This is a genomic window from Streptomyces sp. NPDC093591 (assembly GCF_044764885.1).
Taxonomy (GTDB): domain Bacteria; phylum Actinomycetota; class Actinomycetes; order Streptomycetales; family Streptomycetaceae; genus Streptomyces.
Genome location: NZ_JBIWIY010000020.1, coordinates 198,314 through 243,640 on the forward strand (window position 1 = coordinate 198,314; position 45,327 = coordinate 243,640).

At 70.2% G+C, this 45,327-nt stretch carries 43 protein-coding genes and 4 pseudogenes; 23 read left to right on the plus strand and 24 right to left on the minus strand.

Going from position 1 to position 45,327, the window contains the following annotated elements:
- Positions 1-50 precede the first annotated feature (50 nt).
- A pseudogene (gene istB, locus ACIREI_RS36770) lies at positions 51-1,356 on the plus strand (IS21-like element helper ATPase IstB).
- Here istB and ACIREI_RS36775 read toward each other — a convergent pair.
- A complete protein-coding gene (locus tag ACIREI_RS36775) occupies positions 1,325-1,513 on the minus strand; it encodes a hypothetical protein (RefSeq protein WP_403342546.1) in 189 nt (62 codons plus the stop codon). The pseudogene istB and the gene ACIREI_RS36775 sit on opposite strands and share 32 nt — an antisense overlap.
- A gap of 373 nt (positions 1,514-1,886) precedes the next feature.
- Positions 1,887-4,421 (minus strand): helicase-associated domain-containing protein, encoded by a 2,535-nt coding sequence (locus ACIREI_RS36780; protein ID WP_403342548.1) that lies wholly within the window; start codon positions 4,419-4,421, stop codon positions 1,887-1,889.
- Positions 4,422-4,631: 210 nt separating this feature from the next.
- Here ACIREI_RS36780 and ACIREI_RS36785 point away from each other — a divergent pair, with 210 nt between their 5' ends.
- From ACIREI_RS36785 to ACIREI_RS36795, 3 genes are all read left to right on the plus strand, one after another.
- A complete protein-coding gene (locus ACIREI_RS36785) occupies positions 4,632-6,272 on the plus strand; it encodes a substrate-binding domain-containing protein (protein ID WP_403342550.1) in 1,641 nt (546 codons plus the stop codon).
- Positions 6,273-6,367: 95 nt separating this feature from the next.
- On the plus strand, positions 6,368-7,375 hold the full coding sequence (locus ACIREI_RS36790; protein WP_403342553.1) for a hypothetical protein: 1,008 nt from the start codon (positions 6,368-6,370) through the stop codon (positions 7,373-7,375).
- A gap of 115 nt (positions 7,376-7,490) precedes the next feature.
- Positions 7,491-8,120: an HAD family hydrolase gene (locus ACIREI_RS36795; protein WP_403342554.1), complete on the plus strand. Its 630-nt coding sequence runs from the start codon at positions 7,491-7,493 to the stop codon at positions 8,118-8,120.
- Here the strand turns inward: ACIREI_RS36795 and ACIREI_RS36800 are convergent.
- Positions 8,093-8,347 carry a hypothetical protein gene (locus ACIREI_RS36800; protein WP_128431991.1) on the minus strand — a complete coding sequence of 85 codons (255 nt, stop codon included), beginning with the start codon at positions 8,345-8,347 and terminating at the stop codon, positions 8,093-8,095. The two genes, ACIREI_RS36795 and ACIREI_RS36800, sit on opposite strands and share 28 nt — an antisense overlap.
- Before the next feature lie 165 nt (positions 8,348-8,512).
- Here ACIREI_RS36800 and ACIREI_RS36805 point away from each other — a divergent pair, with 165 nt between their 5' ends.
- Positions 8,513-8,896: a cold-shock protein gene (locus ACIREI_RS36805; protein WP_058924654.1), complete on the plus strand. Its 384-nt coding sequence runs from the start codon at positions 8,513-8,515 to the stop codon at positions 8,894-8,896.
- A gap of 138 nt (positions 8,897-9,034) precedes the next feature.
- Here the strand turns inward: ACIREI_RS36805 and ACIREI_RS36810 are convergent, their stop codons facing one another.
- The 4 genes from ACIREI_RS36810 to ACIREI_RS36825 all read right to left on the minus strand — a co-directional run bounded on the left by ACIREI_RS36810 (position 9,035) and on the right by ACIREI_RS36825 (position 12,526).
- The gene (locus ACIREI_RS36810; protein WP_403342557.1) at positions 9,035-9,883 is read right to left on the minus strand and encodes a 1,4-dihydroxy-6-naphthoate synthase; all 849 of its coding nucleotides are present in this window, start codon (positions 9,881-9,883) and stop codon (positions 9,035-9,037) included.
- A complete protein-coding gene (locus tag ACIREI_RS36815; protein WP_403342560.1) occupies positions 9,873-10,574 on the minus strand; it encodes a futalosine hydrolase in 702 nt (233 codons plus the stop codon). The genes ACIREI_RS36810 and ACIREI_RS36815 overlap by 11 nt, the downstream gene beginning before the upstream one ends.
- Positions 10,544-11,017 carry a DUF2771 domain-containing protein gene (locus ACIREI_RS36820; RefSeq protein ID WP_403342563.1) on the minus strand — a complete coding sequence of 158 codons (474 nt, stop codon included), beginning with the start codon at positions 11,015-11,017 and terminating at the stop codon, positions 10,544-10,546. The genes ACIREI_RS36815 and ACIREI_RS36820 overlap by 31 nt, the downstream gene beginning before the upstream one ends.
- A gap of 81 nt (positions 11,018-11,098) precedes the next feature.
- The gene (locus ACIREI_RS36825; protein WP_403342566.1) at positions 11,099-12,526 is read right to left on the minus strand and encodes an MFS transporter; all 1,428 of its coding nucleotides are present in this window, start codon (positions 12,524-12,526) and stop codon (positions 11,099-11,101) included.
- A 324-nt stretch (positions 12,527-12,850) separates the two neighbouring features.
- On the opposite strand from ACIREI_RS36825, the gene ACIREI_RS36830 reads away from it, so the two are divergent.
- Complete coding sequence (locus ACIREI_RS36830; RefSeq protein ID WP_403342569.1) at positions 12,851-13,777, plus strand: DUF3027 domain-containing protein; 927 nt, start codon at positions 12,851-12,853, stop codon at positions 13,775-13,777.
- A 77-nt stretch (positions 13,778-13,854) separates the two neighbouring features.
- Here ACIREI_RS36830 and ACIREI_RS36835 read toward each other — a convergent pair whose 3' ends face one another.
- A complete protein-coding gene (locus ACIREI_RS36835) occupies positions 13,855-14,724 on the minus strand; it encodes a hypothetical protein (protein ID WP_403342572.1) in 870 nt (289 codons plus the stop codon).
- 38 nt (positions 14,725-14,762) lie between these two features.
- Positions 14,763-15,341: pseudogene (locus ACIREI_RS36840) on the minus strand (helix-turn-helix domain-containing protein); the annotation flags it as partial.
- On the opposite strand from ACIREI_RS36840, the pseudogene ACIREI_RS36845 reads away from it, so the two are divergent.
- From ACIREI_RS36845 to ACIREI_RS36860, 4 genes and pseudogenes are all read left to right on the plus strand, one after another.
- Positions 15,339-15,716 (plus strand): annotated as a pseudogene (locus ACIREI_RS36845) (DUF5753 domain-containing protein); the annotation flags it as partial. The pseudogenes ACIREI_RS36840 and ACIREI_RS36845 overlap by 3 nt on opposite strands.
- Positions 15,713-15,931, plus strand: coding sequence for a DUF397 domain-containing protein (locus tag ACIREI_RS36850; RefSeq protein WP_403342575.1), 219 nt, complete (start codon positions 15,713-15,715; stop codon positions 15,929-15,931). The pseudogene ACIREI_RS36845 and the gene ACIREI_RS36850, both read left to right, overlap by 4 nt.
- Positions 15,928-16,125: a DUF397 domain-containing protein gene (locus ACIREI_RS36855; RefSeq protein WP_403342577.1), complete on the plus strand. Its 198-nt coding sequence runs from the start codon at positions 15,928-15,930 to the stop codon at positions 16,123-16,125. The genes ACIREI_RS36850 and ACIREI_RS36855 overlap by 4 nt, the downstream gene beginning before the upstream one ends.
- Positions 16,122-16,535 carry a cytidine deaminase family protein gene (locus ACIREI_RS36860; protein WP_403342580.1) on the plus strand — a complete coding sequence of 138 codons (414 nt, stop codon included), beginning with the start codon at positions 16,122-16,124 and terminating at the stop codon, positions 16,533-16,535. Before ACIREI_RS36855 ends, ACIREI_RS36860 begins: the two co-directional genes overlap by 4 nt.
- Positions 16,536-16,565: 30 nt before the next feature.
- Here the strand turns inward: ACIREI_RS36860 and ACIREI_RS36865 are convergent, their stop codons facing one another.
- Together ACIREI_RS36865 and ACIREI_RS36870 are read right to left on the minus strand one after the other, a co-directional pair.
- On the minus strand, positions 16,566-17,240 hold the full coding sequence (locus tag ACIREI_RS36865; protein WP_403342583.1) for a contact-dependent growth inhibition system immunity protein: 675 nt from the start codon (positions 17,238-17,240) through the stop codon (positions 16,566-16,568).
- A gap of 21 nt (positions 17,241-17,261) precedes the next feature.
- Positions 17,262-19,397 (minus strand): RNase A-like domain-containing protein, encoded by a 2,136-nt coding sequence (locus tag ACIREI_RS36870; RefSeq protein ID WP_403342586.1) that lies wholly within the window; start codon positions 19,395-19,397, stop codon positions 17,262-17,264.
- A 259-nt stretch (positions 19,398-19,656) separates the two neighbouring features.
- Here ACIREI_RS36870 and ACIREI_RS36875 point away from each other — a divergent pair, with 259 nt between their 5' ends.
- From ACIREI_RS36875 to ACIREI_RS36885, 3 genes are all read left to right on the plus strand, one after another.
- Positions 19,657-22,794 carry a sacsin N-terminal ATP-binding-like domain-containing protein gene (locus tag ACIREI_RS36875; protein ID WP_403342589.1) on the plus strand — a complete coding sequence of 1,046 codons (3,138 nt, stop codon included), beginning with the start codon at positions 19,657-19,659 and terminating at the stop codon, positions 22,792-22,794.
- Positions 22,795-22,981: 187 nt separating this feature from the next.
- On the plus strand, positions 22,982-23,920 hold the full coding sequence (locus tag ACIREI_RS36880) for a hypothetical protein (protein WP_403342592.1): 939 nt from the start codon (positions 22,982-22,984) through the stop codon (positions 23,918-23,920).
- A 237-nt stretch (positions 23,921-24,157) separates the two neighbouring features.
- The gene (locus ACIREI_RS36885; protein ID WP_403342595.1) at positions 24,158-25,069 is read left to right on the plus strand and encodes a hypothetical protein; all 912 of its coding nucleotides are present in this window, start codon (positions 24,158-24,160) and stop codon (positions 25,067-25,069) included.
- Between the two features lie 39 nt (positions 25,070-25,108).
- On the opposite strand, the gene ACIREI_RS36890 is transcribed toward ACIREI_RS36885, so the two are convergent.
- The 3 genes from ACIREI_RS36890 to ACIREI_RS36900 form a co-directional block, all read right to left on the minus strand.
- Positions 25,109-25,336, minus strand: coding sequence for a hypothetical protein (locus ACIREI_RS36890; RefSeq protein ID WP_403342597.1), 228 nt, complete (start codon positions 25,334-25,336; stop codon positions 25,109-25,111).
- An 88-nt stretch (positions 25,337-25,424) separates the two neighbouring features.
- Complete coding sequence (locus ACIREI_RS36895) at positions 25,425-27,821, minus strand: HAD-IC family P-type ATPase (protein ID WP_403342598.1); 2,397 nt, start codon at positions 27,819-27,821, stop codon at positions 25,425-25,427.
- Between the two features lie 106 nt (positions 27,822-27,927).
- A complete protein-coding gene (locus ACIREI_RS36900; RefSeq protein WP_403342600.1) occupies positions 27,928-28,212 on the minus strand; it encodes a DUF2530 domain-containing protein in 285 nt (94 codons plus the stop codon).
- Positions 28,213-28,330: 118 nt separating this feature from the next.
- Here ACIREI_RS36900 and ACIREI_RS36905 point away from each other — a divergent pair, with 118 nt between their 5' ends.
- Positions 28,331-29,782 carry an NCS2 family permease gene (locus ACIREI_RS36905; RefSeq protein ID WP_403342603.1) on the plus strand — a complete coding sequence of 484 codons (1,452 nt, stop codon included), beginning with the start codon at positions 28,331-28,333 and terminating at the stop codon, positions 29,780-29,782.
- Positions 29,783-29,815: 33 nt separating this feature from the next.
- On the opposite strand, the gene ACIREI_RS36910 is transcribed toward ACIREI_RS36905, so the two are convergent.
- On the minus strand, positions 29,816-29,998 hold the full coding sequence (locus tag ACIREI_RS36910) for a ribbon-helix-helix protein, CopG family (RefSeq protein ID WP_403342605.1): 183 nt from the start codon (positions 29,996-29,998) through the stop codon (positions 29,816-29,818).
- A gap of 165 nt (positions 29,999-30,163) precedes the next feature.
- Here ACIREI_RS36910 and ACIREI_RS36915 point away from each other — a divergent pair, with 165 nt between their 5' ends.
- Together ACIREI_RS36915 and ACIREI_RS36920 are read left to right on the plus strand one after the other, a co-directional pair.
- Positions 30,164-30,601, plus strand: coding sequence for a MarR family winged helix-turn-helix transcriptional regulator (locus ACIREI_RS36915; RefSeq protein ID WP_403342608.1), 438 nt, complete (start codon positions 30,164-30,166; stop codon positions 30,599-30,601).
- Between the two features lie 24 nt (positions 30,602-30,625).
- Positions 30,626-31,981, plus strand: a complete 1,356-nt coding sequence (locus tag ACIREI_RS36920; protein WP_403342610.1) for an MFS transporter — start codon at positions 30,626-30,628, stop codon at positions 31,979-31,981.
- 18 nt (positions 31,982-31,999) lie between these two features.
- Here the strand turns inward: ACIREI_RS36920 and ACIREI_RS36925 are convergent, their stop codons facing one another.
- Together ACIREI_RS36925 and ACIREI_RS36930 are read right to left on the minus strand one after the other, a co-directional pair.
- Entirely contained in the window at positions 32,000-32,587 is a 588-nt protein-coding gene (locus ACIREI_RS36925) for a Uma2 family endonuclease (protein WP_403342613.1), read from the minus strand.
- Positions 32,588-32,697: 110 nt separating this feature from the next.
- Entirely contained in the window at positions 32,698-33,216 is a 519-nt protein-coding gene (locus ACIREI_RS36930; protein ID WP_403342615.1) for a GNAT family N-acetyltransferase, read from the minus strand.
- 26 nt (positions 33,217-33,242) lie between these two features.
- Between ACIREI_RS36930 and thpR the strand changes: the two genes are divergently transcribed.
- The gene (gene thpR, locus ACIREI_RS36935; protein WP_403342617.1) at positions 33,243-33,815 is read left to right on the plus strand and encodes an RNA 2',3'-cyclic phosphodiesterase; all 573 of its coding nucleotides are present in this window, start codon (positions 33,243-33,245) and stop codon (positions 33,813-33,815) included.
- A gap of 225 nt (positions 33,816-34,040) precedes the next feature.
- On the opposite strand, the gene ACIREI_RS36940 is transcribed toward thpR, so the two are convergent.
- Positions 34,041-35,033, minus strand: coding sequence for an aldo/keto reductase (locus tag ACIREI_RS36940; protein WP_403342619.1), 993 nt, complete (start codon positions 35,031-35,033; stop codon positions 34,041-34,043).
- Positions 35,034-35,155: 122 nt separating this feature from the next.
- Between ACIREI_RS36940 and ACIREI_RS36945 the strand changes: the two genes are divergently transcribed.
- Positions 35,156-36,085, plus strand: coding sequence for a nuclear transport factor 2 family protein (locus ACIREI_RS36945; protein WP_403342621.1), 930 nt, complete (start codon positions 35,156-35,158; stop codon positions 36,083-36,085).
- An 89-nt stretch (positions 36,086-36,174) separates the two neighbouring features.
- Here ACIREI_RS36945 and ACIREI_RS36950 read toward each other — a convergent pair whose 3' ends face one another.
- Both ACIREI_RS36950 and ACIREI_RS36955 read right to left on the minus strand, forming a co-directional pair.
- Positions 36,175-36,555 (minus strand): hypothetical protein, encoded by a 381-nt coding sequence (locus ACIREI_RS36950; RefSeq protein WP_403342624.1) that lies wholly within the window; start codon positions 36,553-36,555, stop codon positions 36,175-36,177.
- Between the two features lie 77 nt (positions 36,556-36,632).
- On the minus strand, positions 36,633-37,034 hold the full coding sequence (locus tag ACIREI_RS36955; protein WP_403342627.1) for a hypothetical protein: 402 nt from the start codon (positions 37,032-37,034) through the stop codon (positions 36,633-36,635).
- Positions 37,035-37,269: 235 nt separating this feature from the next.
- Between ACIREI_RS36955 and ACIREI_RS36960 the strand changes: the two are divergent.
- Positions 37,270-38,021, plus strand: a pseudogene (locus ACIREI_RS36960) (aminoglycoside adenylyltransferase family protein).
- Between the two features lie 66 nt (positions 38,022-38,087).
- Here the strand turns inward: ACIREI_RS36960 and ACIREI_RS36965 are convergent.
- Both ACIREI_RS36965 and ACIREI_RS36970 read right to left on the minus strand, forming a co-directional pair.
- Positions 38,088-38,522, minus strand: a complete 435-nt coding sequence (locus tag ACIREI_RS36965) for a hypothetical protein (RefSeq protein WP_403342629.1) — start codon at positions 38,520-38,522, stop codon at positions 38,088-38,090.
- A 55-nt stretch (positions 38,523-38,577) separates the two neighbouring features.
- Entirely contained in the window at positions 38,578-39,264 is a 687-nt protein-coding gene (locus ACIREI_RS36970) for an SGNH/GDSL hydrolase family protein (RefSeq protein ID WP_403342631.1), read from the minus strand.
- Between the two features lie 129 nt (positions 39,265-39,393).
- Between ACIREI_RS36970 and ACIREI_RS36975 the strand changes: the two genes are divergently transcribed.
- Positions 39,394-40,371 carry a WD40 repeat domain-containing protein gene (locus ACIREI_RS36975; RefSeq protein WP_403342633.1) on the plus strand — a complete coding sequence of 326 codons (978 nt, stop codon included), beginning with the start codon at positions 39,394-39,396 and terminating at the stop codon, positions 40,369-40,371.
- A gap of 4 nt (positions 40,372-40,375) precedes the next feature.
- On the opposite strand, the gene ACIREI_RS36980 is transcribed toward ACIREI_RS36975, so the two are convergent.
- Entirely contained in the window at positions 40,376-41,176 is an 801-nt protein-coding gene (locus ACIREI_RS36980) for a TetR/AcrR family transcriptional regulator (RefSeq protein ID WP_403342636.1), read from the minus strand.
- Between the two features lie 88 nt (positions 41,177-41,264).
- On the opposite strand from ACIREI_RS36980, the gene ACIREI_RS36985 reads away from it, so the two are divergent.
- The 3 genes from ACIREI_RS36985 (at position 41,265) to ACIREI_RS36995 (ending at position 44,793) form a co-directional block, all read left to right on the plus strand.
- Positions 41,265-42,281 carry an ATP-binding cassette domain-containing protein gene (locus ACIREI_RS36985; protein ID WP_403342638.1) on the plus strand — a complete coding sequence of 339 codons (1,017 nt, stop codon included), beginning with the start codon at positions 41,265-41,267 and terminating at the stop codon, positions 42,279-42,281.
- Entirely contained in the window at positions 42,278-43,105 is an 828-nt protein-coding gene (locus tag ACIREI_RS36990; protein ID WP_403342640.1) for an ABC transporter permease, read from the plus strand. The genes ACIREI_RS36985 and ACIREI_RS36990 overlap by 4 nt, the downstream gene beginning before the upstream one ends.
- Before the next feature lie 152 nt (positions 43,106-43,257).
- On the plus strand, positions 43,258-44,793 hold the full coding sequence (locus ACIREI_RS36995; protein WP_403342643.1) for a cellulase family glycosylhydrolase: 1,536 nt from the start codon (positions 43,258-43,260) through the stop codon (positions 44,791-44,793).
- A gap of 47 nt (positions 44,794-44,840) precedes the next feature.
- Here ACIREI_RS36995 and ACIREI_RS37000 read toward each other — a convergent pair whose 3' ends face one another.
- A complete protein-coding gene (locus ACIREI_RS37000; RefSeq protein WP_403342645.1) occupies positions 44,841-45,026 on the minus strand; it encodes a hypothetical protein in 186 nt (61 codons plus the stop codon).
- Between the last annotated feature and the right edge of the window lie 301 nt (positions 45,027-45,327).

Here is a 45,327-nt window from a genome sequence, read left to right on the forward strand (position 1 = left end):
CGGGGCGGTCGGCGTCTGCGGTCCTACAGGATGTCTATTCAGCCCTGTGGGTGGTTCGGTTGAGCTGTTCGGCGGTCGCTTCCGAAGAATGGCGGATCGTGACGACCACGACAATCGGTTACGCCCTGTTCGCCACCCGCTGGCTCCAGGCCCCTCTGTACTTCGGGCTGGTGGCCGCGCAGGGCGTGTACGTCTACAAATTCTTCTACGAGCTGTGGACCTTACTGGTCCGGTGCGTGAGCGGGCAGGCGACCGAGACGTATGTGATGCTCGCCGTCCTGAAGCTGGTCGACGTCGTCATGATCGCCAATCTGCTGATCATGGTGATCGTCGGCGGCTATGAGACGTTCGTCTCGCGCATCGGCCTGCAGGGCCACCGCGACCAGCCCGAATGGCTCTCGCACGTCAACTCCAACGTGCTGAAGGTGAAGCTCGCCACCGCCATCGTCGGCATCTCCTCGGTCCATCTGCTCCAGATGTTCGTGGATGTGCACCACACCTCCCGGCACTCACTGCTGTGGGGCACGGTGATCCACATGGCGTTCATCGTCTCGGCGGCGATCCTGGCGTACATGTCGGGGCCGATGGCCGCGTACCGCGCCGATCACGCACTGCACAGGGAGGGCCGGGAGCAGGAAGCCGACGGGGCGTTGTCGCAAGCGGTGCCCGCGGCGTCGTCCGCGCCGCCGTCGGAAGCGCTGGCCGCCGTGCGCTCCGTGCCGGTCCCGGCCCAGGCGTCCGCCCCGCACGCGGCCGCCGACGCCGGTGCCGAGGCCCGAGTCCTGGCCGCCGGGTTTCCCGCCCGCAAGCTCCTGGAGGACTTCGACGAGGCGCACCCGCGGACCTTCGACCGGGAGGCGGTGGCCCGGCTCGGCAAGCTGGACTTCGTCGCCGCCCGCCGGAACGTGGTCTTCGTCGGCCCGCCCCGGCACCGGCAAGACGCATCTGGCCGTCGGCCTCGGCGTGCGCGCCTGTCAGGCCGGCCACTCGGTGCGGTTCGCGACGGCCGGGGAGTGGGCGGCACGGCTGGCCGGCGCACAGGACACGGGCCGGCTCGCCGAGGAGCTCACCGCGCTCGACGACCACGCCCTGCTGATCGTCGACGAGGTCGGCTACACCCCCTTCGACGCGGAGACCGCCGCCCTCTTCTTCCGACTGGTCGCGCACCGCTACGAACGGGCCTCACTGATCGTGACCAGCGACCGTCCGCTCGGCCGCTGGGACGAGATCTTCGGCGGCCCCTCCGCGCTGGCGATGGTGGACCGGCTGGCCCACCACGCCGAGCTCGTACGGATCGACGGCGACAGTTACCGGATGCGCCGCGCTACTTCAGGATGGGCAGACCGAGGTTGTTGACCAACGGTCCCTCGATGGTGACGCCCTCGGTGACCAGGGACTCCGCGTCGGCGGCCGGGACGGGCAGCGGCAGGGCGGAGGCCGGGGCGGCCCCGGTGGCGAGCACGCCCACGAGGGCGGCGGCGACGACGGTGAGGCAGGCACGTGTAGTGCGCATAGGTATGACGGGCCTTTCACAAGCTGGCGCTGGCTGGAACGTGACGACCGGGCCGGCCCGGCAGGGCCGGCACCGGCCCGGGAGGCCGCGGGGACGCGTCAGAGCGTCAGGCCTCCGCCGAGATCGATGCCGACCGCCGCGGCCTGGGCGGCGAATGCGCCGACCATGGCGGCGGTGGCGGTCAGCACGGTGGCGATGCGACGAGCAGTGCGCATGGGACAAGTACCTCTCTTTTGCGCTCACTTGAGCGTTATCAGGACAACGGGTGGCTGCCCTGCGCCGCGCGGCGCGATGCGGAAAGGCCCTGAAGCTCCCTCATGAGTTGGAAACACCCGGCGTGGCGTGCATGGAACGCCGGGTACACCCGAACGAGTCAGATCTGGTCGTCCGCCAGCTCCGCCACCCCCGTGATCCGGTGCAGCGGATACGTCCGTACCTCGTCCGCGGTGTGGTCGTACGCCGTCACGAAGCCGCCCTCGACGCGTACCGGGGCGATGACCCGTTGGCTCGCGGTGCCCTCGGCGTTGACGTAGCCGATCCACAGGGCCTCGCCGGTCAGGACGGCGGCCTGCATGGTGGCGAGGGTCTCGGCGGAGGTCGTGCGGGGGAGGTCGCCGCCGGTCACCGGGGCCGCGGACGCGCTCGGTCTGCGCGGGGTCGTGGAGGCGAGGTCGCCCGCGCGGATGGCGCGGATCGCGGCCGCCAGCAGGGTGGCGTCCGGTGTCGGCGGGCCGTCGGGGACCGGCTCGGGGGCCGTGCGCGGTGGGGTGCGGTGGGCGTCGGCGCGGGTGATCAGGACGTCGCCCTCCGCCGACTCGGCGGCCGGGGCGAAGCCCATCGCGCGCAGGCCGTCGAGCAGTGTCGCCGGGTCCGCCCGGGTGGCCAGGACCGTCGGGGCCAGGCGGCGCAGGTGCAGGGCCGCGGCCCGCTTGTCGGCGAGGATCTCGTTCAGCAGGGCGTCGTCGTCGCAGCGGACGTACGCCGAAGCGGCGCCCACCCGCAGGTGGCCGTGCTTACGGGCCACGTCGTCGATCAGGTACGCCAGCGGCTGCGGCACCGGCGTACGGGAGTGCTCGGCGAGGAAGGCGTGCAGGTCGGAGGCGGTGCGGCCGGCGTCGAGGGCGCGGCGTACCGAGCCGGGCGTGAAGCGGTAGACCGTCGCGCCGCCCTTGGACTCCACGTCCGCGAGCACCCCCAGCATCTCGGCGAGGGGGCGCCGCAGAGGGCCGGGTGCCACGGCCGTGAGGTCGGCCTGGAGGAGGACGTGGTCGAGCGGCTCGGGGAGGAGGGGGGCGAGGAGACGGGCGGCCGCCGCGGAGGCGACGGCCTGCTCGGTGGGGGAGAGGGGCTCGGGGGGCGCGGCCGGGCGGTGATGGTGCACGGGGAGTTTGTCGCCGGGGCCGACCGGCTCCCCGGCGGCCGGCTCCGGCAGCCGCGCACCCAGCAGCGCCCGCCCCTGCGCCGACAGCGCCCCGCGCCCCGTCACGCCCAGCAGCTCCGCCTCGCTCAGCGTCCAGCGGGCGAGGCGGCCGCGCAGGTCGTCGTCCTGCTGGGGCCCCCGCAACGGCCGTTCCCAGCGCAGCCGCGCCAGCACCGACTCGGCGGACGGGGACGCCCCCTCCGGCAGCCCGGCGAGCAGGGCCAGCACCCGGTGCCGTACCTCCGGCGCGGCCGAGCGGTCCAGGCCCGGGCCCAGCGCCGACAACGTACGGTCCTTCGCGTCCCGCCCCCCGACCACGCCCGCCGTACGCGTCGCCGTCAGCCACGCCTCCGCCAGCCGCACCCAGCGCTGCGCCGGGGGCTGCTCCAGCCACTCGTCGTAGGCGGGCGTCGCCGCGTACCGCTCGTCGGCCTCGCCGTCGGAGGCCAGCAGCCCCGCGGCGTAGGCGAGCTCGACCCAGAACGCGGCCATCGGCTCGGAGACGTCGAGCGCGACCGCGGTCCGCTTGAGGTCGCGCACGCTCAGGCCACCCGCCCGCAGTACGGCCGGCCCGCCCTCGTCCCAGTCCTTCAGCAGTTCCTCGACGGTCGCCAGCGCCGTGTACGCCTGCCCGGCCGCGGTCGCGTCCACCATCTGCGGCCGGTGCGTCGCGGTCGCCTCGACGGGCGGCGGCAGTGGCTCGGTGGTGCGGTGCGCGCGGCCGGCACGCAGATGCAGGGCCACCTCGCGGGGGAGTACGACGGTGCCGGGCGCCGTCGGCAGGAGCAGGCCGCGGTCCAGCAGCCAGCGCAGATGGGCCGCGGGGTCGGCGGTGACCTGGCCGTACGGCGGCCCCCAGACCAGGCGGGTGAGGACCTCCCGGGACTCCTCCGGGGCGTCGGCGAGCAGGGCCGCCATGCGCCGCCGGTCGGTGAACAGGGCGGTGAGCGACGACACGGCGGACACGGCGTCGTGCGTCGAGGGCAGCCCGGCCGCCGTGACGATCTCCTGGATACGGCCCGGCGACATGCCCGCGGTGGCCTCCTGCACGGTCGGGCCCAGTCCGGTGGGTGACGGGTGCTGCGGCGAGGGCGCCAGCAGCTCACGTGCCGTACGCACGAGCCGCAGCCGGTCGTCGGCGCCCCACACCAGGGCCTGGTCGCGCAGGGTCCCCAGGGCGTGCGGAAGCGCGCCCGCGACGGCCGGATCGCCTTCGTCGCCCGCCATCAACGCGAGCAGTTCGTCGTACGTCGCCGGATCCGCCGCCACGGCCAGCGCCTGGGCCGTCTGCAGCGCGAAACGGTCCAGCCGCTCCAGGGCACGCACCACGGAGGCCCGCGTCCCGGCGCGGGTGGCCAGCTGCGTGAGGTCGGTCGGGACGGGGGTGATGAGGTCGGGGCGGCTGCGCAGGAGCACGGCCAGGGAGGCGTCGTCCCGCACACGGAGGGCTTCCGCGAGGGAACGGGGCGGTGTAGCCGGGTCGCTCATCCGACCCACGGTAGCGGGTGGGGCGACGGGGCAGGGGGTGTGCCGGACGCCTGAAACGCGGTCCGAAGGCGAACGGAACGTTTCACAGATGGCCCCCGGATGAACATCGTCCGGAGGATTCCCGCGCCTCTGGCAACACCGCGCACCCACTGGTCACCCTGGGCTCCCTGCCAACTGCTTCACGGCTCAAGGGAATCGGGGGATCCTGCGGTGGGCGAACAGATCGAGCGGTGGATCGCGATCCTCAGTCTCGGGTTTCCCGTGGTGGCGTTCCTGTGGGAGTTCGCCATCGTCGGCCGCAAGCGGCTCGGCTACCGGGTGCAGATGGACACCCTGGCCGCGGACGCCGCCGACAAGCCGTACGCCGGTGTGCTGGGGGACATGGAGCACGACGGCCACCAGCTCAAGGACCCCTCGTTCGTGCTGCTGCGCATCGAGAACGCCGGGTCGGCCAAGATCGTCTCCGAGGACTACCTGGCCGACCCCGCCGACCCCTACGGCATCAGGGTCACCTTCCGGAACCGCCGGGTCGCGGCCGTGGTCCTCACCGACCCGAGCAACAACGCGCTGCGCGACTTCTTCTTCGAGGAGGTGACGGAGGGCGACAACCTTCGTGTCGTCGCCAAACCCGGCTTCCGCCGCAGCAACAACGTGCAGGACCGCACGGGCACCATCCGGCTGCCGAAGGTGACCCTGCCCCGCGGCGCCGAGTACAAGGTGCTCGTCGTGCTGGAACGCTGGCCCGACGACCACAGCACCGACAACTTCCCGGACCCCGTCGTCCAGGGGACCGACGGGCACGACCGTTGGTACGACCCGCTGATGCGGTTCTTCCGCCTGAAGGCGACCAGGACCGAGAGCCATGTCTTCGCTTCCCGCCCCGCCTGGTGGGCCATCGGGATCCTGATCGCGGCCGTCGTCGTCCAGGCCTCCTTCACCCTCTTCCTCCGCGACGACCGGCGGCCCCCACTGGACTGCGTCGGCGGCACCCTGTACCTGCACGGCTCCACCGCCTTCGCGCCCGCGGTACGGGCCGCCGCACGCGACTACCTGAAGCGCTGCGAGGGGGCGGACGTGCACATCCCGCTCGCGGACGACACCTTCAAGGGCAGCACCGACGGCGTCACCGACCTGGACAGAGCCGGAAAGGACGCCGGCATCCCGGTCGGCGAGGGCCTCGGCGACCACATCGCCTTCACCGACGGCATGGCCTCCGACGGCCACCCTCGGCTCATCCCCCGCCCCGTCGCGCTGTCCGTGTTCACCCTCGTCGTCAACAAGGACGCGGGCGTGCAGAACCTGAAACTCGCCCAGATCCGCGAGATCTTCGCCGGCCGCATCCAGAACTGGACCGAGGTCGGCGGCAACGACGTACCCGTCCACCTCATCAACCGCGACCCCGGCTCGGGCACCCGCAGCACCCTCGTCGCCAAAGTCCTGGGCGGCAAGGAACCGCCCCAGTTCACCGAGACCGACTGCGCTTCCCTCAACCCGAAGCGGTACGGCCGCTGCGAGGTCACCAGCACCGACACCATGCTGAACACCACCGCCGCGACTCCCGGCGCCATCGGCTACAGCGAGACCGCCGGCGTCGACGGCCACAAGGCGTCCGGCGGACTCGTCAAGGTGACGATCGACGGCCGGGAACCCACGGCGGAGGGCGTCGAGGACACCGACTACCCCTACTGGCAGACCGAGTTCGCCCACACCTACGGCGAGGCCCCGGCCGGCTCCGTCGCCGCGGCCTTCCTGAACTTCCTCACCCAGCAGAGCGGCCGCGACATCCTCCGCGACCACGGCCACGGCCTCTGCTCCGAAGTCCAGAACTCGGGTGAGTGCCGCCCCCTCTGACGCCCCACCCACTGGTCCGACCCACCCCACCCACCCTGTCCTGCGCTAACGTCGTCCCACCGGGCATCCAACGCACCCACCCCGGAGGGGACTTCGTGGGGATCGAGAGCGACCAGGTCGTCTACGAGTATCTGAGCCGCGTCGGCGACGTGGCTCAGCAGCGGCAGTTGCCGTCGGCCACCCGCATGCGCCTGGTGAACGAGCTGCGCGGCGAGATCGACCGGCGGCGCGCGAAGGCCCCCGTCGACAGCCCCGCCGCCGTCCGCCGCATCATCGCCCGCCTCGGCACTCCGGACGAGGTCGTCACGGCCGCAGGCGGCAACGCCGCCCCCGCACCCCAGGCGCCGGTCACCTCCGTGCCCGCCCAGCCGGACAGCCGGGCCGACGAGGAACGGCCCAAGGGGCTGCGCCGTATGGTGCCGCGCCCGCGCCCCGCCGAGACGCCGGCGGCACCCGACGCCGCGCCCCCACCGCCCCACCTCGCCGGCACGGCGGACCTCGGCGGCAGCGCGACCCACCCCGACTGGTGGCGGGTGGACAGCAGCCCCTTCGGGCCCGGCGAGGACGTCCCGGGATTCGTCGGGGGCGTCGAGATCCCGGAGATGCTCAGGCGCCCGCCCTCGCCGGAAGAGACGCTGCTCAAGAAGAAGGAGCCCGCCGAGGACGCCGAAACGGCCGCCGTCGAGCAGGCCGACGCCCCGGAGGCGGACACCGCCGCCCCCCGTCGCCGCCGCCTCCTGCCCCGCCGCCCGGCCCTCCCCACCGGCCGCTGGACCAACCCCCTGCTCCTGCTCGCCGCCGCCCTCCTCGTCGCCGGCGCCATCCTCGGCAACCTCATCGCCCTGCTCCTCGGCTGGCTCATCGCCTGGGGCTCGCGACGGCTGTCGGACGCCGAGACCAAGTGGGCGGTCGTGATCCTGCCCGGCCTCTCACTCACGGCAGGAGTGGTCTGGCTGTGGGGCCGCACCAACGGCCGCTGGGGCACCCCGATCGCCGAGGGCCACATGAACGCCGCGCTCAGCGAAACCTGGCCCTGGGTACTGCGGGGTGCGGCGGTGGCATCGGCGCTGTTCATCGTCTGGCGTTCACAAAAGCAGCAGTAGTCCGTAGCCAAGGGCGCGGTGACCCACCCAGGGGCGCGGGGAACTGCGCGACCAGCCCCCACATCCCCGCAGCCGCCACTCCACATTCACGACCGAGCTACTGGGCGAAGGCACAATGGCCCATATGGCACTCACCGTCGGCTTCGACCTCGACATGACCCTCATAGACTCCCGCCCCGGCATCCACGCCTGCTACACCGCACTCGCCGAGCGCACAGGGACGTACATCGACGCCGACCTGGCGATCACCCGGCTCGGGCCACCGCTGGAGGAGGAGCTGGTCAACTGGTTCCCGGCGGAGCACGTCCCGGCGACAGCCGACCTGTACCGCGAGATGTACCCCACGATCGCCATCGCCGCCACGCCCGCCCTCCCCGGCGCCTGCGAGGCGATCACCGCCGTACGGGAGACGGGCGGCCGCGCGATCGTCGTCACCGCCAAGTACGAGCCGAACGCCAAGCTGCACCTGGAACACCTCGGCATCGAACCGGACGCGGTCATCGGCAACCTCTGGGCCGAGCAGAAGGCCGACGCCCTGCGCGAGTACGCGGCGAGCGTCTACGTCGGCGACCACCAGGGAGACATCCGCGCCGCCCGCGCGGCCGACGCCCTGTCCGTCACCGTGGCGACCGGACCGTACGGCGCCGATGAGCTCGGCGCGCTCGGCGCGGACGTCGTGCTCACGGACCTGACCGCGTTCCCGGACTGGCTCGCCGGCTACCTCGACGGGACACCGCGCGCCTGACGCCGGCCGGCCGCGATCGACCGGAACACACCGGCGCCTGCGACGAGGAATCCGACGCCCATGAGCATGCTCAATCCGAACATGTACGTCGGAAATGGCGTCGTACCGAGCAGGAACGGGGCCACAGTGACCAGAGTGGCCACGGCACCGATGAAGAACACGACCGCACCGGCACGGATCAGTCGGTCACCGGGAGCGGCGGAATTCGTTTGGGTTTTGTCGCGCACCGGACCAGGGTAGTTCCCTGCGCGAAGGAACAACCGGGCGACGTCTTGTCACCGGCCCCGGGAGCATTAGCCTTGGTAGCGGCGGGTCATGGTCGACCCGCTGTAGTGCTATCAAGAGCCGTTTTCAGAAGCAGTTTTCCGACGAGTACGAGGACGAGGACAGACGTGCCTACCGGCAAGGTCAAGTGGTTCAACAGCGAGAAGGGCTTCGGCTTTCTCTCCCGCGACGACGGCGGTGACGTCTTCGTCCATTCCTCGGTCCTCCCCGCCGGAGTCGAGACACTCAAGCCGGGTCAGCGCGTCGAGTTCGGCGTGGTCGCCGGCCAGCGCGGCGACCAGGCGCTTTCGGTCACGGTCCTGGACCCGACCCCGTCGGTCGCGGCCGCCACTCGCAAGAAGCCGGACGAACTGGCGTCCATCGTCCAGGACCTGACGACCCTCCTGGAGAACATCACGCCGATGCTGGAGCGAGGCCGCTACCCCGAGAAGACCGCCGGCAAGAAGATCGCCGGCCTGCTGCGGGCGGTCGCCGACCAGCTCGACGTATAGGGACCCGACGGATTCAACGGACCCAACGGACTTAACGGCCTTAACAGGCTCAACGGGCTTACGGGTCCAGCGCAGCGCGGCCGAGGGGCGGTACCAGCCCCTCGGCCGCCGCGCGTGGCACCTCTTTCACCGTGCGGCTCAGGGGAACGAGAGGGCCTCGGGCCCGAGCGCCGGCACGAGACCTTCTGCCGCCGCGCGTGTGAGCAGCCCCCGCACCGCCGCATACCCGTCCTCGCCGAGGTCGGCGGTGAACTCGTTGACGTACAGGCCGATGTGCTGGTCGGCGACGGTCGGGTCCATCTCCTGGGCGTGCTCCATGACGTAGGCGCGAGAGGCCTCGGGGTCGTCCCAGGCGGCGCGTACCGAGGTGCGGATCGAGTCGGCGAGCAGGGTCAGAGTGGCCGCGCCCAGGGACCTCTTCGCGATGATCGCGCCCAGCGGGATCGGCAGCCCGGTCGTGGCCTCCCAGTGCTCGCCCATGTCCGCGAGCTTGTGCAGCCCGTAGTTCTGGTACGTGAAGCGCGCCTCGTGGATGACGAGCCCCGCGTCGACCTTCCCGTCCCGCACGGCGGGCATGATCTCGTGGAACGGCATGACCACGATCTCGCCGACCCCGGCGGGGAGCGTGTCCGCCGCCCAGAGACGGAACAGCAGGTAGGCCGTCGACTTCTCGCTCGGTACGGCGACCGTACGCCCGGTGAGGTCCAGGCCCGCCTCCCGCGTCAGCACCAGCGGCCCGCAGCCCCGGCCCAGCGCGCCGCCGCAGGGCAGCAGGGCGTACTCGCCGAGGACGTACGGCAGCACGGCGTACGACACCTTCAGCACGTCGAACTCGCCGCGCTCGGCCATGCCGTTGGTGATGTCGATGTCGGCGAAGGTGACGTCGAGGGCGGGGGCGCCGGGGACGCGGTCGTGGGCGAGGGCGTCGAAGACGAAGGTGTCGTTCGGGCAGGGGGAGTACGCGATCCGCAACGGCTCACTGCTCATGGGGGTTCCAACTCTCCAGTACGTCCGCGAGCTTCCCGAAGCCCTCCGTCAGCGCGGCCAGCGCGTCACCGATGCGCCAGGCGGCGCGGTCGCGGGGGCCGACGGGGTTGGAGACGGCGCGCAGCTCCAGCACGGGCGTGCGGTGCGCGGCCGCGGCCTCGGCGACACCGAAGCCCTCCATGGCCTCGGCGAGGGCGGTGGGGTGGCGTTCGCGCAGCTCGGCGGCGCGGACGGCGGTGCCGGTCACCGTGGAGACGGTGAGGATCGCGCCGGGGCGCGCTCCGGTGGCGGTCGCCACCTCTCGTACGAGTGCTTCGGGAGGACGGTGGGTGACGGTGCCGAAACCCAGCTCGGTCACGGGCAGGAAGCCGTCGGGGGTCTGCGCGCCGAGGTCGGCGACGGTGATCTCGTCGGCGACGACGAGGGAGCCGACGGGGGCGTGGGGCGCGAAGCCGCCCGCGATGCCGGCCGAGACGACCAGGCCGTAGGGGGCGCCTTCGAGGGCGGCCGTGGTGAGGGCCGTGGCGGTGGAGGCGGCCGCCAGGGCGGGGCCCACACCGGCGGCGATCACGTCGACGCCGGGTGCCTCGAGCGCCTGGGCCACCGCGTCCCGCTCAGCGGGGACCGCGGTGGCCACCAGGACACGTACGGCGGACGTGGTCAGCTGTCCTTCTTGAGCTTGAAGGACCACAGACCCGTGACGTCCTGCTCGCCCTCCTTGATCGACACCAGCGTGGAGTCGCCACTGGCGCCGTACTGGGCGTTGAAGAACACGCTGCCCGGGATGGTGCGGTAGGTCTTCTTGCTGGAGTCGGTGAGCGGCTGACCGTTCATGAGGACGGTCCAGCCCTCGTCCGCGATCTCCGGGTCGACTCCGAAGCGCACGGTGTCGTCGGGGTCCACCTTGATGGACTTGATGTCCTTGTCCTTCAGGCACTTCGCCAGGTCCGCGGTCTTCAGGGCGTCGCCCTCACCACCGCAGGTGGCCTCCGCGTTGACGGAGGCGGTGCCGACGGTGATCGTCGCCATCGGCGTCGGCTTGTCGCAGGCCGACAGGACGAGCAGTCCGGCGGAAACGGCGCCGGCGGCGGCGAGCGCGCGGCGGCGTCGCACTACGGAATGCATCCAGGTCATGGGCGAAGGCTATCGGGCCCGTGTGACGCTCCCTCTATGCGGGGGCGGCGTGCCGTACGTCACGGGGGCCCGGCGAGCGCCTCAGGTCACCCGCGGCCGTGCTTGGCCGCCGTGCCGCGCCGAGCCGATCAGGCCCTTGATGGTGGTCAGCCAGCCTGTGGCGACGATCGCCGCGCCGACCAGCAGCCCCAGGGAGCCCCTCAGCGGCAGCACGATGCCGATCGCGCCGCCGAGCACCCAGGACACCTGCAGCAGCGTCTCGGAGCGCGCGAACGCCGACGTACGGACCAGCTCGGGCACGTCCCGCTGGATCAGCGCGTCCAGCGACAGCTTCGCCAGGGCCTGCGCGAACCCGGCGGTCGCCGCGAGGAACGCCACCAGGACCGCGCCGAAGAAGGCCGCGGCCGTGAGCGCCGCCAGCAGCACGAACCCCACGACCGTCACGATGATGATCTCGGGCGCCCGGGAGCGCAGCCACGCCCCCACCGCCGTACCGCACGCGTTTCCGACCCCCGCCGAGCCGGCCACTATGCCCAGCGACACGGCCGCGCTCTGCCCGGACATCGGGTGCTCGCGCAGCAGGAACGCGAGGAAAAAGATCAGGAAGCCGGACAGACAGCGCAGGGCGGCGTTGGCGCCGAGGGCGTGGGTGACGGCGATGCCGACCGTGCGCAGCCCGGGGCGCTTGACGGGCCGGCGGTGCGGCCCGTGCAGATGCTGCTCGTCGGCCGCGAGCAGCGCGGTGTCCTCGCCCTTGGCCGAGTCGACCTTCGGCGGCAGGGAGAAGGACAGGAACGTACCGGCGATGAAGATCACGAAGGCGCCGTACAGCGGATAGCGCGGCCCCAGCGCCTGGAGCCCCGCGCCTATGGGCGCCGCGATACCGGTGGCCAGGAGGCCGCCGAGCGTGACCCGGGAATTGGCCTTCACCAGGGAGAAGGTGGGTGGCAGCAGCCGGGGCACCACGGCGCTTCTGACGACGCCGTAGGCCTTCGAGGCGACCAGCACCCCGAGCGCGGCCGGATACAGCTCGATGCTGCCGGTGACGACCGCCCCGGACAGGACCAGCGCGAGCATCGCCCGGGCGAACATCGCCCCCGCCATGGCGGCGCGGCGGCCATGGGGAACCCGGTCGAGGAGCGGGCCGATCACCGGCGCGAGGACGGTGAACGGCGCCATGGTGATGCCGAGGTACAGCGCGACCCGGCCGCGGGCCTCGTCGGTGGGCACGGAGAAGAACACGGTGGAGGCCAGGGCGACGGTGATCATCATGTCCCCGGCGCCGTTCACCCCGTGCAGTTCGATCAGCTTGCCGAGGCCGGACTCACCGGCGCCGTGCGCGTGCGTCGCCTTGCGGATGCCGCGGGCGGTGCCGGTGAACGGGAAGTGCAGGGCACGGCCGACCGAGCGGAAGGAGCCGCGCCTCCGGCCCGATCCGCCACCTCGATTCCGGCCCCCCTTGGCCCCACCGACACCGGTGGCTCCTTGGGGCGGCTTCGCGGTTGCCACGACGCAATAGTGCCCCGAGATGGGGGTGGGTAGTGCGGTTACGGCGCGTATGGAGGGCACGGACTAGGATCGGCCGTGGGTGACCGACCGGTCTCGGGCCCGCTTCCGGCACCCGCCGCGCAGCGGTGAAAGGGCCGTCGGTGTAGGCCCAGCGCTCGCGAACAGGTAGCGTGCGTATCTCAGCCATCCCGCACAATGGATGACGTAGGTGCGCCCGAGCGCGATTCGGATGCGGACGTCGACGCGGCCCACAGGTCCGCTCCGTTCGCTCCACCGCCTCAAGGCACCGCACCCGAGAGACGGCGTAGGAGAGAAGCGATACCTGTGAGCGCAGCGACAACGCGAAGCCGCACCCCCGACCGTCTGTGCGCCGAGGCGGTCGACCTCGCCCGCACCGCAGCCGAGGAGGCCGCCGCGCCCGGCGTGGTGGGGGAGCACGCGGGCCTGCTCTCCGAAGGCGACCGCGTTGTCACGCACTTCTTCGAGTGCAAGGAACTCGGGTACCGCGGCTGGCGCTGGGCGGTGACGGTGGCGAGGGCGTCGCGCGCGAAGGTCGTGACGCTGGACGAAGTGGTCCTGCTGCCCGGCCCGGACGCCCTCCTCGCCCCCGAATGGGTGCCGTGGAGCGAGCGCCTGCGCCCCGGCGACATGGGCCCCGGCGACCTGCTCCCCACGGACGCCGAGGACCTCCGCCTGGAGCCCGGCTTCTCGGGCGAGGACGAGCCGGTGCCGAGCTCGGCCGTCTCGGAGGAGATGGCGGAGCTGGTGGAGGCGGAGGACGCCGAGGTCACGGCCGGCGCCCCCGCGAACCTTCTCGTCGCCCCCTCCCGTGGCTCCATCGCCGCGGTGGCGGAGGAACTGGGCATGCGCCGCGCCCGCGTCCTGTCCCGCTACGGCCTGCATATCGCCGCGGACCGCTGGGAGGAGGCTTACGGCGCGAAGACCCCCATGGCCCAGGCGGCCCCGGCGTCCTGCGTCACCTGCGGCTTCCTGGCCCCCATCGGCGGCTCCCTCGGCCAGGCCTTCGGCGTCTGCGCGAACGAGTTCTCCCCGGCCGACGGTCACGTCGTGTCCCTGACGTACGGCTGCGGCGGCCACTCCGAGGCCGCGGTCATGCCCAAGCCGCCGCGTCCGGCTCCGCCGGTGATCGACGAGACCCGGGTGGATCCGTTCCCGCTGCGGCCGGCGGCGGATTCGGGGTCGGTGCTGGTCGGGGCGGACGAGGACTCGGCGGAGTTGGGGCACTCGTAGGGCTCGCCGGAAATCTCGTGCCCTGGGCGAGGGGCCCGGCATGTTCTGACCGGGCCCTGTGTCTGGGATGGGGTTGCCTAGTCGGCGAAGACCTCGGTTGTGGACTCGGCCGTGATGGCCCGGTCGAACCAGCGGCCCAGCACGTCCAGGTCGTCACAGGACATGATGCGCCGGCGGTCGTCGTCCGAGATGTTGATGCCGCGACGGTCCAGGATCCGCAGGATGTCTTCGGAGGCTCGTTGCGCTCGACCCTCGTCGCGGATTTCTTCGGAGATGTACGACTTGTAGAAAGAGAGGTCCACGGCCACCAGTTTCCTCCACAGTTGCGCGGCCGGGTGCTTGCCCAGGCCTTGTGCGATGAGTTCGATGATCGGGTCGGCGACGGCTTCCGGTGTGTCCTGCAGCACGGACGTCATCGCTTTCAGTATGGGACCGATGTGCGGATCAGTGGCGTGTGTGATCGCGGACAGTGTGGCGAGCGCGAGGTCCATGCGGACTTCGTCCGGATCGGTGATCACCGGCATGTTGTGCGGTCCGGCGACCAGCGGACGCAGGATAAGCAGGGGCCACTGGGGAGGGCCGAAGCGGACCGGGCGCGCGGCCCATTCCGCGGTGGCGCGGTCCTGGCAGACGACCAGCAGCATGGGCTGCAGTCGGTACTTCGTGAGCAGGTACGAGGCGTAGTACGCCCAACTGGCGGGCTTCTTCGGGTCCTTCTTGCCCTGCGCCTCGATCGCCAGGAGTAACGGCTCGTCGTCGTCCGTCTCCAGCCGCAGGAGCGTGTCCACACGGCGCTCGACCGGGCTGGTCTCGGTGAGGTCGTTGGGCAGGACCGTGATCGAAGTGGGTGGGGCGAAGTCGATGCCCAGCGTCTTGGAGACCCGGGAGAAGAGCCCCGGATAGTCCTGGAAGATGCGGTGCATCGCCTCGTGGGACGAGCTGACCATGGTGCGGTTTCGGGCCTTTCGTTGGGTAGGGGGAAGCCTCAGGCGGCCTGTACGTGATCGGGCATACGGCAGTCACGGCAGCGTCCGGGCAGCGGTGCGCGGAAGGCGCGGTTGCAGTCGTCGCAGGTCTGGAAGGGATGCCGGGCGGTCGGCGGTGGTGCTGGGGCGCGGAATGGGGGTGGGGGCGGTAGCTGGGTGGTGAGGCGGTGGGCCAGGAGGGCTGCCGGGCGGCACAAGGGCTCGGGCGGCAGGTCCGTGGTCAGGGCGTGGCGTACGGCGGTGGGGGTGATGTCGCGTTCCAGCCAGGCGGCGACGCCGGGGGCGAGGTGGGTCGTGTCGCCGGTGGAGAGGAGGAGGCGGGGGTCGTGGCGGCGGAGGTCTGTGAGGAGGTCCGTGGCCGTCTGGAGGAGGGTGGGGGCCGGGTAGGCGGGGCGCGGTACGGCGGGGAGGGGCTTGGGGGAGGTGCGTTTCTCGCGCTTCTTCGGGGGTGCCGGCCTGTGCTCGGGCCGGCGGCGGCTGCGGCCGGGCTGGTTGCAGGAGATCGTGCGGGTGACGATGCGGCCGGTGGGGGTGCGCTGGCGTTCGCGGCGCAGGTAGCCGTGGGATTCCAGTTCGCGATCTTCGAACGGACTCCCGCTCCTGCTCTCAGCTTCGTCTTGGAAGAGGCCACGCTGCGCCGCCGGGTTGGAGGCACAATGGTGTGGCGTCAGCAGCTCGAACATCTGCTGGAGGTGGCGCGGTTGCGTAACGTCACACTTCAGGTGATGCCGACGAGCTCAGGGGCCCACCCTGGAATGGAAGGCAGGATCGAGGTGCTGAAATTCGCCGACGGTACTGCGGTGGGGCGTTCCGACGGTGGGTTCAGTGGCCGACCAACCTCCGATCCGAAACAGCTACGGATCCTTGAACTGCGGTATGGCACCATCCGGGCGCAGGCTCTCACGCCAGGGGAGTCGCTGGCCTTCATCGAGCAAGTGCTGGGAGAAACATGATCCGCAAGGCCTCTGCCGGGGACGCTTCCGAACTGGTCTGGTTCAAGAGCAGTTACAGCGATGGCCCTGATGGCAACTCCTGCGTCGAGATCGCGGTGGCCCCCCGAACCGTCCACGTCCGTGACTCCAAGTACCGCGACTCCAGCCCCCGCCTCGCCCTCGCCCCGCAGGCATGGTCCGCTTTCGTCACCTACGCGTCCGGGGACTCGGCGTGATCCGCGGGGCCGCGCTGGCGTGGTTCAAGAGCAGCTACAGCGATGGCACCAACGGCGAGTCCTGCGTCGAGATCGCGGTAGCCCCCCGCACCATCCACGTCCGCGACTCCAAGCAAACCGACGGCCCCCACCTCGCCCTCACCCCCCAAGCCTGGGCCGACTTCCTGCCGTACGCGTCCCGGCGTCGCCGTTGACCACGCAGGCCCATCCCGTCGACCACGAACTCATCCAGGCCGCGGCGCACGTCGCCCGCACCCGCTGCCGGGGCGACAGCCACACCATGGCGGCCGCGGCCCGTGCCCAGGACGGCCGGATCGTCACGGCGGTGAACGCCTACCACTTCACCGGAGGCCCCTGCGCCGAGCTGGTCCTCATCGGCACGGCAGCCGCCCAGGGTGCCTACGAGCTGGACACGATCGTCGCCGTGGGCGACCGCGACCGGGGAGTCGTACCCCCGTGCGGCCGGTGCCGTCAGGTCCTTCTCGACTACTTCCCCGCCCTCAAGGTCATCGTCGGCGAGGACGACCGCGTCCGAACCGTTCTCATCACCGACCTGCTGCCCGCGAGCTACGTCTGGGCCGACCACCAGCTGGACGCCGAGTAGACGGCCACTCGGCGCGAGCTGCTTCGTCACTTACGCGTCCGAGGGCTGATCCCCGGCAGTGATCCGCCGGCGGATCAGCTCCAGCCATTGCCGGAGTGACATCCCTTCCGGCGGCAGAAGGTCGAGCCCCAACGCCGTGGCCGCCGTGCCGAGTTCCTGATCCGACGAGACCATCGTCAGAAGCTCAGTGATCTCCTGTGCTGCCTGAGTACGGTCTTCCGGATCGACTTCGGTGACGTACTCGTCGATGGCGTCCTCGGGCCTGGCATGGAACTCTGAGTAATTCCGATGCAAGTAGCCCCCGAGGAACTGGCTCAGCTGGGGGAATCGCTCGTTCCATTCCCAGGAGTTCTGGGGGTTCGTCTGGGGAATGCGGGACGGGTCTTCCAGGAGCCGGTTGAGGTGGTCCCTGGCGATGCGTAGGCAGTCTTCTACGGTGGTGCCCATCGGGGGGCGGATGTGCGGTAGGTCTTCCACGTCATCTGCGATCTCTTCTGAGAAGAGTCCCACAGAGAGCAGGTCCTCAATTTGGTGCACGGCCGTTTCGGCGCGTGCGGGATCTCGGGCAGCGATCCTGAGATACGAGGCCAGGCCAGGACCCGGGGTCTCTGCGGTGTCAGTGAATGTGAAGCCGGAGTACGCATATGCCTTCAGCAGGTCGCTGAGTTCGTAGAATCGTGGCTCTGGCGGAAGTGCCTGACTCATGAGTTGCTCCAAGTGACCGTGTTAGGGCTGAGGGAAGGAGGTGAGGACGCGGTATCCGGACGGTGCCGTCGGGTCAGCCTTGAGAATGACGCGAACACCTCTCACCCATTGCGTAGGTTGCCCATGGGTGAAGTTGTAGCGAGTTAGGTGGAGTCCGGTGTTTTCGGTGAACTCTGCTTCCAGTCGCAGTGTTCCTTTCGCGCCCCCGGCCAGCCAGTCAGATATCTTCCGTTGGTTCTCTTTGGCAGTGAGGGTCTTGTCAGTGAAGCGTTGGGCCGTATCGACGTTTACATAGCGTGAGTCTGCATCAATCTTAGGGTTTTCACGCAGACGCCTGCGCATGCCGGCGATCGTCTTGTCGACGTGCCTGTCGATGGTGTGAGCCTTGCTCTTGCCGCCAAGGCTCTTGCCCTCATCTCCGCGAACGTCCGCACGATGCTGCGGCTTTTGGCGTCCCTTGCGTTTGTCCCTGGGCCACGCGTTGTAGTCCCCGCCGGATCCGTTCGAGGCCCCCAGCCCCATGAGGACGAGCCCGGCCGTGCCGAGAAGGCCCGCGTTGAGCGCGGCCTCGGCTGTGAGGGCGCCGACCGCTCCGCCTCCGGCGAGCGCGAGACCTCCGGGAGGGAACAGGGCGAGGAGGGAGAGAAGGAGGAGGGCGAAGCCGAGGTAGACCAGGAAGGCGTTCAGGGCGTCGAGCAGATGGAGTGTGCGGACGGCTCTGCCGTCGGGTCCCGCGTCGCCGAGCCCGCGCCACAGCAGGAGTGCGCCGGTGACCGCCGATCCGAGCGCGGTTGCGAGGCGGAAGCGGTGGGCCGCCAGCAGTTCTCCCAGCGGCTGTGCCGATATCTGCCGCCAGGTGCGCAGCAGGGTGGTGAGCTGGTAGGCGATCCAGGCCAGGGCGGCGATGCCGAAGCCCATGAGGATCTTCGGCCCCGAACCGGTACTGAAGAACTCCTGGAGACCGGCGGTGGAGGTGAATGAACCGACGACCAGGAACAGCAGCGCGGGGAGCATGAGCACGCACGGGATCAGCAGGAGCCACCGTTCGCGAGAACGGCGGGCCGCCCGGGTCGCCTTCAGCCAGGCGCGGATGTTCAGTGCCCGCCAGGCGTCGCGGTTGTCGGTCGCGTCCATTCGGGCGGTGATCCCCGCGACCACCTCTCGCAGTTCGCCGGTCTCACCGGTCTCGTCGGGCGGCGTCGACGCGGCGGCGTACAGCAACGAGCGCCGCAGCCTGACGTAGCGCAGGACGATCAGCAGGCTCCACGGCATTCGCCAGGCCGCGTAGCGCAGCAGCGCTCCCAGGCTGTCGCCGTCGGCGCGTTCGGACGCCAGCAGTACGCCGGGCACGGTGCGCTTGCCGCGGTGGAGCCGGCGCAGGTCGACGACCATGGCGATGGCCAGGCACACGAGCGGCGCCGCCCATGCCATCCCGTCCAGGGATTCCAGCCACTGCCTGGTCCCGTCGGAGTGTTCCCGTACCGCGTAGTTGTTGACCGTGTGATGGACGGCGGCGGTCAGGACCGGGGGTACCGACAGCAGACGCCACCAACCGTGTGCGCGCCACAGCAGCCCGGCCCCGAAGCCGGCCGTGGCTGTCCACACCAGGTGCGTGAACGTTTCCGTGACCGGAGGCCCGGCCATGGCCAGTTGACTGAAAGGCGCCGGAAGCCAGGACGTCAACACCTGCCCGAGGCCCGGTACATAGGGTGGGGACAGGCTGTCGGGGATGATCCAGCCCTCCCCGCGGACGATCGCCCGGTCCGCGTCCAGGCCGAACCGGAGAACCGCCTCCAGCAGCCCGAAGCCCGCCCCTAGAGCCGTACCCACCACCACGAAGTCGGTCAGCCCCCACTGACGGCGAACCCGCAGGCTCAGCCCCGCCAGCAGCAACGGGGAAACCTTGAGCAATTCCTCCGCCCAAGGAGCCACCGTGTAGCTGGTGGTGTTCACCACCGTCACCAGCGACTGACCCGACTGCTCCGCGTAGAGACGGGTGTAGGCGAGCTGCACCAACGCCGTCGCCGCACCGCATCCGTACACGCCCACGGCCAGCGCCAGCAGCACGGTCGACAGACGCACCGAACGCGTCGGCCAGGAGATCGCGAACACTTGCAGCACGCCCCAGACGGCCGCCACCGCCATCACCAACGTCACGCCAGGCCCCCCGATGCACTGGAACAACATTCGATTCGCGATTGTGAACGCGATGCTAGGCAGTCAATCGCCTGCCCGGCAAGCGAGTTGGGAGACAGCCGTGTCGCCTCCGGATCCGGGATCCGCGTCCACGGAGTCGGACCGTGCGTCTGCCAACGGAGTGGGTCCATCGAGCGAGGTTCTGGAGCAGGACGGGCGGGCAGCACACCCACGTCCCATCGGCGGTACCTTCATCATCACGCCGATGAGGAGAGTCAACGTGAGCAAGTTCGTGCGGCCCGCAGCCGAAGGCGCCGACCCCTTCGGTACGGCCCGTCTGCGCCGCGGTGTGCTGGACGCCTGGGCCACCAGTCCCGCCCGTTTCCGCGAGGACGCCAACGCCGAGGAGGATCTCGTCCTCGGCGGGTACCGGGACCGGCTGGTCGTCGAGCTCGCTCAGAACGCCGCCGACGCCGCGGCCAGGGCAGGGGTGGCGGGACGGCTTCGGCTCACCCTCCGTGAGGGCGTTCTCATCGCCGCCAACACAGGCGCCCCGCTGGACGCCGCCGGCGTCGAGTCGCTGTCCACCCTGCGTGCTTCCGCCAAGCGGGACCCCCAGCAGGGCTCCGTCGGCCGGTTCGGTGTCGGCTTCGCCGCCGTCCTCGCCGTCACCGACGAGCCCGCCGTCGTCGGGCGGCACGGCGGTATCCGGTGGGCTCTCGCCGAGGCGCGGGAGCTGGCCCGGGAGACCGCGCGGCACAGCCCGGGACTGGGGGACGAGATCAGGCGGCGGGACGGTCATGTGCCGCTCCTGCGGCTGCCGTTCGCCGCCGAGGGCACCGCCCCGGATCCGTACGACACCGCCGTCATCCTCCCCCTGCGCGACACCGCCGCCGCCGACCTCGCCGAGCGGCTGCTGCACGCCGTCGACGACGCGCTGCTCCTCGCCCTGCCCGGCCTGGAGGAGGTCGTGGTCGAGGTCGGGGAGGGCGAGCCGCGCACGCTGCGCCGCCGGGTCGACGGACCCTTCACGGTCGTGGAGGACTCCCGCGACGGCATCGACGGCGTCACCCACTGGCGTACGTCCACCGCCCACGGCGCGCTCACGCCCGACCTCCTCGCCGACCGCCCGGTCGAGGAGCGGCTGCGGCCCCACTGGTCGCTGACCTGGGCCGTCCCCGTCAACGCCGCCGACAGCGCGCCCGACCGGCCGCGCACGGCTCCGGTGGTCCACGCGCCGACGCCGAGTGACGAGCCGCTCGGTGTCCCGGCCCTCCTCATCGCCTCCTTCCCCCTCGACACCACCCGCCGCCACGCCGCCCCCGGCCCGCTGACCGACTTCCTCGTGCAGCGCGCGGCCGACGCCTACGCCGAACTGCTCGCCGACTGGCGCCCGGTGAGCGAGGGCATCATCGGGCTCGTGCCCGGCCCGCTCGGCAAGGGCGAGCTGGACGGGGCCCTGCGCCAGGCGATCCTGGAGCGGCTGCCCCGTACCTCCTTCCTCCCGCCGGCTGTCGGGCCGCGGGAGCACGAGGACGAGTTGCCCGAGTCGCTCCGGCCCCGTGACGCCGAGGTCGTCGAGGGCGCCGGTGCCGAGACGGTGCGCGTGCTGGCCGAGGTGCTGCCCACGCTGCTGCCCGCCGGGCTCGAACGGCGTGTGGAGCTGCGGACCCTGGGCGTCGCCCGTGTCCCGCTCACCGACGCCATCGACCGGCTCGCGGGGCTGGAGAAAGACCCGGGCTGGTGGCGGCGGCTCTACGACAGCCTCGCCGGGGTCGACCCGGACCGCCTGTCCGGCCTGCCCGTGCCGCTCGCCGACGGGCGCACCACCATCGGGCCCCGGCAGGTCCTGCTCCCCACCCCCGACGGCGCCTCCGTCGACCCCGAGATCCTCGCCCGGCTCGGGCTCAAGGTCGCCCACCCGGACGCCGCCCACCCGCTCCTGGAGAAGCTCGGCGCCCTGCCGGCCACGCCCCGCGCGGTCCTCACCACGCCCCAGGTGCGCGCCGCCGTCGCCGCCTCCCTGGACGACGACAGCGGCGTGAGCTGGGAGGAGGACGCGCCCGACGCCGAGGAACTGGCCGACACCGTCCTCGCGCTCGTGCGGGACGCGGGTCTGGAGCCCGGTGACGAGCCGTGGCTCGGCGCCCTCGCCCTGCCCGACGAGGACGGGGAGTTGGCGCCCGCCGGTGAACTCGTCCTGCCCGGCAGCCCCTTCGCCCAGGTCATGCGGGAGGACGAACTCGCCACCGTCGACGCCGAGCTGGCCGAGAAGTGGGGCGAGCAGCCCCTTGCCGCCTGCGGTGTCCTCGCCAACTTCGCCCTCGTCCGGGCCACGGACGTCGTCCTCGACCCCGATGAACTGGAGCCGCGCGAAGGGGATTTCGCCGAGCCCGACGACCCGGGTCTGCTCGACGCCGTCGACGTCTGGTGCGAGGACATCCTGGACCGGTTCCCGGACACGCCCGTACCGCCGGTCGCCACCGAGCTGATCGCCGTACGCGATCTGGACCTGATCGACGACGACAAGTGGCCGCAGGCTCTCGCCCTGCTCGCCCAGCCGCCCCTGCGGGACGCGCTGACCCAGCAGGTGCGGATCCTGCTGCCCGACGGCACGCATGAGGTCGTACGGCCGTACACGGCCTGGTGGCTGCGGGGCAACCCGGTGCTGGACGGCCGCCGCCCGGCGGGCCTGCTGGCCTCCGGCGGCGACCCGCTCCTGCGCGGCCTGTACGACGAGGCGGACGCGACCGGCTTCGAGGACGAGCAGGTGCTGCGGGCGCTGGGCGTGCGGACGTCCGTCGCCGCGCTGCTCGACGAGCCGGGCGGCGCCGCCGAGCTCCTCGACCGGCTCGCCGACCCGGAACGCCCCGTCGCCTCGCCCCAACTGCACGCCCTGTACGGCGCCCTTGCCGACCTGGATCCCGAGCAGGTGACCCTGCCGGACGAGCTGCGGGCCGTCGTGGACGGGCGGGTGGAGGTCGTCGACGCGGCCGACGCCGTGGTCGTGGACTCGCCCGATCTGCTGCCCTTCACCGAGGGCGTGCCGCTGCTGCCGGTGCGGCCGTCGCGAGCCGCCGAGCTGGCCGAGCTGTTCCAGGTGCGGCGGCTGAGCGAGTCCGTCACCGGGGAGGTCACGAGCGAGGGCACCGAGCACGACGTACCGGAGTCGGTACGGGTGCTGCTCGGCGCGCGGACCCCGCAGTCGTACGTCGAGCACGAGGAACTCGTCGTCGACGGTGTGGAGATCGACTGGCGGCTCACCGATGACGGGGTGCTGCACGCGGCCACCCTGGAGGGTGTCGCGGCCGGGCTCGCGTGGGCTGCGGGGCAGTGGCCGCGGCGGTTCGAGGTCGCCGCCCTGCTGGAGGACCCGTCCAGGACGGCGGAACTGGCCCGCGACCGCTGGTTCGACTGAGCCGTCCGGGCGGCCCCGGCCGGTGAGGAAGTGCCCGCACAAATTCTTCACCGGCCGTACAACCATTCGTGCCCTTCGCGAATCTGATCATGCGAGTCAACAGACTCCTTGATCACTTGGGCCCCGCGAGACGACGAGCCGTTGGGAACGACCCCCGCTGGGGCCCCTTTCTCCCTATGGAGATCGCATGCGCATTCGTGCCACCGTGGCCGCCGTCTCCGGCGCCCTGGCCCTCTCCGCCCTCGCTGTGCCGGCCTCGCAGGCCGCCGACGCGCCGTCGTACAGCAAGGACGACGCCCGGGCGGCCGTGCAGGCCGCGCGTCAGGCTGACGCCGACGGCGCCGCCCGCAGCACCTTCGCCGCCGAGGACACGGGCACGCCGTACGCCCTGGACCTCTCCTTCTCCAACGTGAAGATCAACAGCGGCAAGCCGATCGTCGCCGGCATCAGCAACCAGGTGACCGTCCCGGTGACCTACACGGTCACCCACGAGGCGGGTATGGACCTCAACGCCGCCGACCTGATGCTCGACGTCGAGATCTACCGCGGCGCCACGTACGAGGAAGCGACGAAGGTCCTCTACGGCGACGACTGGCCGGTCTGCACCCCCACCTCGTCGACCACCGACACCTGCAAGGGCACCATCGACGTCTACCCGGACTTCGAGCTGGTCAACGCCGACGCCACCACGTGGAAGGCCGGCGGCTACGCGATCGACTGGAACGACCAGGACCCGGACTCCGAGGACATCGACTGGAGCAAGGTCGGTTTCGCCATGCAGGACGGCCTGGGCAGCACCAAGCTGCAGCGGTACTCCAAGCTGACGGTGAACGCCTCGCCGGAGCCGGTGAAGAAGGGCAAGACCATCACGGTCACCGGCAAGCTGTCCCGCGCCAACTGGGAGACCCACAAGTACGCGGGCTACTCCACCCAGCCGGTGAAGCTGCAGTTCCGCAAGAAGGGCACCAGCACCTACACCACGCTGAAGACCATCAAGACGAACACCTACGGCGACCTGAAGACCACGGTCACCGCGTCCACGGACGGCTACTTCCGCTACCGCTTCGAGGGCACCTCGACCACCCCGGCGGTCAGCGCCACGGGTGACTACGTCGACGTGCAGTAGGCGGCAGGACAGTAGGACAGCAGTAACGAAATAGGGCATGCGTCGCGAACTTCCCGGCCACCGCCGGGAGTTCGTGACGAAGCTCACGAAGATTCCGTACCTGCCGCACAACCGGCGACCCCCGTCGCCTATCTGATCACATGGGTCAACAGGCCCCACGATCACTCGGGCCCCGACGTGACCGGCAGTGCACCGGAACGACGACCAGCGGGGCCCCTTTCCGTACCAGGGGAACGCATGCGCATCAGAGCCACCGTGGCCGCCGTCTCCGGCGCCCTGGCCCTCTCCGCCCTCGCCGTTCCGGCCGCGCAGGCCGGCGACTCCGCCACCGCTCAGCGCGCGGACGTCGCGAAGATCCGCCAGGCCGCGCACGCCGAGTCCGGCAGGGCCGCGGCCGAGGAGGGCAAGCCGTACGCCCTGAACGTCACCTTCTCCAACTTCAAGATCGCCAAGGCGATCAAGGTCGGCACGACCAACCACGTCGCGGCCACGGTGACGTACACGCTGACCCACGGCGCGGAGGTCAACATCGCCGCCGCCGACTTCATCACCGACCCCATCGTCTACCGGGGCTCCGCCACCGCGCCGGACAACATGCTCTACGGCAACAAGCCGGCCAAGTGCACCGCGACCTCGGCGACCACCGCCAACTGCAAGGGCACCATCGACGTCTACCCGGGCAGCCACGAGCTGATCAACTCGGACGCCGGGACGTGGCGCGCCGCGGCCGAGGCCACCGCCTTCAACGGCCAGGACCCGGAGGGCGAGACCTTCGACATCACCAAGGTCGGTTACAAGAGCCAGAGCGGCCTGGGCACCACGCTGATGCAGCGCTTCTCCAAGCTGACGGTGAACGCCTCGCCGGAGCCGGTGAAGAAGGGCAAGACCCTCACCGTCACCGGCAAGCTGTCCCGCGCCAACTGGGACCGCGGCACGTACAACGGCTACGTCGAGCAGCCGGTGAACCTGCAGTTCCGCAAGAAGAACAGCAGCACCTACACCACGGTGAAGACCATCAAGACCAACTCCACGGGCGACCTGAAGACCACGCTCAAGGCCACCGAGGACGGCTACTTCCGCTACACCTTCGCGGGCACGACGACGACCCCGGCGGCCACCGCCACGGGTGACTTCGTCGACGTGCAGTAAAGCAACGCCTCAGGGCGTTGAGAGGATCGGAGCGGGGGCTCAAGCGCGCCGGGCGCGGCGGATCAGCCGGGACACCGTGAAGTACAGAACGGTGACGATCGACCAAGCCGCCAGGAACCCGACCGCGAGGCGCTTGTCGCCCTCGCTCCACACGATGGCGGTCAGCCCCGGACCGCCGATCCACCAGAGGAGCCACAGGAGGACCAGGATGAATCCCTGGACCGCCTCGAACAGTTCGCTGAGGAGGTCCTGGAGCCAGCTCCACATGGTTCGGTACTCCCGTGCCGCTGAGACGTCTGCATGATCGACCGTCTCAGCTTAGGAGCCCCTGACCGACTGGCGCGAGGTACTCCGGCTACGCCGGAAAGCGGCGGTCGACCCACTTCCACGTGAACTCCAGGGCGACCGCCGCCACCGCCGCCACCCCCACCGCGATCCACGGCATCGTCACCCCGACCAGCCGCAGCGCGAAGAACTCCTGCAGCCACGGCACCACCATCACCAGCAGGAACCCGAGGCCCATCGAGGCCACCAGCGCCAGACGCCACCAGGTGTACGGCCGGGCGATGATCGCCAGCACCCACATCGAGATCAGGAACAGCGTCAGCGTCGCCACGCTGGTCTCCGCGTCCAACGCGCCGTCCCCGCGGTAATAGTGACGGGCGATCAGATACGTCGCGAAGGTCGCCACCGCGGCCACCAGTCCGCCGGGGATCGAGTACCGCATCACGCGCCGTACGAAATGGGGTTTCGCGCGTTCCTTGTTGGGCGCGAGGGCCAGGAAGAACGCCGGGACGCCGATGGTGAGGGTGGAGAGCAGGGTCAGATGGCGGGGCAGGAAGGGGTACTCCACCTGCCAGAACACCACCATCAGCGCGAGCAGCACCGAGTAGACCGTCTTGACGAGGAACAGGGTCGCGACGCGCGTGATGTTGCCGATGACCCGACGCCCCTCCGCGACCACCGACGGCAGCGTCGCGAAGCTGTTGTTGAGCAGCACGATCTGGGCGACCGCCCGGGTCGCCTCCGAGCCCGAGCCCATCGCCACGCCGATGTCGGCGTCCTTCAGGGCGAGGACGTCGTTCACCCCGTCGCCGGTCATGGCGACGGTGTGCCCGTGGGACTGGAGCGCGCCGACCATGTCCCGCTTCTGCTGCGGGGTGACCCGCCCGAACACCGTGCCGTCGTCGAGGGCCGTCGCCATCGCGTCCCGATCCTGGGGGAGCCGGCGGGCGTCGACCGTCGTACCGGTCAGCCCGAGCTTGCTCGCGACCGCGCCCACGGACACGGCGTTGTCACCGGAGATCACTTTGGCGCGGACGTTCTGCTCGGCGAAGTAGCGCAGGGTGTCGGCGGCGTCGGGCCGCAGCCGCTGTTCCAGTACGACGAGGGCGGCGGGCTTGGCTCCCTCCGCCACCTCGGGATCGTCGAGGTCGCGGCCGGCGCGGGCGAGCAGCAGGACCCGTAGGCCCTGTTCGTTCAGCCGGTCGGTTTCGGCCAGGGCCGGGTCGTCGGCGGCCAGGAGCACGTCGGGGGCGCCCAGCAGCCAGGTGCTGGCCTCGCCGTTGCCCTCGCTGAAGGTGGCGCCGCTGTACTTGCGGGCGGAGGAGAAGGGCAGGGACTCGGTGCAGCGCCAGTCCTCGGCGTCGGGGTAGGCGTCGATGACGGCCTGGAGGGAGGCGTTCGGACGGGGGTCGGACTCGCCCAGGGCGCCCAGCACCTTCCGTATGTACTCCTCGTCGCTGCCGTTCAGCGGGCGCAGCTCGGTGACGTCCATGCCGCCCTCGGTGAGGGTTCCGGTCTTGTCGAGGCAGACGGTGTCGACGCGGGCCAGGCCCTCGATGGCGGGGAGTTCCTGCACCAGGCACTGTTTGCGGCCGAGCCGGATCACGCCGATGGCGAAGGCGACCGAGGTGAGGAGGACGAGCCCCTCCGGGACCATGGGGACGATGCCGCCGACGGTCCGGGCGAGCGAGTCGTCGAGGTCCCTGTCCTTCACGGCCAGCTGGGTGATGATCAGGCCGATCGCGGCCGGGACCATCATCCAGGTCACGTACTTGAGGATGGTGGAGATGCCGGAGCGCAGCTCGGAGTGGACGAGGGTGAAGCGCGAGGCCTCCTCGGCGAGCTGGGCGGCGTAGGCCTCGCGGCCGACCTTGGTGGCCTGGAAGGCGCCGCCCCCGGCGACGACGAAGCTGCCGGACAGCACCTGGTCCCCCGGCCGTTTGACGACGGGGTCCGCCTCCCCGGTCAGCAGCGACTCGTCGATCTCCAGCCCGTCGGCCTCGACGCACACCCCGTCCACGACGGCCTTGTCCCCCGGCCCGATCTCTATCAGGTCGTCCAGCACGATCTCCGAGGTGCTGACCTCGGCGGCGGCCCCGTCCCGCCGGACGGTGGGCCGCGCCTCACCGATCACGGCGAGCGAGTCGAGGGTTTTCTTCGCCCGCCACTCCTGGATGATCCCGATGCCGGTGTTGGCCAGGATCACGAAGCCGAACAGGCTGTCCTGGATCGGCGCGACACACAGCATGATCACCCAGAGCACGCCGATGATCGCGTTGAACCGGGTGAAGACGTTGGCGCGGACGATGTCGGCCATGGACCGGCTGCTGCGCACCGGCACGTCGTTGACCTGCCCTCGCGCCACCCGCTCGGCCACCTCGGCCGCGGTCAGCCCACCTGTCGCCACCGTGACGGAGGCGGGATGCACCGGGGTGTCCACTTCGGCGCCCGCGTCGGTATGCGTCATGCATTCGACGGTACGTGCGGATTTACGGCTTCACCCGCCGAGTGGGCGGAAGTTCCGACTTGGGGAGGACCGGAACGGCCCGATGTGGTGCCGTGGTTGTACGCCCTCAGTCGGTGGCGGGGGCCTTGGTGGCGTCGGCCTCCTCCAGTGCCGCCGCCCTCTTGATCGCCGCGTCGCGCCTGCGGACGTACCAGATGCCGATGAGTCCGAGGCCGCCGCCGGCCAGGCAGGTCCACACCCACTTGGTCAGGTGGTGGTCGGCGAACCAGCCGTAGAAGGGCAGCTGGACGACGAAGAGGGCGAACCAGAGGATCGTGCCGCCGGTGATGGTGGCGACCACGGGGCCCTCCAGGGGCTCCGGCGCCTCGTGCTTGGGGGTCCACTTCGCCATGGGGCACAGCTTACGAGGCGATTGGGTCTACGCGCGGAGATGGCCGATGTCGCGCTTATATGTTCATACTGAAACGGTTTGTGTCTGACCACTTCTCTTCGTAGGAAACACCGAACACATGCCCTCCTCGGCCCCCGCCAAGGTCCCCGCCCCTGAACAGCCGGGAGCCGGCCCCGCGTACGGCGCACTCGACCGCTTCTTCAAGATCTCCGAACGCGGCAGCACCCTGCCCCGTGAAATCCGCGGCGGCTTCGCCACCTTCTTCGCGATGGCCTACATCATCGTGCTGAACCCGATCATCCTCGGCAGCGCGAAGGACATGTACGGCCACCAGCTGGACAACGGACAGCTGGTGACGGCGACGGCCGTGACGGCGGCGTTCACCACGCTCCTCATGGGCGTCATCGGCAACGTGCCGATCGCGCTGGCCGCCGGTCTGGGTGTGAACTCGGTGGTCGCGCTCCAGCTGGCGCCCCGGATGTCCTGGCCGGACGCCATGGGCATGGTGGTGCTCGCCGGTTTCGTGGTCATGCTGCTGGTCGCCACCGGTCTGCGCGAGCGCGTCATGAACGCCGTGCCCTACAGCCTGCGCAAGGCCATCTCCATCGGCATCGGCCTGTTCATCATGCTGATCGGCCTCGTCGACGCCGGATTCGTCTCCCGCATCCCGGACGTCGCCCGGACGACCGTGCCCCTCCAGCTCGGCGGCGACGGTCACCTCAACGGCTGGCCGGTCCTGGTGTTCATCCTCGGCGTCCTGCTCACCCTCGCGCTCATCGTGCGCAAGGTCTCCGGCGCGATCCTCATCTCGATCGTCGCGATGACCGTGCTCGCCGTCGTCATCGAGGCCGTCGCGAACGTGCCGTCCTGGGGCCTGACGACCCCGAAGTGGCCCGGGAATCCGGTCGCCGGCCCCGACTTCGGCCTGATCGGCCAGGTCAGCCTGTTCGGCGGCTTCGAGAAGGTCGGCGCGCTGACCGGCGTCCTCTTCGTCTTCACGGTGCTCCTGTCCTGCTTCTTCGACGCCATGGGCACGATCATGGGCGTCAGCGACGAGGCGAAGCTGACGGACGCCCAGGGCCAGATGCCCGGCATCAACAAGGTCCTCTTCGTCGACGGCCTCGCCGTCGCCGCGGGCGGCGCCAGCTCCTCCTCGGCCACCACGGCCTTCGTGGAGTCCACGGCCGGCGTCGGCGAGGGCGCCCGTACCGGATTCGCGAACGTCGTCACCGGCGCCCTGTTCGGTGTGGCGCTGTTCCTGACCCCCGTGGCCACGATGGTCCCGTCCCAGGCGGCCACCCCGGCCCTGCTCGCGGTCGGCTTCCTGATCCTGGCGAACTCCGTCAAGGAGATCGACTGGGCCGACTACACGGTCGCGATCCCGGCCTTCGTGACCATGGTGATGATGCCGTTCACCTACTCGATCACCAACGGCATCGGCATGGGCTTCATCACCTTCGCGGTGCTGCGCCTGGCGGCCGGGCGGGGCCGTGAGGTGCCGGTCGCCATGTATGCCGTGGCGGCGGTGTTCGGGTTCTACTACCTGATGCCGGCGCTGGGTCTCACGTAAGCGCCTCGCCCGAGCCGCCTCGCCCGAGCCGCCTCACGTGAGGCCGTAGAACTTCTCGGTCTCCTCCACGGCGGTCTGGAACCGCTCGTCGAAGTCATCGCGGATGAGCGTCCGGACGACGTAGTCCTGGACGCTCATTCCTCTTTTCGCGGCGTGGTCCCGGAGCCGTTCGAGCAGCTCATGGTCTATCCGCAGGCTGAGCACGCTGGTCCCCATGAACACGAGGGTCGCGGCACTCTTCGGTGCGGTGTGTCACGTTCCGCCACTGGATCACCCATACGAGTGATGTCTCGATTCAGTGGCCAGGGTCACGGGCATCGATGCGTGTCCTCGACGTTTACGGGTGGTCCTTAGCCAGGGTAATGAGTTACTCTAAAGAACATGTCGGACCTTACCCATGGCGACGACGCTGCCGCCGTGAACTCTCTGCGCTCCGCCGTGATGCGGCTGTCACGCCGGCTCAAGCATCAGCGGGTCGACGAGTCGCTGAGCCCCACCGAGATGTCGGTGCTGGGCACCCTCTCCCTCTGCGGCAAGGCCACCCCCGGTGAGCTGGCCCGCAAGGAGCACGTCCAGCCGCCGTCGATGACCCGCATCGTCGCCCTGCTGGAGTCCAAGGGACTGGTCCGTCTGGAGCCGCACCCGGAGGACCGGCGCCAGAAGGTCGTCACGAAGACCGAGCAGGCCGAGGCGATGCTCGAGGAGAGCCGCCGCAAGCGCAACGCCTTCCTGGCCGCCCTGGTCGAGGGCCTCGACGAGGACGAGTGGGCGAAACTGCGCGCCGCCGCCCCCGTGCTGGAGAAGCTCGCACACCTGTAAGCCATACCGAGGAGGCGAACCCTTTTGAGTACGGGATCCGGAGCAGACTCCGCCCCCGCACCGACCACCCACAACTCCCCGCCCGTCCCCAAGCGCCGTTCCTCGATGTTCAGCTCGCTGAAGGTCAGGAACTACCGCCTGTTCTTCGTCGGCCAGGTCGTCTCCAACACCGGCACCTGGATGCAGCGCATCGCCCAGGACTGGCTGGTGCTCAGCCTCACCGGCTCCGCCACCGCCGTCGGCATCACCACGGCCCTGCAGTTCCTGCCGATGCTGCTCTTCGGCCTCTACGGCGGCGTCCTCGTCGACCGGCTGCCGAGGCGCCGCACGCTGCTCGTCACCCAGACGTCGATGGCCCTCACCGGCATCGCGCTCGCCGTCCTCACCCTGACCGGACACGTCCAGGTCTGGCACGTCTACCTCGCCGCCTTCGCCGTGGGCCTCGCCACGGTCGTCGACAACCCGGCCCGCCAGTCCTTCGTCTCCGAGATGGTCGGCCCCGACCAGCTGCAGAACGCGGTCAGCCTCAACTCGGCGAACTTCCAGTCCGCCCGCCTGGTCGGCCCCGCCGTCGCCGGCCTGATGATCACCGGCGTCGGCACGGGCTGGGCGTTCCTCTTCAACGGCCTCTCCTTCGTCGCGCCCATCGCCGGTCTGCTGCTGATGCGGGCGCGTGAGCTGTACGTCGTCGAGCGGGCCCCGCGTGGCAAGGGGCAGCTGCGTGAGGGGCTGCGGTATGTCGCCGGGCGCCCGGAGCTGATCTGGACCATCGCCCTCGCCGGGTTCGTCTCCACCTTCGGCTTCAACTTCCCCGTCTATCTGTCGGCCTTCGCCGACGACGTCTTCCGCGCGGGCGCCGGCTCCTACAGCCTCTTCAACACGCTGATGGCGGTGGGCTCCCTGGCGGGCGCCCTGCTCGCGGCCCGGCGCGGTACGGCCCGGATGCGGGTGCTGATCGCGGGGGCGGTGGCCTTCGGGGCGATGGAGATCGTGGCCGCGTTCGCGCCCTCACTGTGGCTGTTCGCGCTGCTCATGGTCCCCATCGGCATGTTTGGCATGACGGTCAACGTCACCGCCAACAGCAGCATCCAGATGTCCACCGACCCGAGCATGCGGGGCCGGGTGATGGCCCTGTACATGATGGTGTTCATGGGCGGCGCGCCGCTGGGCGCGCCGATCGCCGGCTGGATCACGGACGCGTACGGCGTCCGGGCGGGCCTGGCGGTGGGCGGCGCCATCACCGCCGCCGCGGCCGTCACCATCGCCCTGGTCCTGGCCAGGGTCGGCGGCCTGCGGCTGTCGGTGGGCTGGAACCGCGGCCACCCGCAGGTGCGGTTCGTGCCGCGGGAGCGGCGGGAAGAGCTGGCGACGGTGGCGTAGGAGGAGGCGTCCGGGTCGTCAGTCGCGGGGGAACTCGTCGGTCTTGAGGACGAGGCCGACCGCAGTGCCCGTCAGGTCGATGTCCTCTCCGAAGGAGAAGCTGACGTCGCTGTGATACTTGCCGTCCTTCGGCAGGGTGTGCAGATGCCACTCTCCGGCGTACGGGTCCACGATCAAGTACACCGGCACTTCGGCCGAGGCGTAGGTGTCCTTCTTCGGCCCGTGGTCGTTGGCGGCCGCGTCCTTGGAGATGACCTCGGCCACGAACTCGACGTCTTGATAGCGCCAACGGCCTCTGCTGTCCTTCACGGACTGCTCGGCCATGGCCGCCACATCACAGGCGAAGCCGTTCAGATGGCCGGGGAAGTCGATCCGCACGTCCGACGCCAATCGCTTGCGCGGGTATTGAGCACGCAGCTGCTCCGCGATGTCGAAGATGATCTCCCAGTGGGTCTGCCGCTGCGGTGACATGAAGATGTTCCCCCCGACGATCTCTACCTTCGTTCCCTCGGGGATGGGCATCTTCTCGAGCCACTCGAACATGACGTCCAGAGTCAGCTCACTGCACTCTTCGGCCATCTCGATCCTGTCGTCAAGGACGGTCATCGTGGCGCTCCTCCCCGGCCACCGCTCGGTCACGGGCAGTCGCGCAGTACAACGATACGCACGGTGACCGTGTCACGTGTGGCGATGGTCACGCTCCCGTCCCGAGGGAGCTAGACCCTCCGCGCCAGCACCTGCCCCGGCCAGTCGTCCTTGCCCACGTAGGTCTCGGTGCGGACGAACCCGTGGCGCTCGTAGTAGCGGATGAGCCCGCCGTCGTCGCCCGCGTAGCAGTCCACCCGCAGCAGCGAGACGCCCGCGCGCCGGGTCTCCTCGACGGCGTGCGCGAGCAGGGCGCCGCCCACGCCGTGTCCCTGGAAGCGGCGGTCGGAGGTGAGCCAGTGGATGTAGCGCTCGGGCTCGCCGGGCGGCGGGAGATGGGCCAGGTAGGCGCCGGGTGCGTCGGTGAGGGTGAGGGCGGCGGCCGGCACGCCGTCGACCTCGGCGATGAAAGCGCTGCCCTCGTCCATGTCCCGGGTGACCGACTCCGCCACCTTCGGGTTCCTGGACAGCGGCTCCGTCCCCCACTGACCCGGGCGCCCCTGCGAGACCAGCCACTCCACACCGCTGTCGAGCATGCCGAGTATCGCGGGGAGGTCGTCGGGCCCGCCTTCTCTGATGGTGATCTCCATGCCGCCATGGTGCCAGGCTGGATCCCATGAGACTCTTCGCCGCCGTGCTGCCGCCGCAGGACGTCACCGATGAACTGGCCGCGGAAGTGGCCGAGTTGAAGAAGCTGCCCGGCGCGGACGGGCTGCGCTGGACCGGCCGCCCCGGCTGGCACTTCACGCTCGCCTTCTACGGCGAGGTCGACGACGACCTCGTACCCGACCTGTCGGCCCGCCTGGAGCGCGTCGCGCACCGCACGCCACCCTTCCCGCTGGCGCTCAGCCGCGGCGGGCAGTTCGGGCACGGGCGGGCCCTGTGGGCGGGCGCGGAGGGGGACCTGGCGACGCTGCGGCTGCTGGCGGACCGCAGTGAGGCGGCCGCGCGCAAGGCCGGGGTGCCGATGGGGGAGCACCGGCGGTACAAGGCCCACCTGACGGTGGCGAGGAGCCGGTCGGCGGTGGACGTACGGCCGTATGTCGCGGCCCTCGACACGTTCACGAGCCGTACGTGGACGGTGGACGAGCTGGTGCTGGTGCGCAGCAACCTGCCGAAGTCGGGGGTGGCGGGTGAGCAGCCCCGGTACGAGGCGGTCGCCCGCTGGCCGCTCGCGGGGGCCGGTTAGGCTCGGTGGCGTGGACCCGAAAACCCGGAACCGGATCATGGCCGGTGCGCTTGTCTTGATGTTCGTTGTGGTGGCGTTGGCTGCGGCGCTCGGTAGGTAGGTAGGCGGCGCCGGGAACCGCTCGTCGTTCGTCGGGTGCGGCCCGTGCGTGGCGGATCGCGCCCGCGGGGCGGAGCCGCACATCGACTCCGCCCCGCGGCCCTTGAGGGCACTGCCGCTACGGCGTCACCAGGCGAACGCCTCCGGCGAGGGACCCGGCCCCGGGAACACCTCGTCCAGACCCGCCAGCAGTTCCTCGCTCAGCTCCAGCTCCGCCGCCCGCAGCGCGGAGTCGAGCTGGTCGGCGGTACGGGGGCCGACGATCGGGCCGGTGACCCCGGGTCGGGTGAGCAGCCAGGCCAGGGCGGCTTCGCCGGGCTCGATCCCATGCTTGTCGAGCAGGTCCTCGTACGACTGGATCTGCGCGCGTACGGCGGGGTCCTTGAGGGCCTCCGCGGTCCGGCCCGAGGTGCGTCGGCCGCCCTGGACCTCCTTCTTGATGACGCCGCCCAGCATGCCGCCGTGCAGTGGCGACCACGGGATGACGCCGAGGCCGTAGTCCTGCGCGGCCGGGATGATCTCCATCTCGGCGCGGCGCTCGTAGAGGTTGTAGAGGCACTGCTCGCTGACGAGGCCGATGGTGCCGCCGCGCCGGGCGGCGATCTCGTTGGCCTGGGCGATCTTGTACCCGGGGAAGTTGGAGGAGCCGACGTACAGGATCTTGCCCTGCTGGACGAGGACGTCGATCGCCTGCCAGATCTCCTCGAAGCCGGTGGCGCGGTCGATGTGGTGGAACTGGTAGAGGTCGATGTAGTCGGTCTGCAGCCGCTTGAGCGAGGCGTCGACCGCGCGCCGGATGTTCACCGCCGACAGCTTGTCGTGGTTGGGCCACGCCTCGCCGTCCGCGCCCATGTTGCCGTACACCTTGGTGGCGAGGACGACCTTGTCGCGCCGCTCGCCGCCCTTGGCGAACCAGTTGCCGATGATGCTTTCGGTACGGCCCTTGTTCTCGCCCCAGCCGTACACGTTCGCCGTGTCGAAGAAGTTGATGCCCGCGTCCAGCGCCGCGTCCATGATCGCGTGACTGTCCGCTTCGTCGGTCTGCGGACCGAAGTTCATGGTGCCGAGGACGAGTCGGCTGACCTTGAGTCCCGTGCGTCCGAGTTGCGTGTACTTCATGACCACTCAGCCAACGGCTTGGAGTGCGCTCTATGCAAGCGATCTTGACACTAACCGATGGTAAGTGCTTTCCTCTAGTTAGCACTAGCTTGAACTTTCAATAGCTTTGGAGAGAGAGCGTCGTGACCCCCACCTCCCCTGCCCGCAGGGCCTTCGTCGCGGTACTTGCCTCGGCCGCCCTGCTCGGTGCCGCCGCCGTGCCGGCCGTCGCCTCCGCGCCCGCTTCCGCCGCTTCCTTCGCCGGCTACTCGGACTCCGCGCGCCTCGGCTACCAGAAGGCCGTCGCCGTCCGCGTCCTCAAGGGCGTGTTCGAGCGGGGCGACACCGAGGTCGTGGACCGGTTCGTGCGGCCGGACTACATCCAGCACAACCCGCTCGCACCCGACGGTGCCGAGACGCTGAAGAACCTGGGCACGTCCGTCCACCAGCAGTTCCCGGACGCCCGGTACGACATCAAGCGGGTCATCTCCGAAGGTGACCTCGTGCTGGTCCACTCCAACGTGATCATGACGCCGGGCACCCGCGGTCAGGCCGTGTTCGACATCTTCCGCTTCCAGGGCGGGAAGATCGCCGAGCACTGGGACGCGGGGCAGAACGTGCCGGAGGGCTCCGCCAACGGCAACGACATGTTCTCCACGGTGAGTCGGCCGCGCACCGAGCGGCCGGGGCCGGCCTGGCTCACGGCGTACAACAAGAAGCTGGTCACCCAGGCCTTCGACCAACTCCTCGTCCAGAAGGACCTGTCCGCCCTCGACCGGTACTGGGGCTCCGAGTACCACCAGCACAACCCGACGATCGCCGACGGTGTGGAGGGTGTGAAGTCGGGGCTTGGCGGCTACTTCGAGGCGTTCCCGCGGCTGACGGTCACGCCGAAGCGGGTGATCGCCGAGGGCGACCTGGTGGCGGTGCACAGCCACTATGTGAACGCGCCGGGTGAGCGGGGCATGGCGGTCGTCGATCTCTTCCGGGTGCGGAACGGGAAGATCGTCGAGCACTGGGACGTGCTGCAGGACGTGCCGGAGACCTCGGCGAACGACAACGGGATGTTCTGAGCGGGATGCGCCGGAAGGGCGCAGGGGTGCGGGGTGGCCGTCGAGGCCGCCCCGCACCCTGTTGTGCCTGTTCTGTTTCTGTTTTCGGATCAGTCGTGGATGGTCACGCAGGCCTTGCCCCGCGGGTAGTTGGACCAGCTGGCGCACGCCTTGGTGCCGTCCTTGAAGGACTTGTTGACCGTGATGGGGCCCCAGGAGAAGCTGCGGGCCTCGCAGATCCTGCCGCTGGTCTTCTTCCAGGAGCCGATGGTGATGGTGGCCTTGCCGCAGTCGTCGGCGTGGTTCTTGGTGAGGGTGGTCTTGACGGTCTTCACCTTGAGCTTGGTGCCCGTGACGTATATGCACTTGGATCCGCTGCTGCCCGCATTTCCGGTGCAGCCGCTGCCCGATGCGTATGCGGGTGGCGACATGGCCAGGGCTCCGACCAGACAGGCTCCGGCCATGATGGCGGTACGCGTGCGATTGAGCACGTCAACTCCCCGTAGTTGCAATTGAGTTGCTCGGTCGGAGTCGACGCTATTGACGGGTGATCTTTCCCCGCAAGTCGCTATCGCCGCTTTTCACTGTGGCTGCACAATGTGTTGAGCACGGGCGGCGTTCCGTCGAGATACCAGCGCTTTTCCGTTTCGACCACCTGCCAGGCCGTGCAGGTTCCGGGGCCGTCGACCACGATGAAGCTGGCGCCCGAGGACTTTTTAACAGTTCCTCGTGCATTTTTTGCGGCCGTTTTGCCGAGGCGATTCAGATAGTTCGCCGCGTATTCGTCGGCGACGCTGTCCTCGGTGAAGAGCAGCTGCAATGCATCCGCGTCCTGGGTGTGCAACGCCGTGATGGTGTGCTCTTCGAGGGCATTCAGGTTCGACGCCCCGCCGGGCGGCTCGTTGTTAATGCTGACGACAATGGTGGTGAGCCATCCCACGAGCAGTGCCCCACCGACCCAAATGCCCAAGCGGCCCTTCCTCATTGGCTGCACCTGCTCTCCGCGTCCCGCTTCTGTGATCAACGTGAGGGAAGCGTAGCTCGGACAATGAGCCGCAGTTCCGGCCGTCCCTCGGTGCGGTGTGGGACGCCTCCAGCGCGGAACCGGGGACATCGTGACGCTTCTCCCGGGCTCCCCGCGGACAGGTACAGCCGCGCGTCACAACGATGTGCACGGTGACCACGACAACGGAGATCAAGCTCATATGCCGACCCCGGACACCCAGCCCCTCCTCGCCCTCCTCCGCCGCACCATCGGCACCACCGTCCTCGGCGTCTACCTCCATGGCTCCGCCACCCTCGGCGGGCTCCGTCCGCACAGTGACGTCGATGCCCTGGTCGTCGTACGCCGGAGTCCGACCGGGGACGAACGCCGGGAACTGCTCGGAGAGTTGCTCAAGATGTCCGGCGGGGGGAACGGCGCCCGCCCCGTCGAGCTCATCGTCGTCGTGCAGGACGACGTACGTCCCTGGCGCTACCCGCCGCCCTGCGACTTCCTGTACGGCGAATGGCAGCGGGGCGACTACGAGCGTGGCGTCATCCCCGCCCCCGAGCCCAGCCCCGACCTCGCGCCCCTCCTCACGATGGTGCTGCTCGGGGACGCCCCGCTGTACGGCCCCCCACCCGCCGAGGTCCTCGACCCCGTTCCGCAGGACGACCTCAGGCGCGCGATCACCGCCGGAGTGCCGGAGCTGCTCGACGAGTTGGACACCGACACCCGCAACGTCCTGCTCACCCTCGCCCGGATCTGGACCACCCTCGCCACCGGGACCATCCGCGCCAAGGACGCGGCCGCCGACTGGGTCCTGCCAAGGCTCCCGCCGAGCACCGGCCGGTCCTCGCCCATGCCCGCGCCGTCTACCTGGGGGAGGAGGTGGAGCACTGGACGAGCCTGCGGGCCGGCGTTCAGCCCTGTGCCGAGTTCCTCGTGCGAGCCATTGACGCTCAGTCGCGGTAGCCGTGGCCCACGCCTGACGTTGCATGGTGTCCGCGAACGCCGTCACCGTCTTGGTACTTGGTGTGCTCAGAACCTGTAATTGGTGATCATCGCGTTGCCGAAGACGTCGTAGACCGACGCGTATCCCTCGTCCGAGTCCTTCCAGTCGGCGAACGCCTCGACGATCGCGGTGGCGGCCGACTGGGGGTTCTCCACCTGGGTCTTCCCCCCGTTGATGTCGGTGGAGATGTAGGCGTCGCCCGTCTGCTCGTTCCACTCGCCGATGATGCGGCTCACCCGCCCGGCCGCGTCCTTCTGCTGGGCGCTTCCGTGCTTCTCGACCCAGGAACGGAACTCCTGGGCCTTCTTCTTCGACTGCGTCTTGTCCGTGTCCGTGGGCAGTTGTTCCACGACTCCGACCTGGTCGGGCTTGGCGGTGTCCTCGGCGCGGCAAGCGGCGGTGCCGGCGATCAGGGCGGCACCGAGCGTGAGAACGGCAGTGGTGTGGAGGGTGCGCTTCACAGGGGTCTCCGTCGCGTGCTCGGGCCGGATGCGAGGTCTCGGCTGTGTCATGGTGTCAGGCGCCCGTATAGGGCGCCCCCACCCCCCACGCCTGATACATCGCCTCCGCGAAGGCCCCCGCGATCTTGTGCTCGCCGCTCGCGTTCGGGTGCGTGCCGTCGTAGGTGTCGAGATGGATGTCGTACGACGGGGGAGGGGACGCCAGGAGCAGGGGCGAGCGTGGCTCGTCCAGGTCTGCCACCGTCTTGGCCAGCAGTTCGTTGAAGCGGGTGACCTCGGCCGCGAAGGGCGCGTCCGATGCGGCGCGGACGTTCGGGATCACCGGCAGCACGGCCATCCGTACCTTCGGGTTCGCCGACCGCGCCTCGGCCACGAACCCCCGTACATTCTCCGCCGTCTGCTCCGCGTTCGTGTAGAAGCCCAGGTCGATCAGGCCCAGGGAGACCAGGAGGACGTTCGCCCGGCACGAGCGCACCGCCTCGCCGATCAGCGGGGCCATGTGCAGCCAGCCCTCGCCCCAGCCGGCCAGGTGGGCGCGGGGGAAGGCGGGGTCGCAGTCGGTGGCGTACTCGTACGACGTCGGCGCGTCCGTCGCCTTGTCGTACAGCGTCTCGCGCGGGCCGACGAGGGCGAAGGGGCCGCCGTATGTCTCACGCAGGTGCTGCCACATGCGGTAGCGCCACGTGTGTTCGCCGGCGCTGCCGATGGTCTGGGAGTCGCCGACGGGCATGAACCTGAGCATCCGCTCATGATGGACGATCGCTACCTGTCGGTAGGGGGAGGTGAGGTGTGAAGCCTGACACTCCCGGAGCGGTTCACCCCGCTGCCGACCCGGACTCCGAATCGCCGGGCCGGATGGCAGGCTTGGGGCATGCGCCGACCGATCGCCCTTCTCGCCGGACTCCTGATCGCGGGCGCGTGCGCCCTGCCTGCCTCCGCCGCCGACGGCGACGAGGACTTCACGATCAAGGACCCGCGCATCACCGAGTCCAGCGGGCTGGCCGCCTCACGTCAGCACCCGGGCATCTACTGGACGCACAACGACCAGGACGAGGGCGCCTACCTCTACGCCGTCGACAGCGGCACCGGCGAGACCGTCGCGACGATCACCATGACCGGGGTCGGCACCCCGCGCGACGTGGAGGCGATCTCCATGGGGCCGGGGAACGAGATCTGGGTCGGCGACATCGGTGACAACGACGGTGTGGAGTGGCCCTATGTGTGGGTCTACCGGCTGCCTGAGCCGAAGACGCTCAAGGATCAGACGATCCGGGCCACGCAGTACGTGGTGAAGTACTCCGACGGGACCCGCGACGCCGAGTCGCTCGTCGTGCACCCCAAGACCGGGCGGGTCTACATCATCGACAAGCAGGAGGACGGCGGGCACCTGTACGAGGGGCCGGCCGAGCTCTCCGCCTCGGGGACGAACGTGTTCAAGCCCGCCGCCCCCGTCGACTTGTGGGCCACCGACGCCGCCTTCTCCCCGGACGGCAAGACCCTCGCCGTACGCGGCTACTTCGGCGGCATCGCCTACGACTGGAACGGCGGCAAGCTCAAGCGGCTGGAGCGCATCAGCGTGCCGCTGGGCCAGGGGGAGTCCGTCTCCTACTCCACCGACGGCACCAAGATCATGCTCGGCAGCGAGGGGGCCAACAGCAACGTCGTGGCGAAGGACGCTCCTGAGGCCGCCGGGTCCGCCGACTCCTCGTCCGGCGGCGGGAGTTCGGACTCCTCCGGGGACGGCGACGGTGACAGCGGCCGGACCGGCGACCTCAAGGTCGGTGCCGTCGCCGTGCTCGTCGCCTGCGTCGTCGTCTTCGGGTTCCGGCGGCTGGTGCGCCGCAGGTGAACGGCTACGGCGCCGGGGGCGATGGCTGCGACCGCCGGGTGACGAAGACCTCGAGCCCGTCCAGGATCCGCTGCAGCCCGAACTCGAAGTGGTCGAAGTCGGGATTCCAGGTGTTCTCGTCGAGGGAGGCGAGGAGGGGATAACGGCCGGAGGCCATGATCTTCTCCAGCATCGGCGCCTGGGCCTGCCAGAACTCCCCGTCCGTCAGGCCCGTCCGGCGCTCCGCCTCCTGGTGGTACAGCTGGGTGCGCGCGGCCCCGACGACGTACCCGTCGATCATGATGATCGCCGAGACCAGCTCGCGGTCGGTCAGGCCCATCGGCTTGATGCGGTCGAGCACCTTCTCCATGCCGTCCAGGGCGCTCGGACCGAGGATCGGGCGGGACTGGTTGACCTGGAGCAGCCAGGGGTGGCGGCGGTAGAGGTCGAGGGTCGCTCGGCCCAGGGCCTCCAGGGCCGAGCGCCAGCCGCCGTCGCCGAGGTCGGCCGGGTTCTCGGAGGGACGCTGGACGCGGTCCAGCATCAGATCGAGCAGTTCCGCCTTGCCGGGGACGTACCGGTACAGCGACATCGTGCCGGTGCCCAGCTCGGCGGCGACCCGGCGCATGGACACCGACTCCAGCCCTTCGGCGTCCGCGACCCGGACGGCCGCGTCCACGATCTGGTCCAGGGTGAGGGTCGGCTTGGGCCCGCGGCTCGGGCGCCGGCCCGTATCCCACAGCAGTTCCAGCGTGCGGGCGATGTCGCCGCTGCCGCTGGTCTCCGTGCTGCCGGTACCGCTGGTGCCGCCCTTGCCGCTCGTCATGCAGTTCAGCTTAAGTCCTCCGCAAAAAACTGAGTACGGCGTACGCGCAATCGGGTACGGTGTACTCAGTTACCGAAAGGGGGACCCCATGAGTGAGGGAAGCGGCGGGAACGACCGATACGCGGTCCGGGCCGAGGGCCTGGAGAAGCGCTACGGCGACAAGCGCGCCCTCGACGGCTTCGACCTGGCCGTCCGCGAGGGCACGGTGCACGGCCTGCTCGGACCGAACGGCGCCGGCAAGACCACCGCCGTACGCATCCTGTCCACGCTGATCAGGCTGGACGGCGGCCGGGCGACGGTGGCCGGGCTCGACGTGGCCCGGCAGCCGCGCGAGGTGCGGGCGCGCATCGGACTCACCGGGCAGTACGCGGCCGTGGACGAGGTGCTCACCGGCCGACAGAACCTGGAGATGTTCGGCCGTCTCTTCCACCTGGGCGGCAGGCGGGCGAAGCTGCGTGCCGCGGAGCTCCTGGAGCAGTTCGACCTGGCCGACGCCGCTGACAAGGGCGTCGGCAAGTACAGCGGCGGTATGCGGCGCCGCCTCGACCTGGCCGCGTCGATGATCCTCGCCCCGGCCGTCCTCTTCCTCGACGAGCCGACGACGGGACTCGACCCCCGCAGCCGGGGCGAAGTATGGGAGTCCGTACGGGCGTTGGTGGCGGGCGGTACGACGGTGCTGCTGACCACGCAGTACCTGGAGGAGGCCGACAAGCTGGCCTCGCACATCACCGTCATCGACCAGGGCCGCGCCATCGCCGACGACACCCCGGACGGGCTGAAGAACCTCGTTGGCGGCGACCGTATCGAGGTCGTCGTCGCCGACGGGGCCGACCTCGCGCGGGTCGCGAAGGTCGTCGCCCGGGTCTCGGACGGTGAACCCGAGACGGAGGAGGGCGAGTTGCGGGTGCACGCGCCCGTGGTCGACCGGGTGTCCGCGCTGACCGAGGTCGCGCGGACCCTGCAGGACGAGGGCGTCCAGGTGGAGGACATCGGCCTGCGCAGGCCGAGCCTCGACGACGTGTTCCTGCGCCTGACCGGACACCGCACCGAGAAGACCGACGAGAACGACAGGAACGACAAGACCAAGAAGGGGGCCGTCGCATGACCGCCGTAGACCTGACCGTCCCGGCCACGCGCGGCCGCCTGTACTGGGCCCTCGCCGACGTCTGGAACATCGTCCGCCGTGGCCTGACCCACTACCAGCGCCAACCGGTCAACATCGCCTGGCAGCTGGGCTTCCCGATCCTGTCCGTGCTGCTCTACGGCTATGTCTTCGGCAGCGCGATGAAGGTGCCCGGCGGCGGGGACTACAAGGACTTCCTGATGCCGGGCATGTTCGTGATGACGATGGCGTTCGGCTTCATCAACACCGCCACACTCGTCGTCTACGACTCCACCAAGGGCGTCATCGACCGGTTCCGCTCCATGCCGATGGCCTCCTCCGCGGTGGTCGCCGGGCGCGGGATCACCGATCTGCTCGCCGCCTGCGCGGAGTTGGCGATCATGATGCTGACGGCCTTCGCGATGGGCTGGCGCCCGGACGGCGGCTTCGGCTTCCTCGGCGCCTTCGGCCTGCTGCTGTGGCTGCGGTTCGCGCTGATCTGGATCGGGGTGTGGCTGGGCCTGCTGGTGCCCAACCCGGAGGCCGCGGGCGGTCTGTTCGCCGTCGCCTTCCCGCTCACGATGATCTCCAGCATCTTCGTCGCGCCCCAGCTGATGCCCGACTGGCTGGGCTGGGTGGCGGCCTGGAACCCGATCTCCTCCACCGCCGCGGCCACCCGTGAGCTGTTCGGGGTGCCGAGCGTGGCCGTGGCCGGGGACTCCTGGGTCGAGCAGCATGCGCTGCTGATGGCGGGGGTGTGGCCGGTGATTCTGACGGCGATCTTCCTGCCGCTCGCGGTGCGGAGGTTCCAGAAGCTGAGCCGGTGACGTCCTCAGGGCCTGTCCGACGATTCCCGCGGGAGTCGTCGGACAGGCCCTAGTGCTTGACGTGTCCACGTGACCTGACTTCCATGGGAGGTGCGGGATGTGGGAGCGCTCCCACCTGTTCCGGCCCGCGCCTCCCGAGAGGAAGCAGCGACATGTTCCGCAGCTTGCGAAGAGCGCTGTGTGCTGCCGCGGTGGCGCTTGTGTTACCGCTGGGGGCCGGTGCGCACACCGCCCACGCGGCGGAGTCCGGCGGCGTACGGGCCGCCGAGGCCGGCGCCGGGTACTGGCACACCAGCGGCCGGCAGATCCTGGACGCGGCCGGGCAGCCGGTCCGTATCGCCGGGATCAACTGGTTCGGCTTCGAGACCGGCAACCACGTCCTGCACGGCCTGTGGGCCCGCGACTACAAGAGCATGCTCGACCAGATGCGGTCGCTGGGCTACAACACCCTGCGCCTGCCCTTCAGCGACGACATCCTCAAGGCCGGCACCATGCCGGACAGCATCAACTTCGCCGACGGCAAGAACGCCGACCTGCGAGGGCTGACGTCGTTGCAGGTGATGGATAAGATCGTGGCGTACGCTGGCCAGACCGGCCTGAAGATCGTCCTGGACCGGCACCGACCGGACGCGGGCGGGCAGTCGGCGCTCTGGTACACGAGCGCGGTGCCGGAATCGACGTGGATCGCCAACCTCAAGGCGCTGGCGCAGCGCTACAAGGGCGACAGCACCGTCATCGGCATCGACCTGCACAACGAGCCGCACGATCCCGCCTGCTGGGGCTGCGGCGACACGACCCGCGACTGGCGCCTCGCCGCGCAACGGGCCGGGAACGCCGTCCTGTCCGTCAACCCCGAGCTGCTGATCATGGTCGAGGGCGTCCAGTCGTACGACGGTGCCAACGGCTGGTGGGGCGGCAACCTCATGGGCGTGGCCCAGTACCCGGTGCAGCTCGACGTCCCGAACCGGCTCGTGTACTCGGCCCACGACTACGCCACCAGCGTGGCCCAGCAGCCCTGGTTCAGCGATCCGGCCTTCCCCGACAACATGCCGGGCGTCTGGGACCGGTACTGGGGTTACGTCTTCAAGCAGAACATCGCCCCCGTGTGGCTCGGCGAGTTCGGTACGACGCTCCAGTCGACGGTGGACCAGAAGTGGCTGGCCGCGCTGGTGACGTACCTGCGGTCGACGTCGGCGCACGGGGCGGACTCGTTCCACTGGACGTTCTGGTCCTGGAACCCCAACTCCGGTGACACGGGCGGGATCCTGAAGGACGACTGGACGACCGTGGACACCGTGAAGGACGGGTATCTGGCGAGCATCAAGGCGCCGGGATTTCCGGGCGGCGGGGGCGGGAGCGATCCCGATCCCGACCCGGGCGGCGGCATGGCCACCTGCAGCGCCGCCTACACCGTCAGCAGCGACTGGGGCGGCGGCTTCAACGCCGAGGTGAAGGTCACCAACACGGGGGCCACGCCGCTCACCTCCTGGAAGGTGACCTGGACCTGGGGCGGGTCCCAGCGGGTCACTTCCATGTGGAACGCGTCGTACACACAGAGCGGGGCGACGGTGACCGCGTCCAACGCCGGGCACAACGGGGCGGTCGCGGTGGGTGGTTCGGCGAGCTTCGGGTTCGGGGGTGCGCCCGGGGGCGGGGCGACGCCGGCGGTGAGCTGCGCGGCTGCGTGAGGGGAGGGCGCCCGGTGGTGGTCCGCCGGGCGCCCTGCCGCTCTCGGTCACTTGAGCTCGGGGATGATGCTCAGCCTCTCGTCCATGTCGTTGAGGTCCTTCTGCATCGATGACAGCGACCCGTTCATGCCGGACATCGACCCCTTCACGGATGACAGCGACCCGTTCATGGAGTTCAGCGAACCGTTCATGCCGCCCATCCGCGTGTCGAGGCTCTTGATGCTGCTTCGCATGGCCTTCATGTCCTTGGCGACCTGGGGCAATGACGAGGTGTCAGATTTAGCTTCGAGTGGGGTTCTGTCAAGCGCCAAGTGGGGTGGGCAGACGGCGCAGGCGCGCTGGGAGCCGTGCCGTCCGACTCATGCGCGGGCGGCTGACCGGCCTATCGGCAGCGACTTCACCCTGCTCGACTCCCCGCATGACGAGGGGCGGGGGGGGCGGCGGGGTGCGCGCGCGCGACGACACGGCCGCCCACACCGGCGTGTTAACGACCGCGGGCGAACACCACCCAAAACAATACAGACCGCTAAGTAG

Bases quoted from the DNA above. Each gene is read 5' to 3' on its own strand.
- ACIREI_RS36775 (WP_403342546.1), bottom strand. From the start codon at position 1,513: ATGCGCACTACACGTGCCTGCCTCACCGTCGTCGCCGCCGCCCTCGTG.
- ACIREI_RS36780 (WP_403342548.1), bottom strand. From the start codon at position 4,421: ATGAGCGACCCGGCTACACCGCCCCGTTCCCTCGCGGAAGCCCTCCGT.
- ACIREI_RS36795 (WP_403342554.1), top strand. From the start codon at position 7,491: ATGGCCCATATGGCACTCACCGTCGGCTTCGACCTCGACATGACCCTC.
- ACIREI_RS36810 (WP_403342557.1), bottom strand. From the start codon at position 9,883: ATGAGCAGTGAGCCGTTGCGGATCGCGTACTCCCCCTGCCCGAACGAC.
- ACIREI_RS36820 (WP_403342563.1), bottom strand. From the start codon at position 11,017: ATGACCTGGATGCATTCCGTAGTGCGACGCCGCCGCGCGCTCGCCGCC.
- ACIREI_RS36835 (WP_403342572.1), bottom strand. From the start codon at position 14,724: ATGGTCAGCTCGTCCCACGAGGCGATGCACCGCATCTTCCAGGACTAT.
- ACIREI_RS36850 (WP_403342575.1), top strand. From the start codon at position 15,713: ATGATCCGCAAGGCCTCTGCCGGGGACGCTTCCGAACTGGTCTGGTTC.
- ACIREI_RS36865 (WP_403342583.1), bottom strand. From the start codon at position 17,240: ATGAGTCAGGCACTTCCGCCAGAGCCACGATTCTACGAACTCAGCGAC.
- ACIREI_RS36880 (WP_403342592.1), top strand. From the start codon at position 22,982: ATGCGCATTCGTGCCACCGTGGCCGCCGTCTCCGGCGCCCTGGCCCTC.
- ACIREI_RS36885 (WP_403342595.1), top strand. From the start codon at position 24,158: ATGCGCATCAGAGCCACCGTGGCCGCCGTCTCCGGCGCCCTGGCCCTC.
- ACIREI_RS36890 (WP_403342597.1), bottom strand. From the start codon at position 25,336: ATGTGGAGCTGGCTCCAGGACCTCCTCAGCGAACTGTTCGAGGCGGTC.
- ACIREI_RS36895 (WP_403342598.1), bottom strand. From the start codon at position 27,821: ATGACGCATACCGACGCGGGCGCCGAAGTGGACACCCCGGTGCATCCC.
- ACIREI_RS36900 (WP_403342600.1), bottom strand. From the start codon at position 28,212: ATGGCGAAGTGGACCCCCAAGCACGAGGCGCCGGAGCCCCTGGAGGGC.
- ACIREI_RS36905 (WP_403342603.1), top strand. From the start codon at position 28,331: ATGCCCTCCTCGGCCCCCGCCAAGGTCCCCGCCCCTGAACAGCCGGGA.
- ACIREI_RS36910 (WP_403342605.1), bottom strand. From the start codon at position 29,998: ATGGGGACCAGCGTGCTCAGCCTGCGGATAGACCATGAGCTGCTCGAA.
- ACIREI_RS36915 (WP_403342608.1), top strand. From the start codon at position 30,164: ATGTCGGACCTTACCCATGGCGACGACGCTGCCGCCGTGAACTCTCTG.
- ACIREI_RS36925 (WP_403342613.1), bottom strand. From the start codon at position 32,587: ATGACCGTCCTTGACGACAGGATCGAGATGGCCGAAGAGTGCAGTGAG.
- ACIREI_RS36930 (WP_403342615.1), bottom strand. From the start codon at position 33,216: ATGGAGATCACCATCAGAGAAGGCGGGCCCGACGACCTCCCCGCGATA.
- thpR (WP_403342617.1), top strand. From the start codon at position 33,243: ATGAGACTCTTCGCCGCCGTGCTGCCGCCGCAGGACGTCACCGATGAA.
- ACIREI_RS36940 (WP_403342619.1), bottom strand. From the start codon at position 35,033: ATGAAGTACACGCAACTCGGACGCACGGGACTCAAGGTCAGCCGACTC.
- ACIREI_RS36970 (WP_403342631.1), bottom strand. From the start codon at position 39,264: ATGCTCAGGTTCATGCCCGTCGGCGACTCCCAGACCATCGGCAGCGCC.
- ACIREI_RS36975 (WP_403342633.1), top strand. From the start codon at position 39,394: ATGCGCCGACCGATCGCCCTTCTCGCCGGACTCCTGATCGCGGGCGCG.
- ACIREI_RS36980 (WP_403342636.1), bottom strand. From the start codon at position 41,176: ATGACGAGCGGCAAGGGCGGCACCAGCGGTACCGGCAGCACGGAGACC.
- ACIREI_RS36985 (WP_403342638.1), top strand. From the start codon at position 41,265: ATGAGTGAGGGAAGCGGCGGGAACGACCGATACGCGGTCCGGGCCGAG.
- ACIREI_RS36990 (WP_403342640.1), top strand. From the start codon at position 42,278: ATGACCGCCGTAGACCTGACCGTCCCGGCCACGCGCGGCCGCCTGTAC.
- ACIREI_RS36995 (WP_403342643.1), top strand. From the start codon at position 43,258: ATGTTCCGCAGCTTGCGAAGAGCGCTGTGTGCTGCCGCGGTGGCGCTT.
- ACIREI_RS37000 (WP_403342645.1), bottom strand. From the start codon at position 45,026: ATGCGAAGCAGCATCAAGAGCCTCGACACGCGGATGGGCGGCATGAAC.